Here is a 54,076-nt window from a genome sequence, read left to right as displayed (position 1 = left end):
GCCCTGAAGTTCGTCGCCCAGCGGATGAAATTCGTGTAGCTGATGAACTGGCGCGACGCACGCTCAATGCGCGCCAGTTCTTCAGGGCTGACTTGTGGACCTTCTTCTTTCTGCGAGCCCATGGTCAGTCCCCGCTCCCGGCCATCGTCTTCTTCTTGGCTTTCAGCGCCGCCATCTTGTCCAGATGCTTGCGCATGTCTTCAATGAAGTCATCGAGCGTCTTCTGCGGCGTGCGCCCAATCTTCTTGGACATCTCCACGATGAACTCGTGGTTGTGTTGCCGCAGCGTGTAGTTGTTACTCGGGTCTTTCACCCGATTGCGGAAACTGATCAGACCCTCACGCCGGGCCATCGACATGATGCGCTCGTAATCCGTGTGCGACATGTCGCCGAAGTGCTTGCGCACCATAACCTTCGTGCGAGTGACCGGCGGATTCATCCGCTCGCCTTCCTTGATCCACCGCACGACGTCCAGCATGGTGTTGTGCAGCTGGTTGAGCTTTGCCAGATGGTTGTATCCGCTCTCGATCTGCCCACGCTCGACCGTGCCACGATCATCCGTCGGGCGACCCAATCCGCTGGAGAGCGACTTGAGCGTCTTCCCGTCCTTTAGGGCGATCGGATTGCGGTTTTTTTTCGTCTCCTTGAAGTCGGGCGACTCGCCCTTGAGGTAGTAGATCGATCCCTGCTTGGCGACATCCAGATCCAGGAAGGCACAGGCGAGCATGAAGACGTCTTCCGTGCACAGGTGCTGCTGTGCGTCCTGTGCCAGACGCTCTTCACGACGGCGCCACACCTGTTGACGCTCGTCATCGGAAAGATGGCTGTTGTCCACCAGTTGCGCGAACTGATGGCTTATGCCCGTGATGCCGAACTGGCGCACCTCGTTTTCGATGTCACGTGCGCGCGCATCGCGCACCGCTACTTCATCCGGTGTGCCGACGGGCATGTCGCGCGTCACTTCAAGCGACAGCGCACGCGCCATGTACGCGGACCGCTGCAGCGTCTGCACCATGTTGAAGTAGCTCTTGAGCGGCAGCACCTTGTCCGACAAGGGGACGAGCATGCCCAACGTCATGACCGTATCGGCCAGCACCTTCGGCTGGGGGACCAGTAGGGAGCGATACCCCTGGGCAAAACTCAGGATGCTCTTCGCAAGGGCTTCGGGGTTCGTGAATTCACTGGCCGGTCGCATAGTCGCTCCTGTTCTCCTCGTCTCGGTCGAAAAAGTAATGCTCGATGGCTGCGGCGTTGGTCACGCCGTGCGCGAGGAGCACCTGCAGGCGCCGGTTCGTCGGCGCGACCAACTCATCCACCTTCCAGTCGGGAAGGGGATCGGTGCGCTCTGACTGGACGCGATCCAGCAGATGGCGCGCCATGGCCTGGCTCCATGTCACACGCTCGGCGACGCTCACCAGCGAGCATTCGCTGTGCAGGGCCGGCATCACTGAGGCTGCACCAGGCAACCGGTGTCGCCGCTGGCACCGGGGTCAAGGCCCATGGATTTCAGCGTTGACTTGACCAGCTCCACTTGCGCCTGCGCATCCGCTCCAGTGGCCTGCGGCAACTGAAGGGCCGACACATTCGGGCCGGATGCCGCCAGCGCGGCCTGCTCTGGTGAATGCGCAGGCCTCCCTATGATCGACAGAAGCACCCAGACGACAGCCACCACGCCACCGACTGCAAACCAAGGTTTCCATCGCTGCAAACGATTTGCGTGCGACGCGGAATGGCCGGACGAACGACCGCGCTCGCGACGGATGGTCTGGATGCGACGCAACGACGGCGGCCGCTCCTCGCCTCCGTACGAGCACATATCCGGCAAGACAGCAGTGAGCGCATCGTCCATGCCGCTACGGACTGCCTTGGCAACATCGTGGATGGTACTGAAGGGTATGCAATCGAGGTGATGGGCCCAAGGAGACAGAGAGCATTCCGCCAGAAGATGCGTAACAACGCTGTCGTTGTCGTAGGTCGCCACCAGAAAGAGGCTTCCGTCAATGTGTGGCGGGTCGAAGCTCTTGGCAGGCTCCATTACGGATGGCCGCGCAGCGCGACGAAATCGCCACGCACGCTTGGCGGCAAGCCTGGCGCGCCATTCGTCGGACGTTTCTTCGACATGGGCCGGATCTGCAACAAAGCTGAAGCCGTCGACCTTCACCGCCAGTTGCTTGATGCCTTTCTTCTGCACAAACACGACGCGCGACTGACGCTTCGCATCGCGCGGTGACGCCGAGTCGAAGCCAACGCCCCACGCCTCACCCGCATCGAACACCTGCATGATCGGGTGGAAAGTGATGGTTTCCGGAGTGGATAGTTTCATGGGAGCCTCATATCTGTCCGAAGATGTCGTCAAGCACCACCTGCGAGGACACGCCAGTCATCATCGTGGGCTTGCCTGTGCGGTGATCGATGTAGAACGCGACCGGCACGCCTGCCGGTCCATTGGTGTGGCTGTTCTCAAAAGCCGCGAAGAGGAATGACAGGTTCTTGGCCAGCGATTCCATCGTCGCCTCGGTCGGCTTCGCGTTGATCCCGCTGAACGGATAGGCGTTGGTCATCGCGCGACCCAGTTCCTCGGCCGGTGTCTTGCTCTGCATGATCGCGGCCGCCACGGGAGCGCCGCCCGCCGGATCACCCAAGGCCAGCGACGGAATCCACTTGATCGCGTAGCCCTTCTTCACGTACTTGCGCGTCAAAGCGTACGCATCGTGGCAGTAGTGGCACCGCGGATCGAAGATGATGTAGACCGTGTTGGACGGATCGCCCTTCCCTTCCTGGATGCCATCCAGAGAGGCCACAGTCTTGATCGCTTCGGGAATCGCTCCAGTGTATTTGCCGTCCAGTGCACTGGCCTTGCGCTCGCCCGGCGTGGCGGCGGTAATAGGCGCTTCAGCCGGAGCCCGTGTCGGTTGGGGGGGCAGGAACTGGTCGGAAATGTTCTTGCCGGTCTTGGCATCCCAGAGGATGCCGGTGAAGATCACGGACGTGTCCGGCGTGGTGTAAAGCGCGACCAGCTGGCCGTTCGTCGCCTGCACGGTCCAGGCGACCAGGCCGCCCGCCCCGACGGGGCGGGCATCGACGATTTTGCCGAAACGGCCGACCCGGGTAGCTGGGGAGTCGGAATTCGTCCCCACCACAGATCCTGTTGAGGTAGGAGACTGCGGCGTATTTTGCGCGTAAACAGCCCCAAGGAACCCGAGCGTTGCGACCAAGCACCCCGCCAAATAGCGTGATTTCATCGAAATGCGTCCTGAATCAGGAATGGCTAACGATGCCATTCTATCTAATTCGGGATTTTTTGCATTAGAAATTTGAGCCTTGTTAGGCGACTATCGCCGCAGGGGTGCTGACAGCCTTGACTTCCGTCGTCTCCTCCCCGGCCGTCTTCGCCATCTGCCGGGCTTCGTAACGCTCGACGTCCTTCCTGTCGTAGCGAAACGCCGTCATGGCCGATTCGATACCGTTGACCACCTTGTCCAGCTGGGGGTCGACAATAGCCTCGCCCTGCTTGATTTCGTACAGGTAATGGCCCATCACCGCGACGCCTTCGGCGAAGCCGGTGGAACGCCCATAGTTCTCCAGCACGTACCACAACGGTCGGTTGTAGAAGCGCATCCAGCGCATCTCGGCAGGCGGCAGCACGCCGAGCCGCTGGGTTTCCAGCATCAGCCGAAACAGCACGGTCTGCACATAGGCATGCTTCTGGATGATCGCGGCGTTGGCCGGATGCCCGATCCACTTCTGGATGATCCGGCGCGGCTCCGCGGGATCGATGTCGGGCCTGAGCCACGCATACGGATCGGCAGACTCCTGATCCTTCTTGCTCTTCTTGGCGCCTCCCACAGGCGGCACAAACTGGGACCAAGCCCACTTGATCATGGCGTCACAGTCGCCCATGGCCGCCCTGTACTGGGCTTCGTCCATGGTCGCGTCGGTCGCCGCGACACGCGGCAGCGCGATCGCCAAGACGATGGCCTCTGGAATAGACAGATCGGTGGAGCGCGTCCACAGCCTGCCCAGCTGACGACGCATCAACAGCGCGGTCTTCTCCCGATCGAGTGTCGGTGTGAACGTACCGTCCGCCTCAGCCTGCCAGCCCATGATCAAGCCGTTTTCGAAGGCGAACTGGCGTGACGTCTGCGACATGCCGAACACCGGGTGATCCAGCGGTTGGCTGATCAGATCCAGCGCCGAGAACATACGCAAATGCGGATACAGTGCCTTGTTCTCGTCGACGAAGCTCTTGATGGTGTGCTTGCGCGAGAAACGATTGCTGGGATGCAGTCTGAGCAGATGACGAATTGCCTTCCCCACCTGCCAGAGAAGCACGACGAATAGCACGCCGTTGACTATCAGGGAGGAATCAGCGAGCACGCTGTATGGCACGGTCGCAAAATTGCGATGACACAAGCTGAAAAGGCCATCCGGGCGGCACTCGCGCTGTATCCAGGCGTCCACGCTGGCCAGACCGGGCCAGCCTGTGACGCGCCCGAGCGCCCACAGTGGCCACAGCTCCACATAGCGGACGTACACATAGACCATCGCGATCTGGGTGTGCCCGAAGTGCCACGCAAGCCATGTGATCGCGATGATGATCGCGATCATGCCCACGACGATGGGGGGATCGGACCAGTTGAACGTCCGTTCGCCCGAATTACCCTTCGGCGCCATGCCCTAGCCTCCCACCAGGCCCTTCAAATGCCCCCAGCGCTTCGTCGGGTCCGTGGCTTCCGGTGGTGTTTCGGTGGAGGCCATCGGCTCCGTGGCCGCGGTTGCCGCCGGTGCCGGAGATGCTTCCGATGCCGGCGACACGGGTACAGGCGGCGATGCCGCAGCGGCCTGAGCCGGAGCGGAGCGCGGCCTGGGCGCCATGGCAAGCGTCTCCTTGGCCTGCGCATACATGGTCAGGATGTGCTGGCTGATCGCCACAGAGCTGGTCAGCTCTTGAGCTACCGCCACCAGCGCCCTGGTGGCATCGCCACCTGCCGAAGGCACCTGCTGGGTGCGGTGTTCCAGTTCCTTCAGACCACGCATCAGCCATTCGCGCATGCGCTCGTTGATGCTGCCGTACACGCCCTTGAGCGATTCAAGCTCCTTGAGCATGTCGGCTTCCGATGGCACCGAGCCGCGCAGCGGCACGGGGAACCGTCCTGCGACGGTGGCTCCTTTAGGCATCGTGCGTCTCCCGTTCCAAGCGCATCTCGGCCGCCTTCCTGGCGGCCTGAGCGCGTTCTTCATCCATCCGCCTGGCATCCCGTCCCAGCACGATCACTTGCCGCAGGAACTTCGTGCGCTCCCCCAACGGGAGCGCCGTGAGCAAGCGAATTGCCTCCCGCTCATGCGGAAGGTTTTTGCTCAGGTACAGGATGACAGGTCGTGCGCGAGCCATGGCTCAAGCTCCGCCGAGGATGTACTTGGCGATCTTCATCATGCCGCGTGCATTGGCGTACTCCGGATGCACCGGGAAGCGAGCATGCGGAAAATGCTTGGCCAGCTGGTCACGCATGACGATGGCACCGCCGCCGACGAACTCGACGAATTCGAGATCCTTGCCGCTGCCGATCTTGACGCGAACCGCGGCCATGATCTGCTCGGCCAGCTTTTCCTTCTCGCTGCGCACCAGATCGCCCACGGGCTCCTCCTTGCCACTGATGCGCACGGTGCCGTCGCGAATGGCCTTCTCCACCATGAGCGGCGGCACCTGATCGAGATCGAACTTGGTGCGCAGCTTGGAGGCCACGGCTTCATTGAGCTGCAACACGCCGACGTCGCTGGAACCGGACCGCTCCGTCACGACCTGCTGACCCGGCAGCAGGACCACACTGTCCGTGGTGCGTCCGCCGATATCGATGAAGCCGGAAGTCGACTGCTGCAGCTCTTCGGCGTGTTCGCTCGGATTGCCGTTGTCGTCGATCAGCAGGTCGATGTACGCCGCAATCGCCTCCGTGGTGACATCCGCCTGGACAATGTTGGCCAGCGGCTGGCCGCCACCGCGGGTCACCACGCGCTTCAGGTTGGCCCTCTTGGCCTCGATCAGCGTCTGATCTTTGGTGCCATCGGCGAGATAGTAGTGCGACACCGGCAGGCCGGTTTCGATGGCCACGTTCTGGCCGCCGAATCCAGCTTGGTACAGGGCATGGTGCACCAAGACCGCGTTCAAGGCGGACTTGGGGTACTCCTTGAATCGGGTGTCTTCGAAATGCGTCAGGTACGGGTTGACCGTGTACGTGCCGCCATCTTCCAGCGAGTAGAAATCACTGTCGCCGTCGTCGCTCACGTTGATCACGTGACGCCCGGAACGGGCGCGCGACGGTACGGTGAACATCTTGCCGTCTTCGGTGTAGATCTTGATCCCCCAGTGGCCATCATCGACGCCAACGTATTGGGGCTTGCCGCTCTTTGCCGTAGCCATGTCCTGTCCTTTCATCGAAGTTATCGAACGCGGAATTTTTTGACGTTATTGAGCGTGGTCAGCATCCGGCCCGAAAGCCAGACTCCTGCCGCACGCATGGCTGTGAAGAAATCCATCTTCTTCCAGTATTCGATGTACACGAAGAAACCCATGGTGATCAGCGCGATGATCGCCGTGGTCTTACCAGGGAAGAACAGCAGCACGAGCAGAGGTATCGCTGTCGTAGCGTTGATCTTCCCGAAACGGGCGCTCGCGGAGGCATTACTCCAGTGGTACCGACCTTCTGCCATCACGGTTCTCCTCGACTGTCGCTTTCCGTATGCCTGACGGTATACCCGTCATACAGACACCTTGTTCGCACCAAGTGCGCGGCAGTGGTGTCATTTTGCACACCATTCGCGCACCATGTCAACACTAAACACACACTATTCTGTAAAAAATACGCACCATCTAATGCCCTTTCGCGCACCATGCCGTCGCGGTGCTCGATCAAGAGGTGGCAAGCTCCCTCGCCACCTCGGCTGTGATCTTCCCCTCGGCCAGCAATCGCTCGCCCTCCTTCGCAAAGGAATGGCCCGCCTCATGTGTCAACTGGCGCAACTTGCGGGACACCAATCCCATGGTGGTCAGGTCCACCAACTGGTCCTTCACCTCGTCGGTGAAGGCCAGATACTCGCGCGCCGCCACACGGCGACCGCTCACGCCCGGAACCAGGCGCTGGGCCACGATCAATCGAGTGCTCTCGATGATGTCGTAGATCGCCGTCTCGCGTTCCTCACTGGGGAAACGCGAGATGAGCCGGCGGGCTGTCAAAGCCACGTTCGTGGCATGGGCCGTACCCATGACCGGGTGACCGGTGTTGGAGGCTTCGAGCGCCGTTTCGATCGACTCGCGATCGCGCAACTCGCCGACGATAATCAAGGCGGGTTTGCGTCGCACGGCTTCCCGGTTGGAGTCGGGGTAGCTCTTGAAATGGAGTCCGATTTGGGACTGCGTAATGATCGAGTGCGCTGAATGGATGTTGCCGAAATTGAACTCGATCGGTTCCTCTGCCGTGACGATGTTGCCCTTGATCGGCGTGTCGTTCTCCATGATGTACCGGGCCACCGAAGCCAGGGTGGTGCTCTTTCCCGAGCCGGTGACACCTACCACGTAAATGATGCCGTCGCGCGGCGTCATCAGGCTCATCAGTTCCGGCGTGAGCCCCACTTGCTCCGGCAGGGGCGGATCTTGGGGGATGGTTCGGGCCACGATCTGGCACGATGTGGAGCTGTGGTACTGGATCGGTGACGCATTGACGCGAAGCGGGTAGCGCACCTTGGCACCGCGGGCATCTTTTCTCACCGGATCGAACAGCTCGTAGCGCGTGTTGACCGCGTGTCCGGCCAGGATGTCCGTGCGTGCTGTGTCGCGGTCGTTCGACAGCCAGGTCAACAGGGTTACGACCTCGCCGTCATCCACAACCCGCCGGGTGAGCGCTTTCATATGGCCTTCGATCATGGCCACAACCGGCATATCCGGTTGAATGAAGATGTCACTCGCTCCTTGCGCCTGCGCTTCCAGCAACAGGGCTTTCAGGTCACTATCGACCTCGAACCGGTAGGGCTCCTCGAAGTCCGTCAATGGCGTAATGCGCTCAAGCAACTCGCCTCGCTCGATTGCCTGGCCGAAGTCCTCTGCGTCACTCATACGGCTAGACCCTTTATGGCTTCAATGGCGCGGTGAGCGCGGACGTCACAGGGACAGAGGCAGGGACCGCGGCCGGAGTAGACCGGATCACTGGGTCGCGATTTGCCGCAGGCGTGACGAAGCCGCGCCAGTGATCCGGCACGCTGTTGAACGACGGAAGCGTGGTGATGCGAAACAGTGTTTCATCGACGGCCATGGTCTGGCCTTCGCGGGTCACGGGGATCGTCTCGCTGGCGATCGCAGGCATCGACAGCTTGCCCTCCACGACGAACGTGTGGAACCGGATCATGCCCGCGAAATCGCGGTTCATCCGATCCATGGCATGTTTGAACATGAGATCCGCCTGCACCACGCCCTGACGCCAGCCATCGGCAATCGAGGCCTTCCACAACTGCTGCTCATCGCCGGTCTTGGGAATGATCGTGCTGTATTCAGCTTGCCCTGGCGCATCAGCATGAAGGGCAAAGCTCAGGTAATCGCGCCACGTCGGAGCCACGGACGAAAAGCGCGCTTGGCTCTCGATCTTGTACAGGGCACCCGACAAGCGCAGGGTGTAATCGCCGTCCTGGTTATAGAGGTCGCGTGCCTCGGTGATGACGGGCGGCACGACACGACCTTGGATCATGAAGCGGCCAAAGTCGTACACCGTGTCCAGGTTTCGCTCGTTGACCTCAATGGTCTGGGCAATCTGGTGCAGCTCGGCAGCCATACCGGCTTTCACGCCGAGCGACAAACCGACATCGATCAACGCACGATCGCGCGCCGTGATTTCAATCCTCCCGGACTTGAGCAAGGCGTTCAGATTTGCGTCGCCAGCGCCCACGCCTGGTACCGATTGCGTGTATGCCGGACTTTGATAGGCGCTCTGCGCCTGCTGCAGCGTCATTGGTGTGGTGTCTAACGGAAGCATGAACATGGCTCATCACCCCCGACGGTTTGACCGGGGACGGTTGTAGGACTGGCCGTAGGGGGTCGACGCCGCTCTTGCGGGTGCGACCGTCGGCGGCGTCGACAGATTCAGATAGACCAGGCGAAGTGCCTTGGTCTTCTTGTCGAGAATCACCTTGGCGCCATAGGAGATCTGGTAGCTGATCGAACGCAGCACTTCGACGGGGGAAATCTTGTTCAGGCGCACGTTGACGATGCGCAGGTCCTGGCGCTTCCCCGTTTCCACGTACCCGTAGCCATAGCGGTACGCGATCGACTGCAGGATGTCCTGGGGTTTACCGATGTAGTCGATATCCACCTGGTCGGTATCGATGGCCTTCTGCTTCAAGGACAGCGTACGAGCGTTCTCCGCCAGCACCTGTTCGAACGCCTGCTGGGCCTGTACCGCCTGCGTGACTGAAGAAGCCATCAGGCTAGAGATGTACTCCGCCCCGCTGGTCGGCGGTGGCGGATGGCTCGCCATGGTCGAGCAACCCGCCAGCAGAAGGACGATCAGCCCGAGGCTCCCCCCTTTCAATACGCGCATCCTGGTCTCCCGAATATCAATAAGTCATAACGACGCGTTTATATCATAGATCATAAACTTTGCGCACGATAGCGCATATCCAGCATGTGATGCTTTACGTACCTTCGCGGCCATGATTCGGTTCGACACGCTGCTCTGGGCGCGGTTCGTCAGTGTGCGATCGGCCCGTGGCGGTCGAGATGCTGCGTTCGCCCAGGGACGAGGTAAGGGCACTCCGGGACCGTTACCCACGACCCTGGGCGGCGCCCAAACGGCGCACCATCGATACCCCATCAACACACCTTGTCGGCACCATGCGCGCACTGTTTTTGCGACCATGCGCACACCATGCCCGCACTGTCAGCGCACCATGTGCGACGTATCGCGCACCATGATGCTGTCATCTATGTACTGTTTCGCCACCGTTTGCGCACCTTTTGAATGCCATGTGCACACCATATGCGCACTAAGCATCGTCGTTTATCCTCATGCCTTGCCCCTGATGACCCGGCTCTTGCCGCTACCGCGGCCTCCTGGCGCCCTCGCGCGCGTCACTGCCCTCACCCAGCCATGACTGATCGCCCTGTTCACTGCCTTCCTGGCCGCTGCATCGGCCCATTTCACACTTTAGGCTATTTGCCGATTGGTCACAGCGGACGCGCTACGTTACTCCGACCCCATCCCTGCACCCCGAGAACGGCTTGGTCGGTATCCAAAGAATGGCGACTTATCGTAGGTGAACATCAGTGAATGATGCATGTTGTGCCCCCGCATGAATCAAAAGATAGGGATACAGGCGCGCACGTGTATGTTAAGAAGGTGCGATGAACAGCCCGATGGATGCCAAAAGAACGACCATGGAAAGGTTGGAGTAACGTAGCATGTGACCACCAAAAGCCCGGTTGCGATCACTTACACCCATTGAGGGCATCCTTTTCCGGACTGGAACCCACGATGGCGCCACAAGCGCGAAGGACGGTTGTACTGGTCACTCCTGGGCGCCACGAGCGCGATTGGGGCCACAGGCCCACACATTTCTGACCCGTTCGGTGGTGCCATCGAGCGCAGCTTTGGATCTGGGCACAACCGCCCCAACCCATACTGGCGACATGAAACGGCCTTCCCGGCGGCGATCACCCCCCTGGCACCCAAGCTGACATCCGCCGCAGATACTTCTGGGGACAGACGGGGATGACCAGGCGCAAGATCCACTCGCCTATCCGCGCCGCCGAAGGCGGCGCGCCGTGATGCCATCCTGGCTTTTCGCGCGTACGTGGTGCCCCTCTCTATCGTTGCAAGCGACGAACTCAATGGGCACAGCACCCTTCAACCACCGCGTCATCACAGAAGCCATCCTCCGAAGCCACGGGCAGTTATGCTGGGCACAGCTTTCGGGCACCGGTCGCGGGCAACATCACAGCGACGCAACGAAATAGAATATAAGCGTCAAAAACATTGCGCGTCATAGATGATCAGTCTATGCTCCCCCCCATCTACAACGGGGAGTTCTGTCTATGGCTAAGGGAAACCTTGCCGCCGGTACCGCGGATTTCATGCTCTGGGCAGAGCGCGGCCAGGAGTTTCTGGCCAGCCTGCAGATGCGGGTCAATGAGCCATCGAAAGAGCGCCAGATGCGGGACTTCCGCATGAAAGAAGTATTGGCGCTGACTGGGCTCAAGCATCACGCCTGGCGTTCATGGATAGCCGCCAATATCCCCGGCCCAGCCGGGGAAGTTCGCCTCACGCTGGAACAGGTCCACCAGTTCATGTCGGATCACGATAGGCGCCCTTCCCGTCCGGAAGGTGCCGAACCGATTCGCCTCGGCGTCGCCACCCTGAAAGGAGGGGCGGCCAAGACGATCACCTGTCTCCATCTGGCCCACGCATTCGCGATTCAGGGCTATCGCGTGTTGCTCATCGATGGCGACCCCCAAGGCACGCTCACCAATCTGTGCGGTATCCGTTCCGAGACCGTCGCACCGGAGAACACGCTGGCCGCGGTTTTCGATCGCGTGGACTCCCCGGATCTGTTCGACGTACCCGCCTTGCACCCGCAGAAAACGCACATCGACGGGCTGGACTTCATTCCCGCCACCCTGCAGATGATCAACAGCGACTTCACCATCGGGGCGGCTTTCATGAATCCGCGCAATCGTACGGTTGCGCAGCGTTTCTACACGGTGCTGGATGACGAGTTGAAGCGCGTCGAAAAGGATTACGACATCATCCTGATGGACACCTCGCCTTCGTTTTCGTACGTCGGGCTCTCGCTTATGTGGGCAGCTCACGGGCTCGTCATTCCGATGCAACCGAGCCTCCCTGACTACCGTGCGACCCTCGACTTTGCCCAGATGTTCGGCGAGAACATGGGTTACATCGAACAGGCTGCACGCGTCACTCGGGAATGGAACCCGGTTGCCGTTGTGCACACCCGCGTCGATAACTCGCCGAAAGCCGAGCAGACCACGGAGCTGGTGCGTCGGTTTTCGGTCAACACCTTTTTCGAACACCGTCTCGATGTCCATATCCCGCACTCTCAAGCTGTGATCAGCTCAACGAGCCAATTTCGCTCGGTCTACGAGATGAAGGGCGGCGAAGTCCGGAAGGTACGCGACTCCTTCGACGCCCTGGCCAACCGTGTGTTGGCAGCCATCCACGACGTCTGGGGCAGCCAGGTCAATGCGGCGCCAGAGACGGTCGCCGCCCCTTGATGCGAGGAATCACGATGCCAGGTCCTAAACCGCCACGCCAAAATCGATTGGGAAATCTCGCTGCCAGCATCGTGAGCGAGGTAAACAGCGAGCGAGCGAGTCATCCGCCGACCGCCGTCAATCCTGACCAGTCGCGCACCGTCATGGGGAGGCTTCTCCACCAGCGCAACGAAAGCATCGAGTCGGAGAACCTCCGATTGGCTGAAGAGAATGCGCTGCTGCGCGCAGGTGAGACCGCGGTGCTGCTCGATCCCCAACGCATCCGGCTGAGCAAGTTCCAGGAGCGCGACCCCAAAGCCTTCTCCCTTGATGATGCGGTGTTCGCGGCCTTCGTCGACGAAATTCGCGAGACGGATGGCAACGTGGACCCCGGCGTTGTTCGTCCGATTACAGGTGATCCGGACCACGACTACGAGCTGGCCGCAGGCCAGCGCCGCCACGCGGCGTGCATCGTCGCCCAGAAGCCATTCAAGGCCTTCATCAAGACCCTCAGCGATCGCGAGTTGCTGAAGGAGAAGCGCACGGAGAATGCGGGCCGACTGGACCCAAGTCCCTACGAGCTTGGTATTTACTGGCACAAGCTACTGAATGACAACGATTATTCGTCTATCCGCGATCTTGAGGAAGGCGAAAAAGTCCCCCGCTCCACGATCCACCGCTACCTGAAGTTCGCGGATCTCTCGCCCGTGATCGTCGGAGCGTTTTCAGACCCCCGGGCTATCTTGCAGGACTGGGTGGAGTCGTTGCTGCAGGCCTACGCGCAAGCTCCTGAACGGGTGACGCAGGTTGCCCAAGAGCTGCGCGAGAAGCCGCCGGAGAACCCGGTGACCATCTACAACCGACTCGTCGGCAAAGTGCCGGAGAGCCGCGTCATCGGCAACCGACACGGCAAGGTGCTCGCGCACAGCCGTCGCGTGAACGGTTGCCCGGCTTATGTGCTTAAAAAAGATGCACCGCCTGAACTGATCGAAGCGCTCGATGCGTTTCTGCGCGAGTGGGCGCAGAAGCACGGCGAGGAAGTGGCCCTGTGAGTACCGATTGGGCTGTCCCAGTTGGGACAGCCCATCAAGGAGACCGGCATGAAGTAACCGACGGCACAACCACAATCTGATGCCCCGGAAAAAGAAAACCCCCAACCTGGCAGTTGGGGGTTTTTGGAACGGCAACCAGATCTTGAGCGTGTAGCCAAGCAACCCAGTTGCGGCTTTCTTCCTGCACAGGCTACTCGCTCTCGGACTGCGCCGTCAAGGGGCTTTGCGTCCATTTTTTAGGAGCGAAAGCCTATGCGCGCTAACTGTGCAGAGAGGGTCGTGCGCCAAGCGCAGACCACCTCCCTCCCCTCGATCTCCGCCCTGCCCTTGACGGCGGACTTCTTCCATCAACTTGCTCGCACCGAACTGACGGCTGTCGGTTACCAAGTGCTGTTCTGGCACATGGACCGATTGATCCGCCATCGCATGACAAGCGAGGCGGTCCCGCTTGAAACCATCGCCCAGGCGTTGGGCCTCCATCGCAATGCTGTCGGGAAAGCCTACACGGCATTGGCGGCCGCTGGCCTGGTGCGACGGCAGGAAGTCCACCAGCGCGGCGCACCCACGCGCACGTGCCTCGAAGGCATCGCGCTGCATGTCGTCCTTCAGGCTGCAGGAAAACGATCCGGCCCCGCGCCCGCCATCGGGGACCGTCGTCCTGCTGTCCCAACTGGGACAGCAGGACCGTCCCAGTTGGGACAGCAGCAGAGCCAGGCTCCCGTCGGCGACAGGAGTGCCACGGCTTCGAGACCGTCCTACGAGACCGAACGGGTCACACCAGCCGAACCAGCGCCGCCCGCTGCACCGACCTACTCACCAGAACTGCAGTCGCAAGCGCTGGCCAAGCTACCGTTTCAAGCACGCTACGATGCCTTGCAGGGCAGGCTGACGGCCGACGTCATCGACCCAGCATGGGATCTTTCCGACGACGAAAAGGCCTTCGTGCTCAGCATGAGATTGCGCGAGAGATTGCGCGAGGCCAAGTTGCAGACGAAGGCTCCGCCGTGCATGAAGCCGGTGCCAACCAAGGCCCCCAAATCCATCGCAACCGCGCTCCTTCAAGTCCGCTCGCAGTTCGATGCGCTGGTGGACAAGGGGGCGCTGTCCCAGTTGGGACAAGCCGAGCAGGAAGCTATGGCGGAGTCTTCGACGCTTGCCGACGGCCTGTTGGATCAGATCGCCTTCATGATCAGCAAATGTAACCTCGGCCGAGGTGATACCCACGCCGGTATACGAGCTGCCCGCTCCTTGGTCGCGCAAGGGCGGTGGATGCTCCCCTGGACCTTCACGAGGGACTGGTACGGCGCAGTGCATCGGGGTGCAGAGGGCACGATCTGATGCACAGGCATCGACTACGGAGAAGTGCCATGCACACAAACGAGGGCGCTAAAACGCTTTGCTCTGGCTCTTACCAGCTCTTCAATAAAACTCTATCTCTTCGAACTAACTACAACTTGGTTTCGTTCGTTGATGACGAGAAAGATGGAAAGCCAAAGATCACGCTGTCCCAGTTGGGACAGATCCGAGGTTCTGCCGCTGATTGCGAGGAAGGGCAGGGAAGCGCCATCGCTTCGGAACCGCGAAGAACGGCACCGCGATCGACTCTGCAGCGCCCCATCGCATGCCAGCTCGCGCTGTCACGAACCCGCCGAGTTGCCGCGGTGCGCATCGTCGCTGGGCGCTACCCCGATCGGCGTGTCCCAGTTGGGACACCGCCGGAGGCCTGCGGAGGTTCCGCCAACCGATACTGTCCCAGCTGGGACACGAGACCATCGGGTGGCACCATTCAACGCAGTACCACCTGCCAGACGAAGGCACCATCCGGCTTCTTCCTGGCTAACACCCCCTCCACCGGGCTCTTGGGGAGGTCAAGCATCTGTCACATACGTGATGCTAACAAAATCAATATGTTGCATGCCGTGGAACATCGTTCCGTGGAACACTTTGTTTCACGTGCTCCGGGGCACAGCGTGGCGAAAAACCTCAACACATTGATTTTCAAGGAATTCGTGTCACGCTGCCATGCAGGGCTAGCAGCCTCGGAGACGCGGCATTTCGTGCGCACCGACTATCTTTTAACTAGCGGCATAGTCATGTAATACTATTTACAAAATAGGTCACGCGTAGGTATCCAACATGGACCCCGAAGTTCCCAAGAAACCCACCAGCATCTGGCCCGGCGCCGCGCTGCAGGCCTATGTGAGCGGCCTCGGCCCACGGCGCCGCAACGAAGGGCTCTCCCACGTGGTGGACAACCTGGCGGCCCGATACGCCTACATCACCCGAGCCTCGCTCCCCAGCTGGTCGCTCGATGAATGGACGCTGGTTCTGGATGTCCTGATCGACCATGACCTGCGCAACGTCCAGAACCTCCGGGTCATGGGCATGCTGATCCAGACGGTTTCCGAGCAGCGGCGTACGGCGGGCCAGCCCGCAGCGCTGAGCACGGAGTTCGCCTACAGCGCCAAGCGCATCACGGAGGCCCAGCAAGCCGCCGTCGCCGAAACGGTGGAGGGCTACCGGCGGCGGTACGGACGACCGGATCGTGACCAGCTCAAGGCGTGGCTTCAGGAAAGGGGTGCACCGGGGTTCGAGCCCGAAGAGGGGGCCGGAGGGTAGGGCGGGGGTCGCCATTCGCTCCCGCATCAAGCCGGCTTTCTCGCGCGGAACCCATTTCAGGATCTATGCAATGACGACGGAACATTTCAACGACGCCGTATCTCCCCCTTCGCCACCGTCGCTGATGGAGCGCCTCCATCAGGGCGATGGCATCGGCGAAAACCTCTCGATGCGCACCTTGGAGGACTATGCCAAGCGCGTCACCATCATGGGGAACCACATTACGGCGGGTGGCGGCGCCCTGTCCCCCACCACGCTTGCGGGCTTCCTGGAAACCTCGTTCGAGACAGGGCGGTACGCACGGTCGACGGGGCGTTTGCTGAAAGCATCCGCGCTGCACTGGTTGACGTCAGGCGCATCCGCGTTGTTTGCGGGTGATGGCGACATCTCCGAATACGGACGGGCATTCGATCGCATCATCCGGTTGGATGCCAAGTTGCTGCCCAAGCGCACCACCAACACGTCCGGCACCAAACTGAAATTCTTCAGCAAGCAGGCCTTGACGGATCTGACGGACTACACGCGGGAAGCCACGCGATCCCAGAATGCAGGGATCGCCCTTGCTTTCGTTCGAGCCAACCTGCTGGTGGGCCTCCGGCCCATCGAATGGTTCCAGGCCGCGCTCTGCAGCTACTTGTATGCCGATGGTCGTTCCATGGGTGATCACCAGGCTGTGCTGGCTCTCCACGTCCACAACGCCAAGAACACGCACGGGCGCGCCAACGGCGAGGCACGCGACATTCTGCTGATCAACGCCACCGTGGATGAGGCGGCCACGATCCGGCATTACCTGGAGATCGTCCGGCGCTACGCCGAACGGTTCCCAGTCGAAACGCCGATCGAGGACATCAGCCACGAGTTTTATGCCTCCCTTCAGCACGTCATGACCAAGGCGTGGCGGAAGAGGGGTTACGACCGCGGGTCCCGGCCCACGTTGTACAGCACCCGGCATCAGGCTGTGGCCAACTGCAAGCGCTCGGGGATGACCGATCTGGAAGTGGCCGCGTTCTTCGGCCATGTCAGTACCTCAACCGCAAAAAAGCATTACGGCAAGAAATCGAACGGTTGGGCAGAAAACGCGTTCCGTCCATCCCCTGAAAGCGTAGCGGCCGTCAAGGTGATCCGGACGAAGATCCAGCCGACCCCCAGCGAGGCCCTGCGCCGCGACACGAGTGCCTGGCTCCGCCCGTACTGATTCCCGGGACACCGCCTCTCGTACGATGAAACACTAAGTGCCACCAATCGGCCGAAGCAGTACAGGATCGACCGATTGGCGCAGTATCAAACGAAGCCGCCCCGGATCGAGTCGATCGATCCGGGGCGGCTTCGTTTTTGCCGCTTGAGCGCCTAACGGTGTACGGCGGCAAGCCATACATAGACATAATCAAGCATCGTTCACTATAAAATGCGCACCATGTCGGCGACTAGGGCAGCACCATAAGCGCACCATGTGCACATCAAGCGCGCACCAAATGACCCCGACTTCTTCCAAGAATCTGACGCCCGCACTGGCCTTACACCATGTTCGCACCATGTCTGCCGAGGCTCCTTGATCGATGCTGGGGGTTTCTTCGCGACATTGGAAAACGATGGTGCATATGCCTTGCCACGGGCGCCTCCGGGATGTAAAAATCACATCGTTCGGACTTTTGTTGTTTATTGCAGATTTTCAGTTTTTGAGGACTGTCAATTGAGCGCACCATTCATACCGGGGGATGTGTCCACCTGGGGCAATACCGGGGAGCGGATCGATCTTCGCGCGTTGCGTCGGTACTCCGCTTGGCTGGCCTTTGTTCTCACGGCGGGCGAGTGGATCGCCATTGTGCTGGTCGTGGCGATCGCGATCGCCACGGCAGGCACGTTCACCTACCTCAACTTCGAGAACGTCATCTTCACCGACGGGACCAGTCACGTTTGCGTGCTGGACGGCACCACAGGAGCCATCAGCGATGCCCAGTAAGCCCACGAAACCGGCCGCCAAGGCCGGTGGCGGCGATAGCCTCTCCCCTGAAGCATTGGATGCCATGCAGCAGGAGGCGCTGTCCAAAGATGGCGACCGATCAGCGGTAGGCGCACTGCTGCGCGAAGCTGCCGGTTTGCGATTGACCGTCAAGGATCAGCGTGCGCGTCTGGCTCGTATGTGGACGGTCAATCTGATCATGGCGCTGACCCTCCTCGTGTTCTTCGGTGTTTGGGTCTTCTTCTTCCCGAAATACCGCTACATCCCGACCACGGACAACCGTGCGATTTGCGAGGTCAACTCGCAAATCTCGCCGGACATCATGGAACCCGAAGTTACGGACTTCGCACGTGATGCGGTGCTGCACGCGTATTCGTATGACTACGTGAACTACCGCCAGACCTTGAATGATGTCGCGGGCCGGTGGTTCACCGACGAAGGGAAGAAAGCCTTCTGGCGGTCCCTCGATGCGTCGCAGAACCTCGACAAGGTGCTGAAAGGGCGCCTGGCCCTGCGTGCCACGTTGATGAACGACCCCCAGCTTCAACGCGAGGGCAAGGACGAGCAGCTGCGCGATTGGTGGGAGGTCGTGGTGCCGATGTGGATCAGCTTTTACCAGAACGGGGAGCAGCAGCCAGTCAGCCGTCAGCAGTTCAACGCCATCGTGCGCGTGGTACGCGTTCCCGCCACGCGTCTTAACAGCAAAGGCATCTTGGTCGACAGGATCAACCTCTCTGCGAACCTGGGAGGCAGCGGTCAATGATCCACATGGATCGCGGTAACGCTCCACGCGCCTGCAAGGTACGGCCACCGATCCCCTGCAGTCCCCTGTTGGGACTGGTTACCGTGCTCTGCTTCGCCATGGCGAACCAGGCCTCGGCACAAACCGCACCACCGTCCCCCCACGGCGGACAACCTGCGCAGGCCGCCGACCAAGCACCCGCGAGCGGACTGGGCAAGGACGTAGGCACCACGAAGGTGGTGTATCCGTCGGCGGCGCAGGTCACCGACGATACCCTCAACATGCTCGACCAGCTGCAGCTCACGCCGGAGCAGGTGGAGCGATTGAAGCAGCTGCGCATCGACAAGGAACGTCTGAAGGCGACGCCCTACGTTTCGCCGCCGCAGCCGGTGACGCGCACGCTGGCCGTGAGCCTCGACCCCGGCGTCACGCCGCCGGTCCTGCGTCTGACGCAAGGCCAGCAGTCGTCCATCGTGTTCTCCGACATGAGCGGCAATCCGTGGGTCATCGAAAAGGTCTCGGTGAACTGCGATTTCTTCATCATCGATCAGTGCCAGCAGAACGGCGGCACGGTGTCCGTGCAAAACGCCGCACCAGGCGGGAAAGCCACCGGCCCGAAGCTCACCAATGTGCTGACCATCGAGGCCGCCACGCCTGCTGCCTACGGCAACGTCACGGTGACGCTACTCGGCCTGGCAACTCCGGTGATCTTCGTGCTGACCAGCGCACAGAAGGAAGTGGACATGCGCGTGGACGCGAAGATCCCGGGCCACAACCCGGATGCGAAGGACGACATCACGTTCAGCGCGGTGCCTTCGCAGGACACGGCGATGATGGAATTCCTGGACGACGTACCGCCGGAGGGCGCACAGCGCCTCACCGTCACCGGCATGGACGGCACGGAAGCCTGGTCGTACCAGCGTGCCATGTACGTGCGTGCACGCGGCGATGCGCAGTATCCGGCTTACACGAACGCGGCACGTAGCACCTCGGGCGTGACGGTCTACAAGTTCGCCCAGATGCACAACAGCGTCACGCTCCTCACGGGCGGCCAAGCCGTCACCGTTTTCATCCAGCAGGGGCCGCAGGAATGAGTGAAGAAATCCCTTTGCCGGAAAACCAGGGCTTCGAAGTCGAAGTGGGCGATGCCGAGAGCAGTATCGGCATGGGCCGTCAGCCGATGGCTCCCAAACACGACAAACGTGCCGAGCGCGCGGCGAACATCAAACACACGTTCGGGCAAGGTCCGGGCCGGATCGCCATGATCTTGGTGGCCATCGTCCTTGCTGTATTCCTGATGATCGGCATCCGCAGTTGCTCCCATAAGAGCGACGTGGCGAAAAGTGATGCATCCATTGACGTTCCTGGTGCACCCGCCGCTACCGTTTCCACGAAACCAGTGACGCCCGAGGAAATGAAGCGGCACGCGGAGGTCTCCCAGAAGGAGGCCGCTGAGGCCCATGCCGCCGGCAAGGACTATCAGACATCGTTCGATCCGGTGATCGCCAAGAGCAAGCCGTCGACAACCCTCAATGGCAATGCGCCAGGCGCAAGCTTCGATGTCGATGGCGTGGACACCACGAGCGCACGCCCCAAGGCACCGGCCGCCGCGACAGCAGGGCAGGGCGCACCCCAGGGATTGGTTCCAATTGGTGGCGTTGCGCCTTCGAGCAACGGCGTAAGTGACGCCGCCGCGCACGGGTACGACGGCCATGATGGCGCCGCACCCGCCGACAATTCGGCGCAGACGCCCGAGCAGCAGAAGGCCCAGCAGGATGCCGAGAAGGCGCATATGGACGCCTTCCACAAGGCCGTGGCGGACCGTGACCAATGGGTCGACAAGACCCGCGATCGCGTGATCAGCCAAGCCGAGGAAATCCTGGGCGTGGGCAACCAGAATCAGATCAAGTACAGCGGTTACCGGGCTTTCACCTATGCCCGTGATACCAGCGATGCTCCGCCTTCGCCGGATGGTTCCGCCGTGGGTGGCAGCGCCACATCGAGCGACGGCAAGTCGTCCAAGTTGGACGAAGCTGGCACGGCGAAGGGCCCGCCGCTGATCAAGACGGGCAATTCGCTCTACATCACCACCAATTCAGTGGTGAACACCGACCACGGCGGCCAGCTCTTCGGTACGGTCCGCGGTGGCACGTGGAGCGGCGCACAAGTCATTTGCAATATCGACCAGGCGCCCGACAACATCCGCGCCCACTGCACGACACTCGCGCCCCAAGACAGCCGCCCCACGATGAAGATCGACGGCGTGCTGCTGCGCGAATCGGACATGGCGCAGGGCATCGCCGAGAGCGTCAACCACCACACCATTTCGCGCTACACCGCGCTGGCCGTGGCTTCGCTCTTCCAAGGCTACGGCGAGGCTTACAGCTACCAGCAGGGGACGGCAGTGGTCACCGCCAACGGCACGGTACTGCAGACGAATGAAGCACCGTCCAACAAGCAGGTGATCGGCCGCGCGCTGGGCCAGATGGGCACCAATGCTGGCGGCGAGATCCAGAAGGGCTTCAATCGCCCGGCAACGTATTCCACCCCTGCCAACCAGGGAATGGTTCTCTACTTCCTCTCCGACGTGTATGCACCGTCGGCTGCGCAGCAATAAGGATCGCTCATGGCACTCAAAGACTGGTCAATCGGCAAGATCGTGGGCGTCATGTTCGGCGGATTTTTCGTCGTACTCATCATCACCTTGATCGCGGTGAACGTCGTCAAGAAACAGCGTGCGACGAGTACGAGCAGCCTGGTGAATGTCGTTCCCAGCGAGCCCATGACGGCTCAGCCCATGAATGTGCCATCGCGCGTCGGAACGGCATCGCGTTCGCGTAACGACGGTTTGCTGGACGATCAGCTGCGCCAGTTCTCCGACAAACTCGACGCCCTGCAGCAGCAGCTGGATCAGCAGGGCCAGAAAACCCAGCAGAACAACCAAGCCATCATGCAGAACTTCAGCACGATCCAGGGTGGGGTGAACGCACTCGCGGATCGTGTATCTGCCCTGGAGCACCCCAGTGTCGGTCCGGTAGAGATAGTGAAGCCCGCGGAAAAGCCGCGCGTGTCGGAAACCAAGCGTCTGGCACGCACCGCTAAATCCATTCCGCGCCGTACCGGCTACCAAGCCGAGGCCGTCGTCAGCAAGCGCGCCTGGCTGCGCGTCAATGGTGTCGAGGCCACGCGCTCCGTGGGCGAGGACCTGCCGCAGGCCTCCGAGCCTGCACGCATCGAGGCTATGAGCGCGGATTCAGGCATCTACGTCGTACCTGGCAAGTCGCACTGATCGCTCAGTAAGAACAAAGGAATCTTCCAATGAACAGTGGTAGCGGCATGCCTGATTTGATGGACATCCTCATCAACGTCGGCGCCATTGCGCCGACCATCATTCAGGTGATGCAAGGCCTGATGGCGCTGGCCGGTATATGGCTCACCGGCATGGCGATCATGGAGTTCTACTGCACCTCGAATGAAAACGCTGCGCGCTTCCTGCCGGGCGCCCAACGCTTCACGGTGGGCAGCGCGACGGTGCAGCTGATCATCGGTGCCGCCCTGATATCACTCAGCACGCTGGAACTGATCGGCATCGCCACCCGCACCGCGACCGGGACCCAGGTGACCTCGCGCCTGATGGCCTATCAAACCGGTGGCAACACCATGGCCGATGAAGCCGCGGTCGCCGTACACGGCATTCTTGCCCTGATCCAGCTGATGGGGTTCTGCGCGGTAGCCAAGAGCCTTTTCATGATGAACAAGCGGGCCCACGGGCAAGAGCCTGGCGCACCGACGGTTGCGTGGGGCTTTCTCGTCGGCGGCCTCATCGCCTGGAATTTCCAACTCTTCGCCGATGGGGTCGACAGCCTCATCGGTTTCAACATCCTCGGCGCACTCACGGGCTCATCGAGCTAACGCTGGGGATGGCTCCACCGCAAGACCGCAGCACCCGTAATCACAACCACTGTTAAGGAGTTGCACCCATGTCCCTCTTGGCTCTCTTCCGTTCTCCCGCCCGCGGTGGCGGCTTACCGATCCATCACCGCGCCTACCTCCTGGCGGTCGCTGTCGCCATGTTCGTGCTCGCACCGCCTGTGTTCGCCGTGCAGGCCACCGACGCCACGCAGGACTCCAGCGGCGGCAAGAATTTCACCCAGGTCGCGGGGAACATCGACCAGGCGCGCCAGATCGGCACCACGGTCCTCCTCGGCATCTTCGCGCTGGTCGGCATCATCATGGCTGGTATGTCCATCCTCGCCTTGCATCGTGCGTCGAAAGAAGAGCGCGAGAAGCCGACAGGCGCGGTGGTCGGCCTCATCTGCGGCGGCGCGATGACCATGGTCTCGATGATCGTCTGGATCGTCCACAACACGCTGGCCGCCTGACGGCGGCCAGGACTTACGTTGTGATGCGGGAGGTATGGCGCGGCGGTATGGCCGCGCCATACCTCGCATGAAACATCAGGATGAATCCGTGAGCGCACCTACCCCCACCATCGCCAGTGTCACCGATCGCATGGCTGGTCACCTGAACCGGCGTGCGTCGCAGCCGTTGATGGGCGTCAAGCGCAAGCTATGGCGAAAGGATGACGAGCACGCGGATATCGCGGACAAGGCTTTCGACGCCATCCGCACCGAAGTGCTCAAGCGCGATGGGCATGCCTGCTGCTTCTGTCACTTCCGGTCTTCGAAGTATCAGGAAGTGCACCATCTCGACGACGATCACAAGCACAACACCGTCGACAACCTGGTCACCGTCTGCACCTTGTGCCACCAGGTCTTTCATGTGGGCTTGGCGGGCATGCGCGGCGCCGGGTACTTCGCCGCGCTGCCGGAACTGACCCAGACCGAGGTCAACCACATCGTTCGCACCATCTATGTGGGCGATCTGATCGAGGCCCAGCCAGTCCGCGACAAGTACACCAGCCTCCTGGCCATCTTCGAGTCGCGTGGTTCTGATCTGGCCAAGCGCACGTTCGTGGGTACGGACTTCAGTCAGCCCCTGGTGCTGGCACCCATGCTCTCGGAGCATGACGACATTTTCGACAATCGCGGCATCCACTTCCAGGATCTGCGGCTCGTAGCCACGCGGGAAGCCTTTCATCCCGGCCAGCTGGACTACTACGCCGCCAACATGAAGGCCATCATGCATTCGGAGACCGCGATCAAGCTCTATCACCAGATGGTGGAGCAGGGATGAGCGCACCGGCAACATCCCTGTCCAGCCTTCGCGTTGGCGCAGTCTTCTTTGACGGGACCAACAACGTCACCGGGCGCGATCGCTCGATCATGTCACTGGAAACGGGTTGGGCGTCTATCAGCGGCGGCAAGGCCCGACGCATCAGCTCCGTGCACGACTTGCCCAGCGACATGATCTGGTACACCAACCTCGACTATGCCCAGTTCATTCGCGTCGGGCTCGGCCGTCACGCCAACTTCCGGAACGCCGAATGGCTGCGAACTCAGTTCCACGGCCTGATCGCGGAATTGGGCATCGGCCCCGACAACCTGCCGCCGGACGAGATGGTCTCCGTGCTCGCGCAGGTGGCCCAGCGCGTCACGAAGCAGGCGCAGGAGCGCTACGGCGTCGTTCTGTCGCATCCCAAGCTCAACCACGACTTCAGCGAAGCGCTGCAGGTTCCGCGCTGCGCCTTCCCCAACGAGTTTTATCCGGTCATTCCGCCGATCGCTCAGCACCCGGCGGTGAGGGTGGTTCACACCAACAATTACCATCAGGGCTCGCCGACGGTGACCGTGCGCTGCAACCGCCTGCAGCACGCCCGGGCAGTGCTATCCACGCCAGTGCCCAGCGACATGGGCTGGGAGATGGAAAACCCCTCCGCACTCAAGAAGCGCAGCGAGGATTGGCTGGACTCGCTGGAGACTCCTTTCCTGGTGAAGGCATCCGTGGCCAACGTCCAGCCAATGGTGTCCGACGTCCTGAGCTGGTCCTCCGGCGCCAAGGCACCGCGGGAGTGGCTGACGGATACCGAGTGGCGCCTGTTCCGCCAGTACGCGGATATCACGGTGAAGGCAGCCCTTGTCTGCAGGCTGCCCGCCACTCGCCTGGAGGTGTACGACCAGCTCCCGAATGAGCACATGGCAGAGCTGTCGCTGACCTGCGGGTTGTTGGCCGAACAGATGTGGACGGCCTTCACCAACGCCATGCCGTACCGCCTCAATGAGACACGCTGGAGCGTCGCCGCCGCCTGGCTGCGCGCAGCGGATCGCCTGCGCATGTTCGACTTCGCGCAGAAGCTGCATGCGCGTGGGCTCACCGTATCCAGCTATGGCGTGGGGAGCGTCGTTTTGCGCTACCCAGCCAGCGGCGGCCTGCAACGCACCTTGGCCATGGCCTCCGAAACCGGGCTCTTGCCACCGGCCCACCGCATCACCCAGACGCGAGGTGCGGCATGAGCGATGTGCCCGAGGCCCGGGCCACCATGGCCGACCAACTCGCCACGATCGAGCAGTTTTTCCGAATGAAGGCCTCCGCCCAGGAAATCCTGGACATGGACTTGATCGTGCTCCGGCATGACCTTTCCGACGCCGAGCGGACCCGGCTCGTCACCGAGCTGGTTCGCGGAACCACCACAGGAAGCAAATCGTCATGAGTCAGTTTTTCAACAAAGCCGAAGCGATGTTCCTGCACCTGCTCACGCTCCTGAAGACAGACGTGGAGGACTACTGCGAGCTGGAGACGATCAACGATGACCATACGCTGGTCTACAGCGACGGCTCGATGGCGACCATCTGCGAATTCCATGGCACCAAGACCCTGATGGGGCGCGATGACTACATCGCGATGATTCGCCACCTCACGGGATCGTTGACGCCGTTTCTTGGGCGCGGCAACGGGCATCAGCTGCAGGTGCTCTTCCGCCGTGATCTGGATGCCTCGGAAACCCTGACGGCGACCAGCCAGCAGCAACTGGTCACGGCATCGAAGATCGGCCTGTCCATTGCTGACCTGATTACCGAAGGCACCGACACCTATGCCCGCTACGTCTACGACGAGGCGTGCTACCTGGTGTTCTGGTCCCGCCCGGCGCTCCTGGACCCGATCGAGAAGAGGCAGGCCGCACGGGAAAACAACGAATTCCGCGCGGAGGTGAACTGGCCTGCGATGGGCGACGCGCAGAATCTGCTCCGCCCGATCGGCTACCTGCGCGATCGGCACACGGCTTTCGTCAGCAAGATCACCTCCGACTTGCGCTCGCCACAGCTGGGCTGTGCGCTGGAGATACTGCCCGTGCACGACGCCATCCGTGCCGTGCGCAAGAGCATGGTGCCCGATGCCACCGCTCGGACGTGGCGGCCAGCTCTGCCAGGCGACGCCATCACCTTCCGCTGGAAGGAAGGCGGCCCAGCCCACGATGCATCCGCTGTGGGCTTCCCGACGCTCCCATCGCAAATCATGACGAACGTGGGCAAATTCGGCAGCAAGAAGGATGCGTTGCTACCCGATCCCTCGACGGTGCGCATCGCCGGTCGCGTGTACGCGCCGCTGATGATGACGATGCCGCCCAGCGATCCACAATTCTTCGCTACGCTCTTCAACAGCCTTAACCAGGCGTCCACGACTCACCAGGGGGGCATGCGCGCCATGCCCTACTCGATCTCGTTCATGCTCCGTGGCGATGGCGTGGGCGCCTTCGCGATGAAGGAGATCCTGGCGGGCGTCCTCGGTTTCACCAGCGAGACGAACCGCAACATCATGGCAGCGCTCCGCCTGCTGCGTGAGCGCAAGCGTGACGGCGAAGTCATCGCCAAGCTCAACATCAACTGCATGACCTGGAGTGACGACACGCCCGAGGGTGTGCGCGAGCTGCAGATCCGCAAGAACAAGCTCACCCGTACCTTGCAGGGGTGGGGCAACATGCAGTTGGCCGAGAAGAGCGGCAACCCCATGACGGCTATCCAGGCCAACGCCCTGGCCCTGTCACCGCGCGCTTTCGGCACCGTGGCAGCACCGCCGCTGTACGACGCGATCGCCGTGCTGCCTCTCTCGCGTCCGGCCTCCCCCTTCTCGCGAGGTTCCACGCTTTTCCGCAGCCTCGACGGGAAAGCGCTCAAGTACCAGCGCTTCTCCTCGCAGCAGACCACATGGATCACCCTGATCGGCGGCAAGCCGGGATCGGGCAAGTCGGTGCTGATGAACCACAACAACGTGGAATCCTGCGTACTGCCTGGCCTCACGAAGCTTCCCTACATCGGCATCATCGATATCGGTGTGTCGTCGTCGGGTTTCATCGACCTCGTGCGCGATTCGCTGCCGAGCGACCAGAAGCACTTGGTGCTCTACAAGCGCCTGCAGAACAGCAAGGCCGACTGCATCAATGTGCTGGATACGCCGCTTACGATGCGCAAGCCCCTGCCGCGGGATCGCGAGTTTCAGAAGACCTTCCTCACCACATTGGTCACGGCGGCGGAACGCAAAGGCGCGCCGATCGAAGGTATGTCCGCCTTTATCGGCCGTATGATCGACATGGCGTTCGCCCGATGCGACAACCGGTCCGACAAGGCGAGCCCCAAGAAGTACAACGCCAACCTGAATAAGGTCGTGGACGCAGCCATAGCCGAGATCGGCTTCCATGTGATGCCTGCCACGTGCTGGTGGGAGATCGTGGACGCCCTCTTCGCGGCCAAGATGTACTACGAGGCGGAAATCGCGCAGCGCTACGCCGTGCCCGCCCTCATCGACCTGACCGAAGTGGCCAACAACGAGGAGATCCGCAAGGAATACCAGATGACGGAACGCGGCAAGGAGGTGTGGGGCAGTTTCACGACGGGGGTTCGTGAAGCCGTGGCCGACTTCCCGGTGTTCTCCAGCGTGACGTGCTTCGATCTCGCTTCAGCGCGTATCGCCGCACTGGACCTGCAGGATGTCGCCATGAAGGGATCGGATGCCGCCAAGAAGCAGACGGCGCTGATGTACATGGTCGCACGCCAGAGTTTCATGAAAAAGCTGGCCTTCAGCCTGGAAGACCTGCCGTTCTTCGACGACCACGCCAAGCCGTACTACCAGCGCCTCATCACGGAGCTGGTGGACGAATACAAGGTGTTGTGCATGGACGAGTTGCACATGACCGAGGGCCATGTGGGCTTGCGCGAGCAGCTGATGACCGATGGTCGCGTGTCGCGCAAGTGGCAGATGGAAATCTGCCTGGCGTCGCAGCTGATGGAAGACTTCGGCGAGATCGGCAAGATCGCCACGTCGCTCTTCATCCTGGACGCCGGTACCGAGGCCACCCGCACATGGATGCGCGAAAACATCGGCCTCACGCCTGTGGAAGAACGTGCCCTGGTTGATTACGTGCATGGCCCGGCGGACGACGGTAGCGGTACGACGTTTCTGGCCAAGTTCGTCACGAAGGAAGGCGAGTTCAGCCAGCTCTACACCTGCAGCATCGGCCCGATGCGCCTGTGGGCGCTTTCCACCACCGCCGAAGACCGCAAGCTGCGCGACCTCCTGTATGCGGCGATGCCCAAGAGCGACGCCCGCCGTCTGCTGGCCAGGCACTTCCCCAATGGCGGCTGCAAGAAGCTGATCGACCGCCTGAAGTCGGAGCAGTTCGTGGGCCAGACCTTCGTGGACGACGATCAGGTCAACTCGGTGATCGAAGGCGTGGCCAAGCAGCTTTTGGACGCTTACCGCCACGACCTTTCACAGGCGGCGTAAAAGGGAAGGGGAGAGCGGTCGATGCCGACATACAAAGGCGTATCACGCCAGCACGAAGTGCGTGCTTCACAGCGCCGGAAGGACACACGGCGCTCTGGCGTCAAGCTGAAGGAATTCCTGCAGTCCAGCGAAGGCGGGATTGTCGGTGCCTCCCTGATCGCTCTGTTCGCGCTGGTGATGGTCGTGGCACGCGTCCCCTTCGGTGGGGAATTGGCGTTGTTCATGGCGTTTCTCTACCGCCGAAGCGAGTACGCCCGCCCCGAGAAGCGTGCTTTTGATTTTCCCTTCCGTGTCCCCAAGATCGCGGATCTCAAGGACGGTTCCATTCCGGGCGGTCAGAAGAAGGGCGCCGGCATCACGTTGCTGGGCAACGACAACGAGACGAAGGAGCAGGTGTACTCCACCGACTCCGATCTGCGTACCCACATGCTGGTCCTTGGCACCACCGGTTCCGGCAAGCCGCAGCCCTACCACGCACGCATCCTGACGCCGAAGGGCTGGATGCGCATGGAACAGGCCGAGGAGGGCGGCATCGTCTGCACGCCCGACGGCAAGCAGGCGCGCATCCTGCGCGTGATCGAGCAGGGCGAGCAGGAGGTCTACACCGTCCGCGCGAAGAATGGTCGCTGGGCCCAGGGCACGGGCGACCACCTGTGGCGCGTGCTGGTGCGCGACAGGGCGGGCTCCGAGAGCGCCCAGACCGTCACCACCGACGCCATCGGCGCCCTGTTGGAGAAGGGCGCTCGCGTCATGCTTCCGCAGGTTCGCCGCCGCAAGGGAGGCGGCGCGAAGTTCGAGCGCTGGACCCGGATCTGGAAGGTCGAGCACGCAGGCCGTTACCTCTGTCGCTGCATCGAGATCGACCACCCGCAGCACCTGTATATCACTGACAACAACCTGGTCACCCACAATACCGAGTTCCTGCTGGGCCTGGTGTTCAACGCCTTGGTGCAGAACACGGGCTTCATCTACGTCGACGGCAAGGGCGACCCCAAGCTGCAGAAAGAGATCTTCCGCCTGGCCCGTTACCTGGGCCGCGAAGACGACCTGCTGATCATCAACTTCATCACCTCCGGCCGCGACTTCGTGGAGAAGCAGGCCGACAAGGTGACGAACAACATGAACATCATGGGCAATACCTCGTCGGGTATGCTCATCGAGTTGATCGTCGCGCTGATGGATGACTCCGGCGGCGGCGGCGACATGTGGAAGGGCCGCGCGATCTCGTTCGTGGCCGCGCTGACCCGTCCGCTGACCTACCTGCGTGACAAGGGCTACATCAACCTCAGCCCCGAGAAGTACCTGGAATACTTCGAGCTGAACATGCTCGAAGAGCTGGTGTTCGAGCACAACGGCAAGTACGGCGAGATGTTCGACGTGATCGTCGCGCCGTTGCGCTCGTACCTGCTGACGCTGCCGGGCTACCAGAAGTCCAAGCTCAAGAAGCAGGAACAGAAGACGCTGGAACAGCATGGCTTCATCGTCATGCAGCTCACCCGCATCTTCAACGACCTGAACTTCAACTACGGACACATCTTCAAGACCCGCGTGGGCGATGTGGACTTCTTCGACGTCGTGGTGCGCCGTCGCCTCCTGACCGTGCTTCTGCCCGCGTTGGAGCGTGCGCCGGACAGCTTGCGCATGCTGGGCAAGATGATCGTCGGCTCCATCAAGCAAATGATGGCCGGTTGCCTGGGCAATCGGGTCGAGGGCGTTATCCGCGAGATCATCGAGTCGCGCCCCACCAACGCCGAGTTCCCGTTCTATTGCATTCTCGACGAGTACGGCTACTACGCCGTGATCGGTTTCGCGGTGGCCCCGGCGCAGGCCCGCTCGCTGGGCTTCTCGGTGACCTTCGCGGCGCAGGACTTCTCCAGCCTCAAGAAGTCCAGCGCCGAAGAGGCCGACGCCACGTGGGAAAACACCAACGTGCGTGCGGTCGGCCGCATCACCTCCGGCCAGGAGTCGGAGACCTGGCGTCGCATTAATGGTGCTGCGGCCGAGGCAGGCTCTGCGCTGGTCGACGGCTATGACCGCGGGATGGGCATGACCAGCGAGACATTCCGTAGCCGCGACAGCATCTCGATCAAGGACGGCTCGCGCCTCAACTACGACGATCTGGCGATGCAGGAAAACGGCGAGTTCACCTTCATCATCGGCAAGAAGGAGAACAAGGGTCTGTCCGGTGGCGTGCGCGTGATTCGCGGCATGGGCTTTTACACCGCGGGCCCGACGCCACGCGAGATGCGCATCAACGACTTCATCCCGGTGGAGACGCCGGAACCCGCGGATCTGCCGAGGAATCGGCAGGCCTACGAAGCGTTGCGCCGAGCGCTGCTGGAAGGCACCTTCGCTACCACGCTGAAGAGTGCCGTGAAGGGCGACCCGATTCTCTCAGGCATGCACGTCTTGCTGGAAAGCAATCACATCAATCCGAAGAAGCCCAAGCTCAACCGCACCGACGTGGCCCGCGCTGCGCTGGGCTGGTATCTGGACGGTCAGCCTGCCTTGGCGAGGGCACCGGCAGGTACGGGTAGCGGCGGCGGCGTGAGCCCCGAGCCCAGGCCCGAGGAGGCTGGGTCGGGAGAGGAAGTGCAGGTTGAGGCGCTGGACGCCACCACTGCGAATGCCTACCGGGCGCTGGACATGGTGGCCGAGGAGATCCGCGAGCGCACCGCGGCAGGGCTGTCGCCGCTACCGCTGGCGGCGGAGCCTCGCACCGAGCCACCGGTCTACATCTCGGCCGAACCGTTGCCCGATGCTGAGGACGACGAAGCGATCACCGTCCGTACGGACACGGTGACCACGAACCTGCTGCTCACGGAGGACGACAGCACCGCGTTCAACCAGCGCGCCCTCCCCATGCTCAAGCAGTTCATGCTGCAGATCGACGCCGAGCCTGGCGAGAACTGGGACCAGCAACTGTCGGTTGCCGATCGCGAGAAGCTGCTGGAGATGGAGGTGGTCTCCCGCGGCCAGCGCTTTGGGAGCCTGGCCGAGAAGTGGGAGACCGGCGATCGCATCGACGAGCTGCGCAGCCAGATCGCCAAGGAGACCAGCTACATCGCCCCACCGGTGCCGGACAAGGCCTCGGTCGAGGACGTCAACGATGAACTGACCAAGCTGATCGGGTGGATCGAGGAAAGCAGGGGGCAGGACGACTTCTCGACCATGTAGCTCTGGCGTACGGGTGATGTGCCAAAATCACGTTTAACGCACTGAATTGCAACGCGATATCAAAAGCCTGCGCCGCCCTTGAGGCGGCGCTTTCGTCTGTGTGGTGGTCGCAAATAGTCGCGCTATGATGGCATATGCATAATTACCAGTTGACGGCAAAATATACGCTGCTGTTAGAATAGTCTCGTTCAATCTTTTTGCCGCACCAAGCGGCTTGACGGTACACGGGACGGGGCGGCCTCATGAGTTTCTGGAGTGGCACCAAGCGGACGGCCAAGTACGTGGTATGGGGTATGCCGTCGGCGATTCTGGGCGTGCCGATGCTGCGCCTGGGATCGCGTCAGATCCGCGACTTGTACCGCTCACTGACGTGGCCGGTGTGCCCGCATTGCCAGAACGGCACGTTGATACGCGGCGAGGCGGACGATCCCACGGCCGTCGAAACGAGCTGGTATTGCCGCAAGTGCAAAAGCACTTTCACGGCGCCGGTCGACCCCCGGGAGGCCAATCTGGTCTTCAGCGCTGCGCGCCGTACGGCGGCGGTCGATGCCATGGCGCATCTCGCCGACACCTCGCGCGCCGACCTCATGCGCCGTCATCGCTGGCGGTCACGTTGGTACTTCGGCATGGCCGCCCTCTTCTTGGTGAGCTTTCTCGTCAACATCGCCCTGGGCGCAGGTTTCATGGCCCTGCTCAACTGGCTGATCCTCACTTCCGTGATGTTCATCTTCGGGCTCAAGGCCAGCTACCGCTGTTGGCAGGTCACGTACGGCGTGGTCTTCGAGCCGGGAGCCTTTCGTCGTTGGTTCTGGCGCGGCCGGTGGTTTGTATGAACCACGCTCTGCGCGCCCTCGGCGTGTTGCTGGTGGCCAGCTTGCCCACGATGGTGCTGGCCACCGACCAGCCGCCGACTGGGAAGGCCAACGATGATTTCTATGGTCGTCATCCCGCCACGATCGAGTGTGTGATCGAAGCGGCGAACAAGCAGGACGTGCCGGCGAACATCCTGCTCGCCCTGGCCAGCATCGAGTCAGGGAAGAACGGCCAGCTGGTCACGAACAAGAACGGCTCGATCGACATTTCGCATTTCCAGATCAATTCGTCGAACTGGAATCGCGGCGGCGCGTTCGCGCGCTACCCCGCCATCACGAAAGACGCCGTGCAGTGGCGTGGCTGCTACAACGCCGAGCTGGCTGCGTGGCTGTTGCGCACGCGTCTGTCCGAAGACACCGGCAAGGATTTCTGGACGCGAGCGGCGAACTACCACTCCAGGACGCCGAAGTACAACGCCGAGTACCGAGCCAAGCTGATCCCACTGTCCATCCGGTGGGGGAAATGGCTGCAACAGCGGGTGCCTCACGCACTCGTTTCTTACCAACCGCAAGTTGCGAGGAGCACAGCACCATGAGTCGCATGAACAATCGCTTCCAGGCCGAGGGCAATCTCGGCGCGGACCCCGAAATCCGCAGTTTCGGCACCAACGGCAACCGCGTGGCCGAATTCAGCCTTGCCGTCGATGCGTCCTACAAGGACAAGGACGGCAAGAAGGTCGAGAAGGTCGAATGGATCGACTACTCGGTCTACGCGCCGGGGCTGATCGATGTGGTCGAGAAGTACGCCAAGAAGGGCCGCGAGCTGCGCGTGGAAGGCTACGTGCGCAAGGAGAAGTGGGAGTCGAAGACCCGCAAGGACGAGAGCGGCAAGCCGCTGATGGACAGCCGCTACGAGTTCGTCGTCACGGGGATCAAGCTGGGCCGGGACCCGAACTACACCGGGAACGCGCAGGAACCGCAGGGCCCAACGTCTGCCGAAGACGGCGATCAGATCCCGTATTAGCCCATACCTAAGACGAAAAGCGGGCTAACAAGCCCGCTTTTCGCGGAACACGTAGTCTCGATTGCTGTGGGGAACCACCGTCATGAAGATCAAGAAGACACTTCAATACGTCGCGATGGCCTTCGTCGTCCCGCCGGTCGCTGGCCTTTCCACGCCGACGATCATCGGGGTGATGAGCCCCTACGTGATAGCGGAGGCCAGCACGTATGCGCTCAGGCACGTCCCTTGGCTGGATCTCATCTTCAACCCGGCCTGCAGCATCAGCAATGCCCCCCTCATTTCCGGACAGGCCCGCCTGGCCTGCCCGCTGATTCCGGCCAACAACGTGGCCGAGGCGCCCTGAACCCATGAAGCAATTTGCCCTGGCTAAGACGGCTGATCGCGATCGACTGTTCGATACCAACGAAGTCGAAGCGCTCGATCGCCACTTTGATGCCATCGGGGATGCTGCGCGCCCGACCGAAGTCACGCGCGCTATGTGGCCGTTTCGCCTGATGTACGGCGCCTTCCTCCCGCAGCCCTTCCTTTCGATCGAGGACGCGGAGCGGGCACTGCACGACGCCGTGCCCAAATGGCACGGCTGGGTGAAGCAGGACGCGTGCTTCGCGCTGGGCGTCTGTGCGATCAAGACCTACCCCGCGGTGGACTACCACGGTCCCCGCATCCCTGTGGCGGTCCTAGTGCAGGCCTCGGAAGACACCTTCGAGCTGATGGAAGGCGCAGCGCCGCAGGCGATCAGCGCCTTCGTCCGCTACGCGAACCGCACGCCGACCGAGAACCTGCAGGAACGTCCCGGCATCCTCGCCCTCATGGGCGAGGAAAAGAACCTCAAAACCCCGCTGCTGATGCTCCACAACTGGAAGCAGAGCATCGACGACACGCGTGCGCGTCGCGCTGCCGAGCGGATTCGATAAGGGCTGTCTTGCCATGCCGATCGAGAGAATTGCAACCATGCACCCCAAGAAGCTCAACGCGTTCTACTGCGTTTACCCGGAGACATCTCATGTCTAAATCCTTCGGCTTCCATCGAAAGGGGTGGAGCGTGTTCGTATGGCTGTGCATCGCCATGATGGTTGTGTACTGGGCGCTGATCGCGGTGGTTCGGCTTTCGATCCGGCGGGACATCGCCTACGGCGATGCCGTCATCGCCGCGTACACGAAGGACGCCGACCTGCACGCACTGAAGCCTACTTCGGACGACGATCCTGCGTTCACGTCGAACGGCTTGTTGACGGATGCCGCGCGGTCAGCGCGGTGTACGCAGGTGGTTGCCTCCCTGCGTGACTTTCAGAAGCGCTGGCTCGATTCCTCGGTGTTTGATGGGCACAAGGTTCACTCACGCTTCCTGGCAGCTGTTATGGCTACCACGGTTGAAGCACCGGCAGCGCGCAACGGATGCATTTCCACTGCGGACTTCGATGAATTTCTGACGCGGCTTCATGCTATCCGCGCCTCCGATCTCGGTGTGCCTGTATTCCATGATCTCGCCGCTCGCACGCCACTGCCTTCGTATGACGGCCACTGGCCGGCGTTCTTCACCCTACACAGCCTGCGAGTAATCCAGTGGGATTCGCTTTTGAATGACAGACGCCTGCAGCTTCTGCGTTGCAGTGCAGATGTGCGCTGCAACTCCCACGACATGCTGCAGCATCTGGATGACAAGTTGATTGAAGCCGGCGAGGCCAAGGCATGATGCGCACCTTCGCCATTTACCTCGCCGCCGCCTGGTCCGGCTTCTACGTGATGGGCATCGAGTTGTTGGGCGGCCGTCTGCTCGCGCCGTTCTTTGGCTCCAGCGTGTTCGTCTGGGGTGCGATCATCACCGTCTTCATGACGTGCCTGTCGCTGGGCTACCTGCTCGGTGGCCAGCTTTCGTTGTCCAAGCCCACGCTCGCCGTTCTGTGCGCGCTCCTGATCGGCGAGGCGATCACCGCCACGCCGATCATCGCCCTGGGCCCCATCACGTGGGAGTGGCTCTCCTACCGCGTGCCCGATCCGCGCTACGGCTCGCTGCTCGGCGCGCTCCTGATGTTCGGCTTGCCGACGGTGATCGCGGGCATGGTGTCGCCCTACGCCGTGCGACTCCTGATCGGAAGCGTCGAGGCCTCGGGCCGGGCGGCCGGGCGCCTCTATTTCGTGTCCACGTTCGGCTCGGCCGCAGGCACGATCCTGACCGCGTTCTACCTGGTCGCGTGGTTGCCGATCAACACGATCCTCCTGATTTTCATGGGCTCTACGCTGGCGATCGCCGCGCTGATTTTCGCGCTGGGTGCATTACGTCAATCAGCGCACCTGGTGCCGTGCCATGCGCCGAATCACTAATCGGTTGGCGTGGCTCCTCGGCGTCGCGCTGAGCATTTCAGCGCAGGCGTCGACGTTCCACACGCCCAAGGTCATCGATCAGGAAATGTCGCTCTACCGCAACATCGTGGTGAGCGAGGGCGACAGCTATCGCTGCATGACCTTCGGGCGCTTCAGTGGCCGCCAGTCGTGCGTCCACCTCACCGATCCTCAGGAGCTGGTGCTGCGCTACACGCAAGGGCTCCTGAGCGTGCTGTACGTGCAGCCGAAGCCACAGCGCATCCTCGTGATCGGGCTGGGCGGCGGCATGCTCCCCATGGCGTTCCGGCGCCTGTACCCGGACGCCCGGATCGACGCAGTGGATCTCGACCCCAGCGTCATCAGGGTCGCCAAGAAGTATTTTGGCTTCACGCCCGACGATCACTTGCATGCCTACGCCGACGACGGGCGCATGTTCGTACGCAAACAGGGCCGGGCAGGGGTGCGCTACGACGTGATCGTCATCGACGCCTTCGACAAGGACTACATCCCCGAGCACATGCTGTCGGTGGAGTTCCTGGCGCAGGTGAAGGCCATCATGGCACCGCACGGCGCGCTGGCCGCCAACACGTTCCAGGGCGCGTTGACGCCCTACGAATCGGCGACGTACCAGGCCGTGTTCGGTACGATCGACGCGGTGGATTCGATGGGCGGCAACCGCATCATCCTGGCCGGCCGAGACGGCCTGCCGGACTTGGCCGCCCTGGCCGCCACGGCACACGCGCTCGATGCGCACCTGGCGCCGACCAAGGTGACTGCCGCGATGGTGCTTCCGGATATCAGCGCGGTGCCGCCATCGGAGGCAGAGCCGCTGACGGATCAGTATTCCCCCGCGAATCTCCTCCTGAAGTACGCCCATTGACCGAAGGCCAAGCCACGTTCCACCGCACCGCCGTTGGTGCACTCACTCCCCCCAGAAACAGGAAACCACCATGCACCACATCAAGCGCAGCATGTTCGTTCTGCTCACCATCGGCGCACTGGCCCTTGCCGGTTGCGCGACCTCTGGCGTCAAGATCGACCCGAACGTGGTCACCAGCTTCAAGCCGGGCGTGACCACGCTGGCCGAAGCCGAGGCACGCCTCGGCCAACCGTCGCAGACCACCCGCAATTCCGACGGCACCACGACGCTGAACTACCTCTTCGGCAGCTCGCAGGTCAGCGCTTCGACCTTCATCCCGTTCGCGGGCGCGTTCGTGGGCCACACCGATTCGAAGACGCAGATCACCGAGCTGGTGTTCGACAAGAACAACCGGTTCGTGCGGTCCTCGCTGAGCGAGGGTCAGACCCGCTCGGGCATGGGTACGTCCAACTGACGCCTCGGCCCACCTGGTGTGTCCAAGAGGGGCGCTGCGGCGCCCCTCTTCTTTACTCCTGTGGAGGAACAGTCAAATGATCGGTTTTATGCAACGCAACGATCCACGCCTGGTGTTGGTATCCGACTGGGCCTCCTTTGCCGCATGGGCCAAGGAGGGCGGATATGGCGAGGAAAGCCTCGACGTGAACGATTCACGCTGTGAGGCGCTACAGCGTGAATACCTCGCGGAACTTGAGAACGAGTGTCACCAGGAAGAGCACGGCCGATGAAACCGGCCGTGTGGTGTCGGAAACGCGACGGCGCCGACGTCTGCCCATCAGGTAGACAAGAGCGCACGTGCGGGTGAAGGGCGGAGGACAACCCCTCAATGCGCGGATCTCGGACAGGCGCGTCTTAAAAGCGCGCCTGTCCGATCAAGCACACAAGCGCATGTCGGTAGGGTCACGCGCCGGTTCGTAGCGCGGCTCCATATCGGCGCCATAGGCGCGCAGCGTGCGCGCCCTGGACCTGGCCAGCACACTATCGGCAGCCTTAAGCAGCACATCGAGAATCTGTGACGGCGTTTCTTCGGCGATGAAGGCGGTATCCAGTTGCTTCTCAAGCATGTGTAGCGTTCCCGTTTGCATGACGAGTGTTTTCTGCGCGTAGCTCAAAAAGCTATCGGCAAATCCACGGTTCCCTTGATTGTTCCCAGATGAAACTCTGTGTTCAGAATCACTTACCTGAACAGAGCCGCATTAACTCTCAAGCTGCGACCCGGATTTCTGACTTGCATCAAGAAACGTGCCATATCGAGAATTTGACCTATGTCATCCATTCCAGTGCGTTGTCCCTAAATCACGTTTTGCAAATGTGATCGTCATCACAGACATTCATCAGAGCATCTTTTAGCCGCCTCGTTTCAGCCGCGCGAAGGGTGCCACTCTGCGTCAGGCTGGTACTTCAGCACGTCGCAGTTTTCTTGCGGCGGGGCGATGGATCAACGGAAGATCATGCGGAAGATTACGGTGATACGCTGCCAATGCCTGGGTGACGCTGAAGCCCTCATCGCAATCTGCGCTCAGCCAGCTGCAAGGCTGGCCAGGAATGAGCGCTTCTTCGCCTTCGGCAGTTGCTTGATCAGCCACTCGGCCTTGGAAGCCGCGGAACGATCAGGAAAGGGCGCCGAGCCCATCAGGCGGATTGGCGGACGAGCCCGGGTGTAGCGGGCTCCCTTGCCCGCCTGATGGGCCTTGTAGCGCGCCTCCAGGTCATTCGTGATCCCGGCGTAGAACGTGCCGCCCCTGCACTCCAGCAGGTAGAGCACCCACGTCTTCATTGCCGCACCCAGCGCGCCTTGAAGCTGGCCGGTACACCAAAGCGGCCTTCCTCATCGCGTCGTTCACGGCGGGCCTTCTGCAAGGCCTGCGCGTGCGACTTGGCCAATACCTGGACGGTGTATTCGCCGAACGTCGCGGAGCCCGTATAGGAGCCTCCGGCATAGGTGACCATGCTTGGCGTCACGGTGACCGTGTATTCGCGAAGAGCCGTGCCGCTCGACGCCGGGCGCCGCCGGGCAGGGACGGGCGATGGGGCCGCTGCGGCCTGCGCGGAAGGTGCCTGGCGGAGCCCAAGGGCCACTTCCACCTGCTCCAGTGAGCCTTCGAGTGGATCAGCCTGGTAACCATGGACGAAGGCGTAGTACACCGTCTCCATACCGCGTACCAGAGTACCGATGCGAGGGTCCAGGTGATCCATGAAACGCTCCGACGGATGATTGCTCTTGACACCTAGAATACATCCATTGGATATATTGTCAACGGCCCTTGACCCCGAGACCTTGATCGAAACGACCGGGAGCTGCAATGGGATCTACGCGTCTTCGCGGTTGGCTGCGTCCTCTTGTCGCCACTGCTCGATCAGGCCAAGGCGCATCCGGGTCCACGCGTCGGCTATCTCGGTCAAACGTGGGTACCGCTCCACCAGGACGTGTGCAACGGCTTGCAGCTCCCGGTCGTTCGCGTCGCCGATGCGCACGTAGTGCGAAACAACGCGCAACGCAACCGCGAGGCCAAAATCATCGATGTCCGCGGTGCATTCGCGCAGCGAGAAGGCGTAGCTGCCGTCCGCAAGCGACAGCAGCAACTTCACCATCCCCTCGGCCGCCTCGGTGCCAGGGTGGTGGTTGATCCACTCCAGCGCCTCCCGATAAGGATTTATGGTCATGCCATCTTTCTCCCACGAGCCTTCACCAGCGGCTCGGTTTTTATCTGGAACAGTTCCCAGAATGCCAGATGCATCTGCCGATACCCGGGCGCGCCTGGCTCGGCCTCCCAGTGCTGCCAGCTGCTCAGCGCCGAATGCACCAGAGCCGCGGCTGCCGTCTGGGTCAGTCCGGCCGCTTGGCGTCTGGCGATCACCTGGCTCGGCGTGGGTGCCTTGAGGGCGGACGGCTTCCTGTTGGTGCTCGTCGTCACGCCACCACCTCAGCGTGACGACGCTGTAGGGCCTGTGCCTGCTCCGACGTCGCAACTTCGAAGCGAGGATGGACCTCACCGTCCTCGGTGACCACTTCGAGACGATGCGTCGAGAAAAGGCCGCCAAGCGTCCAATCACACGGTTTCCCATCCGGCTCCCCCCGTGGCGTCGAAGCCCCGCTGAAGCGGCCGACGCACGAGAATCCTAGGTAGCGTTCAATGCTCTCGAAGTCTTCTCCGGCGCCGGCCTCGATCAGGTCGCGGGCCGACTGGACGCATCGGCACATCGGGCAGATGAAGGCGTAGTCCTCGCGCGAGGGCACGCCTTGTGCCTTCAGCGCGATATGGAACTCATCGATCGTCATTCGTTGCATGGGGTCGCCTCAGTGTTCACTGCGTAAAAGGCCTCTAGCCACCGCTCAAGGGTAGTGCGTCGCACCGCTACTCGACGCCAGAAAGAATCAAGCCCTGCTTTCGAATCCCTGCAAAGAAGTTCACCTCGCGTGATGCAGAGTGCTTCCGAGGTGAAGCCGAGCTTGCCCACAATCCTACCGGCGACAATTCGCGGTGAGTCGTGGCATTCCACTCGGATCTTGCCCTTGAAGTGGTAGTAGATACCCCAGTCGTATCCGCCGACCTCTTCCATGGTCATGCGCCCTTGATAGAGCTTCAGAAGCTCATGCAATCGGGCTTTCGTCAGGGGGAGAGTGCGGGCCATCAGGCAACTCCCGACCGGTGCCGCTCGTGCTGGAGCGCCAAGGCAACACCTTCAACTGCTCGATCATGATCGGCACCAAGCAGGCCCCACTTGGCCACAATTTCCTCGGCAATGTCACGGACAGGCCGATCATGATTATCCATCGTGACCTTCGCAACGTCATAGCGCCGGTACTCCGGGGCGTTGTTGGCGTCGATGGCAAGCAGTAGGCCCCCGACAAGATGGGCCGTCCGCTCATCGTTGAAGTCTCCGACCTCATTGTTGCCCATCGGGTGCGTCCCGCTCATCAATGTCAGTCGGTGCTTCATGGCTACCGTGTTGTTCATACCTTCAACCTTCGACGTATTCGAATTCGATCCGTGTCACCAGGCTTTCCGGCGTGCAGCCCTTGTGACTGCCGCAGAAGAACACCACGAATTCGCTGGGCCACCGAAGGGTATGGTGGTCGCCAAACCCTTCCTTCACGCACTCGGCCATGCCGTAGTCGACATCTTCCAGCATGGCCTTCAGTGGTTCCTGTCGCACGTCCACCACGCGGATCGTGTCGATGCGCTCGACGCGTTCACCGGGTTTCAGGCCCATACCCTTCTCGACCGCACACAGGAGGTCACCAGGGCGCAGCTTCAGCCACCCCATGCGACGGGTGACCGTCTTGGTGCGATCACGGATCTGCTGCTTGGTCAGCATGAAGCTCATGTTGCGCATGGCACTTCTACTCCATCATTCCATGCTGCCGAAACAGCTCAATGTCATCAGGGTCCGCGAGCTTTGCGTCACCACCCTGTGCGAACAGGCTTTGCACACCGGCCGTCACGCAGCCTTCTTCACGCAGCAGCGCCGCCACCGCGCAGAAGTAGCCACGGCTCCATCCGCCATGACCCCGTGTGCTCGTGCCCTTCTTCACCTGTTCGATGACGGCGAGGCACCCGTTGCACGTGACCGGCTTCTTGGTTTGCGTCCATCGGATGTCGAGCCGACCGATGTGGCCGCACAGCGTCTCGCTGCTGATCGCGGGCACGCCGGCCGCGTGCACGTTGTGTGCGCCCTCCAGGCCGTCGTCGTCGCGCTTGTGGGTGTACTCGCCGTAGAGGTTCATGACGTAATCCAAACGTCGGCGAGGGCAGCGCGCTCCTTCTCCGCCGCAATGAGGGCGGCCTGCATTTTCTGCTTCCACTTCCTCTCAACTTCAGGACGCATATGCCCCCAGGACGGCCAATGCGCCTTGCACGCTGCGGTAACGATGGAGTCGTGGAACCCTCCGTTGAAAATCAGCGCGTCGACCCTGCGCTGCTGCGCGTTGTCGTCGTCCGGATCTTTAGCCACCATCACCGTGTTCTCCATTGCGATTCATTCTGCCGCCGTCTCAAGCAGTGACAGGAATTCCAGCTCGCCAATGCCATTGAGGTTTTCGATCACTTCATCAAGGGCCTCGATGGCTGCATCAGCACGCTCACCCTTGTCGCTGTCAGCGATCGACTCCGGCATATTGTCGCGGTAGTCCTGTTCGGCATCTCGGATGTCTTCCACTTCCCCACGAATGCCCTCCGCCAGCAGCAAAAGCTGGTCGATTCGGCCCTTCAACACCTCAATCTGCTTGCGTCGTCTTTTGTTCATTGCGTATCTACCGCCAGTAAACCAGCGTGTTGCCAGCCAGCCGGGCTTTCCCGCGAGGTAACTCGACGTCCACGCGACCGTCCCGGCCCATGCCTGCCGTGGCGGTGTCGTAGATCGCCACTGTCGTCAGGTCACCCGGGCTGAAGGTGTCCTCGCGCAGGAGATGCGGCTCGCGCCCAGCATCGATCTGCGTGCCGCTGGCCTCATCCTGGGCGCACAGGCCTGCCAGCGTGGTCACGCGCTCCGGATTGATCCGGCGAGCGGCCACGTAGCCGTCGTACAGCGCATCACCGCCCCGCAGGGCCTGCAGCTGCGCTGCCGTATGAAGCGCGGCATTTCGCGAAGCCAGCGCCGAGGTTCGATAAGCCAATTTGGCCGACAGTGAACGCATGACGATCTCCCAGCGAGGCCCTCTCGCACGAGTACAAAATACATCCATTGGATATATTGTCAAGAGCCCGACGTGCGATTTATTTGAAGACGCTCATCCACCCGGCAAGCCTGGCTATCCAACCGGTGTTCGGACCGCCTCGCAGCACCTGATCGAAGCGGTCCGGCTCATGGAGCAGGGCATACACGGTTCGGTTGTAGACCTCGCCGACACCGGATGGCACGCCGAAACGCTCAGCGGCGAACTTCGCCACAGCGGCGGATCGCCGCTGCCCCGCATGGCAGTGGACGATCAACTCGGAGAGCGCCGCGTTCGCCGCCAAATGATCGAGGAAGGCCAAGATGGGCGAGCAGCGTTCGCGGCAGGGGAACCCCCTGGAGCAGAGGTCTTTGAAATCGCCTCGTGCCGCGGAGCGCTCCAGCATGCTCGCGTCGAATTCGGCATCCATGAACTGGACGCGTAACAGCGCGCCCCAGTGATCCGGAGAGGGTAACTGGGCAGTGCGCCCCGGCTCGGTGATGGAAATCACCGCCGCGGATGCACGGGGCGATTCGACGAGGCACGCAGCCTCGCTCAAATAGACGATTCGTCGGATGCGGTGGGTCACCACGACGTAGCGATGGCGAGGTCGCCATCCGGAGTGCCCTGAGCCTTGAACTCACGATAGAAGCGCGTGCTGTTGGGGATCAGGCGCGACCACGCGCGACCTTGCACGGCGTCCTTCGTCGGAATCACGAAATTACCTATCAAGAGGTAGCGGTCGACGTACCGATCCCAGTCCTGCACGTGCAGGTACAGCGTGAGATCCACGCCGAGCGCCGAGGTATCGGCAATACGGATGATGGTCGCCGCGTTGTCGGGCGGCGTCTCGCTGATCACGACAGCCGGGAGGGGTGAGCGGATCACGAGCTTGCCGAGCGACGGGATCGTTCGGTCGACGCTGACCCTCGCGGGTGCGTCCCGCACCTTGTCGTAATCACCCGGCGTCACGAAGTGCTTGACACCGGGTGCGCAGCCGGACTTGGCATCTTCGAAAATCACTTGTCCCAGCAGAGGCTGCTCTTGCCGCACGCGATGGAAGGCGTGCGCCGCCGCCTGCTGCTTGAAGGAGCGCAGGGCCTCGGCTGGGAGGCTGGCCAGGCGCCAGAGGGGCTGCATGGCGGCCATTGCTTCGTTGACCAGCGACGGCTCCAGGACAGCCTCACCGGCCGTCGTGATGACGCGATGGTCGATGTTGGCCGCACCCTCCCGATGTGCCAGGCGCCAGTACAGCTGCGCGGCAAATTCATGGACGGCGACCGGATCGAATTCGTAGCTGCTCATGCGGTGGCTATTTCCGGCGACGACGGCGCCTTCCGGCTCGCCGAGGATAGCGATCCATCCTCTGCAATGGTGCATTCCCACGCCGGATCGCGAATGTCGATCATGGATGACTCCTTGATGCTTGCTTGGGTCGAGCCTGCTCTTCCATGCCAGGTACATCGCCGAAGATACGGCGGCCGCCCTTCACGCTTACGAGGAAGTCGTCCACCAGCTGCGGTACCGTTTGAGCCACTTCGATTCGGGTCGCTCCGGTGTCTGCTGCTGCTTCGTAACAGAAATAGACACCATCAGTCTTGCGCGACACGACCAGCTCCCACGCGCCAAGATGCTTGATGACGTGATAGACGGTCGGAAACCAGGCCTTCGGCGCACTCAGCACGCGAACCGCGCTCAGGCCGTCCTTGAACAACATCCAGCGAAGGCGCAAGAGTTCGCGAGAGAAGTCCTTCCCAGCGAGAATCTGCACCCACTGCAAGGGAATGAACTCGTTGGACTCATCCGAAGTGATGGTGCGTGCTTCGATGGTGACAACAGGCGCCATCATGCGCGTTTCTCCATCGTGCGGAACGCCTTGCCCAGTTCCTGCAGGAACCGCTCGCACAATGCCACGTCGAACCAGTCATCTGTCCGCAGTTTGCCTTCCAGATCGATCCAGTAGCGGCCTTCGGCCACGGCGTGGATCTTCGCGAGTTCCGTCTGGATGTTGTCGGGGCCCAGTCCACCGGCAAAGCCGACCTGCAGGTGCGTCCTCGGCCGCGCCCAGCGCTCCGGTGAACGTCCAGTACCGCCAGAGCCATCGACCAGCAAGCGGTGGTTGACGGCGAGGCGTGCGCTGGCCAGCGCACGGTTCTTGTCGTTGTGCTGCGTGATGAGGATGGGCACGCGTTTGGCCAGGCCCTGCACTTCGTCCGGATGGACGCCGCCGTTGACCTGCACGCGCCAGGCATTGCCGACCAGGCGAGCCAGCGCGCCGTCGCGTAGCTGTTGGCGCGCGCCGCTGCCGCAGATGTGGATGGCGCAGCGGCCAGGCAGGGCGCCGGAAGCCTTCTGCAGCCATTCCAGCGTGGGGTAGCGGTTCCGGCCTTCCGGCGTCGCCGTGTAGAGCAGGCCGATTTCCAGGTACGGATGCTCATCGGCAAGCTTCACCAGGCGGCCGACGTCCGTGCGTTCGTCGGCGCCGGTCAGCGTGACGGTACTGAGCTTTGTCACGGTACGGGAGGGTTCACGAGTAGAGAGTGCTTGGGTCATGTCAGGCAGCTATTGGCCAACGGGCGATGATGGGTGGCATATCGAATCCTTCGGTGTCGCGGAACATCTCCCCCGACGCCCTCAAGTAGTCCAGAACCTTGTCCACGATCAGCCAGCGACGCTGCAGCCGCTCGGCGGCGAGGGCAGTCTTTCCCCAACCGCCGCAAGGATCGAGGACGAGATCGCCAGGTTCCGTCAGGAACCGAATCCAGAATTCCGGAAGGCGCGTCGGAAATGACGCGCCGTGCATGGGGAGCCCCAGTTCGGTGGCAATGCGGCGCAGCTGCTGCGTGTCGCGACAGCGGTGTCCGAGCGTCATCACGTTGCGGGGAATGCGCCCAGGCGTCGCCTGGCCGAAGGAGCCGTGGCGGATGGTGTAGGCGCCATCGCCGTACTGGGCGTGGCGTTGCTCGCCACCCTTGGCGATCAGCTTCTGATGCTGTTCGGTGTGCGGCTCCAGTACGCGCCGATTGTCGGCGCGTACCCGGCGCGGATCGTTCGTGAACCACAACACGAACTCGAAGGCGCTGTTGAGCTGCACGCGCTCGCGCGAGGCCCAGATCGTCGGGCCGGGTGGCTTGCTGGGGTTGTGCCACACCGACCGATCCATCAGGGACAGGCCCAGGCGATCATGCAGGGCGAGTGTCACGCGTTCCAGGATCAGGGAGCGCGCAGGTGTGCCACTCACAAACACATCCTGGCCCATGTTGAGGCACACCGAGCCGCCAGGCACGAGGTTTCGCATTACCGGCTCGACCAGCGCCACGATGAAGTCCACGAACTCAGCTTCACTCGCGGGGTTGCCATAGTCGCGACTCCTGCTAAGCAAGTATGGCGGGCTGGTGAACAGCAGGTGCACTGGCTCCTGGAGGCCCTTGCGCATGTCTAGGCTGTCGCCCCATACCGCCATACCCAGCCGCGTGCTGAAAGCCAGCAAGCGGACTGAGGCGAGGGGCGTGTGCAGCTTCTTCGCCGGGGCGATCAGCGACCACAGCCCACGTTCACCATCGACGCGCTCGATGAGCCCCATGTGCCGCATGTTCTGTTGCTGCCAGCGCACCGAGCGGTGAAAGAGATTGTGCTGCTCCTGTCGGGAACCCACCTTGTCGCGCTGTTGCCGAGCAGAGGCGGACAGCTGCATGCGATCCGCCACGTGCTCGTACAGTTCGGCATTGGGCACGCGTCCGACGTCGCTGTCGGCGTAAACCGCGGCAACGTGGGTAAACAGGTCGGGCTGCGAGATGGTCATGCCGCGGCCAGCTCACCGAACAGGGAGGGTTGCGGAAGCGCCCAGTGACCCCGGCGGTTCGAGACGGCGATGATCTGCAGGGTCTGCCGGATCTTCGACTGCCAGAACTTGTTCGGCGTCGGCCGGTGACCCTCCACCTCGCGGTAGATCTGGTCAAGCGTGCCTGCGCCGCCAAGGGCTTCGAGCGCGGCGCGCGTGACCGCGGCCCATACCGACCGCTCACCCTTCTGAAGCAGCTCGCGGTAGCGTCGCTGCAACAGCGACACGGCATGCTGTTCGCCGAACAACGCGAAATTGAAGAGCTTGCCGCTGACGCCCTTTGTCAGCACCGCCCACAACAGCGGGTAGGGCAGGCGGCCAAAGATATTGCGAGGCAGGAGATCTTGCCGAATCGACCATCGTTCGGCGAGCCTCGCCACCGTGGCGGACGTATGCAGGATGTACGCCGGCAGGATGAAGCCTACACGGCCATCTTCCGGCAACACTTCCCAGGCGCGATCGAGGATTTCCAGCACCGTACTCTGCTTGAAGGGCGGGTTGCCGACGATCGCTGTAGGCTGGAACGGCAGATCCACGGTGCGGAAGTCGCCCACGATGACGGGGCGGCCCGAGTTCGCCCGGGCGAAGCGTGCCATCTCCGGGTCGATCTCCACGCCCATCGCTGGCACGCCCGCCGGGAAGGCACGAAGGAAGGAGCCACGCCCGCACGTCGGCTCGACATAACCTTCTTCGCGCGCAAAGTCACGCGCGACCAGTTCGAGCGTCACCCAGTCGGGCGTCATATGCTGGCCCAACTCCACTTGCCTGTTCATGCCGTTGCCCCCTTGGGCTCCATGCCGCGGTTGGGCTCAACCATCTCGACGTAAGCGGCCATGACGGCGACGACGCCGAAGCCGTCGCTATCGATCGCCTTCGCGAGTTGGATAGCCGCTTGCAGGGTTGGCAGGTGCTTGCTATCGGCGACCTTGGTGATTGCCGACTGCCACGGAGCAATTCTCTCGGGGTACTGCTCACCCCAGAGCGAACGCATGGTGTCGCGCATGTGGTACAGCTGCGTCGTCAGCTGGACAGCCTTCACGAGGTCAGCCATGGGCTACCTCCGGATAAGCGTCGTGCAGCACGCCATCAATCAGGCGACCCGCCAGGCGCTTGCCAAGGCGGAAAACGTGTGCGCTGGCTCCGACGCTCTTGGGCTGTGCGGCCTCACCCATCGTGGAGGAGCCGTCCGGCTCCACCCAGCCACCTTCGCGGCTGTGTTCGTAGCAATCGTTGAGGTCGATGTCGGCTTGTCCGGCCGATACATACTCACCCCACTGCTTGAAGAAGAAGGGCGTCTCGGCTCCGTCTTCGGCGCATTGGTTGCGCAGCGATCGCGCCCAGTCCGGGTGCATGGGACGCGCTTTAGGACCGGACTCGCCGCCAGCGACAACCCAGTCGATGGTTTTCATGTCCGAGTGATTGGTGAAGCCGCCACGCGGCGCGCCGAGAGCTGCGCTGGGACCGCAGGCAAGATACCCCTCCGCGTTCCAGTACCCGCCGCGCAATACGTCGACGCGATGCCCATCCTTGTCGGGCCACGCGACGCTGGTGAGGTCCACGGGGCCCAGTAGAGGCTCGCAAGACAGCCAGCGCACCGAGGCAGGGGTCTGGAGCAGCGCCGGAATGCGTTCGTCCGCAGCGGCTTGGTTCTCGACGCTGACGCCCAGCCAGACATTCGGTAGCGGCCAGGGCATGGCTGCGTTGTTGTTCAACGGGAGCCGTTTGAACTCACGCGGGAAAGCCCGTGCCGGGCGATCGACCAGCAAGCGGATGTAGCCTTCCGTCCATCCCTCCGGTCGCCTTTCCTCCATGTACCGGTACATGCGGTCCGCTCGCTTGGTCAGGATCTGGAACGTGTGCTGTGGTGCCATGGCCATGACGGCGAAGATCTGATCGATCCACGCGTCCGGTACGGATTCGTGAAACAGGTCAGACATGGAGTTGACGAAGATCCGTCGCGGACGCTTCCAGCGAAGCGGCTGCGTCAGCACCTCCGGCACCAGGCGAACGGTTCCATTCCAGCCGCGGGTGCTGGGGTGGATCAAGCCTTCGTAGGGTTGCCCCTCGCCAGCGAAGCGGGCTGCCACACGCTCGGCGTAGCAGCGCTGGCAACCTGCCGACACGCGCGAACAACCGCGCAGCGGGTTCCACGTCGCTTCCGTCCATTCGATGGCGCTGTGGTCAGCCATTGGCGATCTCCTTCACTGGCGTGCTTTCGATGTACTCGGCCAACAGACGGCGTGCGAGGGAGATATGTGTCCAGCACGCCGTGGTCACCGGCACCACCGGTGTCTTGTGCAATTCGGTGTGAGCCACTTGGAGGGCTGCGAAAGCCATTTCGATGCGGCGGTCAGCCATAACGCCTCCCGCTGCGTGGTACGCCGATCCACTCGGCGAAGCTGTACCCAGGATCAGCGTCCAGCCACTCGCGGTACCGCTTCTGTGAACGCGTCAGCTTTGGTTCGGGCGGCGGCGAGGGGCTATGCAAGCGGACATACGCATAGCCCGCTTTCGTCACTCGGAAGAGGTCATCGCCACCGGTGATCGCATTGCCTGGAGTGCGCGTCATCAGTCCACCGGCCACGAGCTTCATGCAGGCCGGGTGATCGCCGGACCCTTCGCCAGTGACGAAGTGATTGCGATCACTGTAGCGCCCGCGTCGACCGTACTTATCGGCACCGATTGAGTGCTGCAGGATGTGAAGTTGAGCAGTGGTCAAGAAGCCGTCGATCGTCGTGGCGCTGGCGAGAGCACTCGACGTATCGATGGGCGTGGGCTGATGAGTCATCATGCCGAGACTCCTGCCGCCGTGGCCTGGTCGACCACCATGTGCATCAGCCGATAGGTTTCCCGGCACACGTCGTGCCCGGAAAGCGATCGCCAGTCCGGGCATTCCCGATCCATCGTGCCGCAGATCGACGCCCACTGCGCTACCAGCGCGGCCCACGTGGGCGACACCTGCGGCATCACAGCGTTGAACCGTTCCGCGAATGACGGCACCGCCTCCAACAGCAGGCGGCATCGCCGCAAGTCGGCCGGATCATGCGGAAAGTCGGCCGGCATGAGCGAGCCAGGAAGCGATTTGTGCGGGGCGAGCTTGATGCCTGTCAGCCAGGCGAAGATGGCGGCCGACGAAGCGCCCACCTCACCGGCTACAGCCCAGTCCTGCGCCGCCGGTTCAAGATCCGCCAACTCCGGTGGACGCGCCGCCTTCAGCGTCTGGACACGTACGCGACCCAGAAGCGCCTCGACAGCTGCCGCAGAGCCATACGCGAAAGTCGCCCCTACCATGCGAGCCAGGTCTGGAGATAGCACGTCGTCCGTCGACCCATCCCGGCTGAGGTCCCGCAGTTGGTTCATCGACAGCGAGCCGAACACCAGCGTGCAGCCGTCACGTGTTTCAACGCGGGCATTGGCCGACACGGCATTCCGCCCCAATAGCATCGAGTTCATACACCCCCCTTGTTGTTCGATCGCCGCCGAAGCACATCGAGCGCCTGCGGCCAGTGGAAGCCGTCCACGAACCGCAGCAGGGTTCCTTTGAACCGCTCGCAGTTCGCCTTGTGAGGCCTGTCATCGCACAGGAAGTCACCCTCATCACCCAGCAGGCCCTTGTCGTGAGTGATGATCAGCCGGCACTTCAACTCCGGCAGGTGCTCGAACACCCACGCCGCCTTGTCGCTGTATGCGTGAGGAACGCCTGTGGGCGGCTTTGTGGCCAGCCACACCTCGTAGCCCATGCCGATCAGACTGCGCACAGCTGCAATCGCGCCGTCGATCGCCGGCATCTGAAGGTAGGCGCCCGGCATGGCCTTCACCTGATCGCCCGTCAGCCCGCGCTCGTCGCGGAACTTGTCGAAGTCCACGATCACGCCATCCATATCCACAAATACACGGTTCATCGGTACATCCTTCAAGCCGCGATGCGGTGGTACAGGTCGATCAGATCCGCAGCGTTGGCCCGTACCAGTGCGGCCGCCACCTGGCGGCAGACGCTGTTGCCAATCAGCTTCACCTGATCCGTCTTCGTGATAGGTCGCCATTCCTCCTGACCCGTGGCCGGGTTGAAGAAGAGGCCGCGGTCAAGGATGTAGTCGGGGCGGAAGCCCTGCGCGCGTTTCAGCTCCTTCGGCTGCAACATGCGCAGGGTGATGTCGACCAGAACGTGGTCACCCACCAGCACCAGATCGGCCGAGTCCGGAAAGTGTTCGGGAAGCCAGCGGCGCAGGAAATCGGCGCAGCGCTTGGCCTTGACCATCAGCTCGGGCGGGAGCAGATCGGCGGGTACCTGCACCACCTGCACCAAGCCCATGCGCCCCTTCGTCGGCAGCGTGTGCATGGGCTCATCGAGCCCCTGCAGTTGCCCGCCATCGCGGTAATACTTCACCAGGTAGGCACTCACCAGGCGCTGCTGGCTGCCGCTGCCGACGATGGTGCTGACCGGTTCACGCAGGCTGCGGCCGGCGCCGTCGTAGAAGCCGCCGTTCGCCTGCTCCAGGAACATCGACGCCATGCCGAGCGCATGTGCGGCGCCCGCCGGGCGCGCCATGTCACCACCTGCAGTGACGGTAGGCATGGGTCCATCCATAGCATGGCCAATGCTGTCGCCGCGGAACTTCACGATGTGGCTTGCGGCCAGAGCATGATGACCGCCGGTTGCCACTGTCGGCGTCGGCGACATCATCGAGGCGCCACTGTGTCCCGTGGTGTTGGTCACCAGATGGGCAGCGGCGAGCGCGAAGTGGCCGCCCTTCACCTGGGCCACCTGTGTTCGCAGGGCCTCGTCGACGCGGAACGTGCGCTGGCTGCTGGCGTTCGCGAACTCGGTGAGAATCGGCGCCACCACCGATCCGCTTTGCGGAACGATGAAAGGCTTCGGCGCCGTGAGCACATGACGCCAGCAGCCGCGGGCGATGCGTCGCTGACTGGCGTCGGCCAGCGGCTTGCGGCGTTCGAAGATGCTCTTGCCGAGATCAGTGAAGTCGATGCACTCGGCGGCCCAGCGCCAGCGTTTCTCCGGCGTGGGCGCTTGCTTGAAGGCTTCTACTTCCGGCCAGACGATCGGTCGGCCATCGCAACGCATGACGCCGTACAGGCGTTTGCGGATCGTCGGGGTCTTGTAGTTGGCTGCGACCAGCTCGCGGAAGTCAGCCTTGTAGCCCAGGCCGCGCACCAGCGCCGCTTTCGGTACATGGGCGCCGATCGCAGCAAGGATCTCGGGCATGTCGGGATGGTCGGCTGGCAGTCCGGTGGTCATGACGGCTCGGAATGCCTCGAAGGTACGTCCGCGAAGCGCCTTGAGAGGCATGTCGTCGGCACCCAACGGACCCCATTCACGAAACTCCTCGACGTTCTCCATGAAGATCATGCGTGGGCGTGTGGCATAGGCCCACCGCACCATGACCCACGCCAGGCCGCGAATCTTGCGGCTACGGGGCTTTCGTCCCGCAGCTTTCGAATGGTGGCGGCAATCGGGACTGCTCCAAAGTAGGCCTACTGGTTGGCCGCCGGTGGCTTCAAGAGGGTCTACCTCGAACACGTCCGCCATGTAGTGGCGCGTGTTCGGGTGATTGGCTTTGTGCACGGCGATCGCAATGGGATTGTGGTTCACCGCGACATCGGGCGCCCGATATTCATCCTCGATGCCTGCGCTCGCACCACCGGCGCCCGCGAACAGGTCGACAACCAACTCATGCCCGAAATCGAAACTACGGTTGCCGTCGGCCATCGTCAGCCCTCCCTAGCTTTGCTGCTGTGCCCAGGCAAGCCACGGATCGTGCAACCAGCCGACTTGCCTCCCATGGCCCTGGAGTGGTGCTGGCAATCCGGCGACGTGAACAAGAAGGTCACCGGTTGACCTGATGGAGCCATTTCCAAATCGTGCAGGGGCACGGGAAGGAATGGGATCACGTGTGTCTCGATCATTGGTGCCTCGATGTTCCAGTAGGAAACGGTTGGACGGGGCTGCTCGGTTGCCTCGGACTCGATGGATGAGTCTTTCAGCGCAAAGAAGGGCGAGGCCTGCATGGTGCGACTATACGCGCATGCAAAGAAACACCAATCTGACAGCGCGATTGTCCGCTGTTAGAAACGTATCGTCAAGTCTTTTTGACGTTGCCGGTAGCGCCCTGCAACATCCATCGCCCGAGGGGTGTTTCTGCTCGCGGTTTTTCCGCTTCCCTTCTCTGTCAAACCGGGCAGGAGGAGGCGCACGGTGGGCAACGCGAAGCGTTGTCCACGGAGTGCCGACAGGTCGGTGGATAACCCACGGATCGCGCGTAGCGCGACCATCCACGGGCGCGATAGCGCCGGTGGGTGGGTGGGTTATCCACCGAGGGGCGAAGCCCAGCTACTTGTATAGAGATACTTGTATTTCTATTAACTACTTGGGGCGGAGTGGCTATGCCTGAAAGACCCGGATTAGTCGGTCATCTTAGTGTTTCAGCGTGGTGTCCAGATTAGTGTTTTAGCGCACTTATTTATTAGTGTTTCAGCGTGGATAACTCGCGCTGAAACACTAATACCTTCTGCAATTCATGGACTTGGAACACAAAAACCGACATTAGCGTTTCAGCGTGGATAACTCTGGCCATCCCCAGGCTTATCCACAGAGTGGCGACGTCGTTGCCTGTAGCCGACCGGGCATCCACCCTGATTGCCCGTGGCCGTACACCTCTCGGGCAAATGCATGTAGCGCGATGGGCACACCCGCAGTCGTGTACGCCCGCGCGACGGAGGCACAACGCCTGGTCGAGTGCGGGGACATCAGCGAATGCACGTTTTTGAGCGGCGGCGCCTTCGCGCTCGCGAGGTCGGCGAGGTGCCTGAGAGTTCGTGTTTCGAAGGGAGTCTTCAGGCGCGTGATGCAGTGGCCAACCGGATCACGCAGAGGGCTTTGCGACGTTGCCAACCGCCAATCGGCTGGGCGTATCCCTCACCATTTCACTGCAAGCCTGGGGCGTTGGTCTGGATGTTCTCCGAGCCAGTTCCTGAAGGCTCCCTTCGAAACACGAACGGCATCACATGCACACGCGGCGTCAAGTGCGCTTGGCGATGTGCGTGGGGCTTGGAAGTAGGGTCAGCTTGTTTGCGTCGTGGGCGACTTTGGCCTGTGGCCAGGCTGCACTGACGACGCGCAGTTGTTTCAGGAAGTTGTACTTGAAGGCGGCCAGGCCGTTCGGATCATCTGAATAGTTGGCGCCGAACTGCCACTTAAGCTGGGTCCACGTAATGGGCGTGGGACGTGTGATCGCGTTGTATCGGTAGGTCAGCCAGATGTAGATGTCGATCGCGAGCGGTGAACGCAACGCGTGCACGATATCCATCTGGATCGGCACCGCATGATCACAGCATTCCTTGAAGAACTCGGCCGAGAGGTCGAGCCAGCTGTTCCACGGCATCCGTTGTTCCGGATCGTGGGGATTCCAGAGCAGCATGCCTCGGCTGGTGAGGTTCACGTTCTGCCAGTGGAATTCGGAGCCCGGCGTGCCGACCAGTGTGATGTGGGAGGTGAAGAGCCTCGTTGCCTGATCCTTCAAGCGCGTCATGTCGCCGCGGTGGCCGCCCGATGAGGTGAGTCCCAGCTTGTTCGCGAATTCGGCCTGGGAGCGGCCAAGGTAGATCCGCGGCTCCTCGGTGCGTTTCGCCTCGGTGCATAAGAACGCAGTCATCACACGCGGGATCTTGCCGTAAGGCAGACCGATATCCGGATCGACGAGGATGGTAGTCGTGTGCGTATTGGACTTGCGCTTGAAGAACGCCCCCTCGATCTCCGAATGCGGCAGGGAGGCATAGATGCAGGCGGTGGCGATGAACCCCTTGTTGGGGTCGTAGCCCTCGCGCTGCTCCAGCTCCATCGACAGCTCGAAGAGGTCGCGCTCCTGGTTCGTGCGGGGGCGCTCCTGCCAGTTGACGGCAGGGCGGCCGCGCGGACGGGTCAGCGGCGTGACGTTGCTGGGTGCCTGGGGGCCGATGGCTGTGGCCGGGAGCTGGTCCGGCGCACCGCCGAACAGATCGCCGGATGGGCGAGGTGTCGCGCGCTCGTCGGTGTCCACGGATACCCCCTTCAT

The 54,076-nt window shown here is 62.1% G+C and carries 67 protein-coding genes (1 of these 67 cut by a window edge); 27 read left to right on the top strand and 40 right to left on the bottom strand.

All coding sequences use genetic code 11. The features are described 5' to 3' along the window. The 13 genes from AC3WP6_RS16340 to AC3WP6_RS16280 all read right to left on the bottom strand — a co-directional run. Positions 1–122: the 5' end (the start) of a hypothetical protein gene (locus AC3WP6_RS16340; RefSeq protein ID WP_492628789.1), read on the bottom strand. 445 nt of this gene lie to the left of the window's left edge; the window shows 122 of its 567 coding nt (coding positions 1–122); the start codon lies at positions 120–122; its stop codon lies off the left edge, out of view. Between the two features lie 2 nt (positions 123–124). After that, positions 125–1,195: a hypothetical protein gene (locus AC3WP6_RS16335; RefSeq protein WP_492628788.1), complete on the bottom strand. Its 1,071-nt coding sequence runs from the start codon at positions 1,193–1,195 to the stop codon at positions 125–127. Beyond that, the gene (locus AC3WP6_RS16330; protein ID WP_492628787.1) at positions 1,179–1,445 is read right to left on the bottom strand and encodes a hypothetical protein; all 267 of its coding nucleotides are present in this window, start codon (positions 1,443–1,445) and stop codon (positions 1,179–1,181) included. Before AC3WP6_RS16330 ends, AC3WP6_RS16335 begins: the two co-directional genes overlap by 17 nt. Continuing rightward, positions 1,445–2,323: a hypothetical protein gene (locus tag AC3WP6_RS16325; protein WP_492628786.1), complete on the bottom strand. Its 879-nt coding sequence runs from the start codon at positions 2,321–2,323 to the stop codon at positions 1,445–1,447. Before AC3WP6_RS16325 ends, AC3WP6_RS16330 begins: the two co-directional genes overlap by 1 nt. Before the next feature lie 7 nt (positions 2,324–2,330). Beyond that, the gene (locus AC3WP6_RS16320; RefSeq protein ID WP_492628785.1) at positions 2,331–3,242 is read right to left on the bottom strand and encodes a thioredoxin domain-containing protein; all 912 of its coding nucleotides are present in this window, start codon (positions 3,240–3,242) and stop codon (positions 2,331–2,333) included. A gap of 82 nt (positions 3,243–3,324) precedes the next feature. Further along, the gene (locus AC3WP6_RS16315; RefSeq protein ID WP_492628784.1) at positions 3,325–4,674 is read right to left on the bottom strand and encodes a secretion/conjugation apparatus DotM-related subunit; all 1,350 of its coding nucleotides are present in this window, start codon (positions 4,672–4,674) and stop codon (positions 3,325–3,327) included. A 3-nt stretch (positions 4,675–4,677) separates the two neighbouring features. Continuing rightward, positions 4,678–5,178: a hypothetical protein gene (locus AC3WP6_RS16310; RefSeq protein ID WP_492628783.1), complete on the bottom strand. Its 501-nt coding sequence runs from the start codon at positions 5,176–5,178 to the stop codon at positions 4,678–4,680. After that, positions 5,171–5,392, bottom strand: a complete 222-nt coding sequence (locus AC3WP6_RS16305; protein WP_492628782.1) for a hypothetical protein — start codon at positions 5,390–5,392, stop codon at positions 5,171–5,173. Before AC3WP6_RS16305 ends, AC3WP6_RS16310 begins: the two co-directional genes overlap by 8 nt. Before the next feature lie 3 nt (positions 5,393–5,395). Next, positions 5,396–6,415: a plasmid segregation protein ParM domain-containing protein gene (gene parM, locus AC3WP6_RS16300; protein WP_492628781.1), complete on the bottom strand. Its 1,020-nt coding sequence runs from the start codon at positions 6,413–6,415 to the stop codon at positions 5,396–5,398. Positions 6,416–6,435: 20 nt separating this feature from the next. Further along, on the bottom strand, positions 6,436–6,705 hold the full coding sequence (icmT, locus tag AC3WP6_RS16295; protein ID WP_492628780.1) for an IcmT/TraK family protein: 270 nt from the start codon (positions 6,703–6,705) through the stop codon (positions 6,436–6,438). Between the two features lie 199 nt (positions 6,706–6,904). Further along, positions 6,905–8,104 carry an ATPase, T2SS/T4P/T4SS family gene (locus tag AC3WP6_RS16290; protein WP_492628779.1) on the bottom strand — a complete coding sequence of 400 codons (1,200 nt, stop codon included), beginning with the start codon at positions 8,102–8,104 and terminating at the stop codon, positions 6,905–6,907. A 13-nt stretch (positions 8,105–8,117) separates the two neighbouring features. After that, on the bottom strand, positions 8,118–9,020 hold the full coding sequence (locus tag AC3WP6_RS16285; protein ID WP_492628778.1) for a type IV secretory system conjugative DNA transfer family protein: 903 nt from the start codon (positions 9,018–9,020) through the stop codon (positions 8,118–8,120). Positions 9,021–9,026: 6 nt separating this feature from the next. Beyond that, the gene (locus AC3WP6_RS16280) at positions 9,027–9,578 is read right to left on the bottom strand and encodes a DotD/TraH family lipoprotein (protein ID WP_492628777.1); all 552 of its coding nucleotides are present in this window, start codon (positions 9,576–9,578) and stop codon (positions 9,027–9,029) included. Positions 9,579–11,071: 1,493 nt separating this feature from the next. Here AC3WP6_RS16280 and AC3WP6_RS16275 point away from each other — a divergent pair. From AC3WP6_RS16275 to AC3WP6_RS16145, 27 genes are all read left to right on the top strand, one after another. Further along, positions 11,072–12,268 (top strand): ParA family protein, encoded by a 1,197-nt coding sequence (locus AC3WP6_RS16275; protein ID WP_492628776.1) that lies wholly within the window; start codon positions 11,072–11,074, stop codon positions 12,266–12,268. Between the two features lie 71 nt (positions 12,269–12,339). Then, entirely contained in the window at positions 12,340–13,299 is a 960-nt protein-coding gene (locus AC3WP6_RS16270; RefSeq protein WP_492628775.1) for a ParB/RepB/Spo0J family partition protein, read from the top strand. A 279-nt stretch (positions 13,300–13,578) separates the two neighbouring features. Beyond that, positions 13,579–14,637 (top strand): hypothetical protein, encoded by a 1,059-nt coding sequence (locus tag AC3WP6_RS16265; protein WP_492628774.1) that lies wholly within the window; start codon positions 13,579–13,581, stop codon positions 14,635–14,637. 798 nt (positions 14,638–15,435) lie between these two features. Beyond that, positions 15,436–15,918, top strand: a complete 483-nt coding sequence (locus tag AC3WP6_RS16260; RefSeq protein WP_492628773.1) for a hypothetical protein — start codon at positions 15,436–15,438, stop codon at positions 15,916–15,918. 70 nt (positions 15,919–15,988) lie between these two features. Beyond that, the gene (locus AC3WP6_RS16255) at positions 15,989–17,113 is read left to right on the top strand and encodes a site-specific integrase (RefSeq protein ID WP_492628772.1); all 1,125 of its coding nucleotides are present in this window, start codon (positions 15,989–15,991) and stop codon (positions 17,111–17,113) included. A gap of 495 nt (positions 17,114–17,608) precedes the next feature. After that, positions 17,609–17,878, top strand: coding sequence for a hypothetical protein (locus AC3WP6_RS16250; protein WP_492628771.1), 270 nt, complete (start codon positions 17,609–17,611; stop codon positions 17,876–17,878). Then, positions 17,868–18,641: a DotI/IcmL family type IV secretion protein gene (locus AC3WP6_RS16245; RefSeq protein WP_492628770.1), complete on the top strand. Its 774-nt coding sequence runs from the start codon at positions 17,868–17,870 to the stop codon at positions 18,639–18,641. The genes AC3WP6_RS16250 and AC3WP6_RS16245 overlap by 11 nt, the downstream gene beginning before the upstream one ends. A gap of 68 nt (positions 18,642–18,709) precedes the next feature. Next, positions 18,710–19,714, top strand: coding sequence for a DotH/IcmK family type IV secretion protein (locus AC3WP6_RS16240; protein WP_492628769.1), 1,005 nt, complete (start codon positions 18,710–18,712; stop codon positions 19,712–19,714). Continuing rightward, entirely contained in the window at positions 19,711–21,237 is a 1,527-nt protein-coding gene (locus tag AC3WP6_RS16235) for a DotG/IcmE/VirB10 family type IV secretion system protein (protein WP_492628768.1), read from the top strand. Before AC3WP6_RS16240 ends, AC3WP6_RS16235 begins: the two co-directional genes overlap by 4 nt. A gap of 9 nt (positions 21,238–21,246) precedes the next feature. Further along, positions 21,247–21,909 (top strand): hypothetical protein, encoded by a 663-nt coding sequence (locus tag AC3WP6_RS16230; protein WP_492628767.1) that lies wholly within the window; start codon positions 21,247–21,249, stop codon positions 21,907–21,909. A gap of 59 nt (positions 21,910–21,968) precedes the next feature. After that, complete coding sequence (locus AC3WP6_RS16225; protein ID WP_492628766.1) at positions 21,969–22,532, top strand: hypothetical protein; 564 nt, start codon at positions 21,969–21,971, stop codon at positions 22,530–22,532. A 68-nt stretch (positions 22,533–22,600) separates the two neighbouring features. Beyond that, entirely contained in the window at positions 22,601–23,002 is a 402-nt protein-coding gene (locus AC3WP6_RS16220; RefSeq protein WP_492628765.1) for a hypothetical protein, read from the top strand. A gap of 67 nt (positions 23,003–23,069) precedes the next feature. Further along, positions 23,070–23,816, top strand: a complete 747-nt coding sequence (locus AC3WP6_RS16215) for an HNH endonuclease (protein WP_492628764.1) — start codon at positions 23,070–23,072, stop codon at positions 23,814–23,816. Further along, positions 23,813–25,033: a hypothetical protein gene (locus tag AC3WP6_RS16210; protein WP_492628763.1), complete on the top strand. Its 1,221-nt coding sequence runs from the start codon at positions 23,813–23,815 to the stop codon at positions 25,031–25,033. Before AC3WP6_RS16215 ends, AC3WP6_RS16210 begins: the two co-directional genes overlap by 4 nt. Further along, the gene (locus AC3WP6_RS16205; RefSeq protein ID WP_492628762.1) at positions 25,030–25,230 is read left to right on the top strand and encodes a hypothetical protein; all 201 of its coding nucleotides are present in this window, start codon (positions 25,030–25,032) and stop codon (positions 25,228–25,230) included. The genes AC3WP6_RS16210 and AC3WP6_RS16205 overlap by 4 nt, the downstream gene beginning before the upstream one ends. 26 nt (positions 25,231–25,256) lie before the next feature. Next, complete coding sequence (locus tag AC3WP6_RS16200; RefSeq protein ID WP_492628761.1) at positions 25,257–28,298, top strand: putative type IV secretion/conjugal transfer ATPase; 3,042 nt, start codon at positions 25,257–25,259, stop codon at positions 28,296–28,298. Positions 28,299–28,319: 21 nt separating this feature from the next. After that, entirely contained in the window at positions 28,320–31,475 is a 3,156-nt protein-coding gene (locus AC3WP6_RS16195; RefSeq protein ID WP_492628760.1) for a TraM recognition domain-containing protein, read from the top strand. Between the two features lie 242 nt (positions 31,476–31,717). Continuing rightward, a complete protein-coding gene (locus tag AC3WP6_RS16190) occupies positions 31,718–32,308 on the top strand; it encodes a hypothetical protein (protein WP_492628759.1) in 591 nt (196 codons plus the stop codon). After that, positions 32,305–32,883 (top strand): lysozyme family protein, encoded by a 579-nt coding sequence (locus AC3WP6_RS16185; protein WP_492628758.1) that lies wholly within the window; start codon positions 32,305–32,307, stop codon positions 32,881–32,883. The genes AC3WP6_RS16190 and AC3WP6_RS16185 overlap by 4 nt, the downstream gene beginning before the upstream one ends. Beyond that, positions 32,880–33,311 (top strand): single-stranded DNA-binding protein, encoded by a 432-nt coding sequence (locus AC3WP6_RS16180; RefSeq protein ID WP_492628757.1) that lies wholly within the window; start codon positions 32,880–32,882, stop codon positions 33,309–33,311. The genes AC3WP6_RS16185 and AC3WP6_RS16180 overlap by 4 nt, the downstream gene beginning before the upstream one ends. Positions 33,312–33,393: 82 nt before the next feature. Next, on the top strand, positions 33,394–33,654 hold the full coding sequence (locus tag AC3WP6_RS16175) for a hypothetical protein (protein WP_492628756.1): 261 nt from the start codon (positions 33,394–33,396) through the stop codon (positions 33,652–33,654). Between the two features lie 4 nt (positions 33,655–33,658). Next, positions 33,659–34,225, top strand: a complete 567-nt coding sequence (locus tag AC3WP6_RS16170; RefSeq protein WP_492628755.1) for a hypothetical protein — start codon at positions 33,659–33,661, stop codon at positions 34,223–34,225. Positions 34,226–34,314: 89 nt separating this feature from the next. Further along, positions 34,315–35,004: a hypothetical protein gene (locus AC3WP6_RS16165; protein WP_492628754.1), complete on the top strand. Its 690-nt coding sequence runs from the start codon at positions 34,315–34,317 to the stop codon at positions 35,002–35,004. Continuing rightward, complete coding sequence (locus AC3WP6_RS16160; RefSeq protein WP_492628753.1) at positions 35,001–35,633, top strand: fused MFS/spermidine synthase; 633 nt, start codon at positions 35,001–35,003, stop codon at positions 35,631–35,633. Before AC3WP6_RS16165 ends, AC3WP6_RS16160 begins: the two co-directional genes overlap by 4 nt. Further along, positions 35,617–36,513 (top strand): spermidine synthase, encoded by an 897-nt coding sequence (locus AC3WP6_RS16155; protein ID WP_492628752.1) that lies wholly within the window; start codon positions 35,617–35,619, stop codon positions 36,511–36,513. The genes AC3WP6_RS16160 and AC3WP6_RS16155 overlap by 17 nt, the downstream gene beginning before the upstream one ends. A gap of 70 nt (positions 36,514–36,583) precedes the next feature. Continuing rightward, positions 36,584–36,967 carry a hypothetical protein gene (locus AC3WP6_RS16150; protein ID WP_492628751.1) on the top strand — a complete coding sequence of 128 codons (384 nt, stop codon included), beginning with the start codon at positions 36,584–36,586 and terminating at the stop codon, positions 36,965–36,967. 76 nt (positions 36,968–37,043) lie between these two features. Further along, positions 37,044–37,238, top strand: a complete 195-nt coding sequence (locus tag AC3WP6_RS16145; RefSeq protein ID WP_492628750.1) for a hypothetical protein — start codon at positions 37,044–37,046, stop codon at positions 37,236–37,238. Between the two features lie 144 nt (positions 37,239–37,382). Here AC3WP6_RS16145 and AC3WP6_RS16140 read toward each other — a convergent pair whose 3' ends face one another. The 27 genes from AC3WP6_RS16140 to AC3WP6_RS16010 form a co-directional block, all read right to left on the bottom strand. Further along, entirely contained in the window at positions 37,383–37,574 is a 192-nt protein-coding gene (locus AC3WP6_RS16140) for a hypothetical protein (RefSeq protein WP_492628749.1), read from the bottom strand. A 455-nt stretch (positions 37,575–38,029) separates the two neighbouring features. After that, positions 38,030–38,287: a GIY-YIG nuclease family protein gene (locus AC3WP6_RS16135; protein ID WP_492628748.1), complete on the bottom strand. Its 258-nt coding sequence runs from the start codon at positions 38,285–38,287 to the stop codon at positions 38,030–38,032. After that, complete coding sequence (locus AC3WP6_RS16130) at positions 38,284–38,706, bottom strand: hypothetical protein (RefSeq protein ID WP_492628747.1); 423 nt, start codon at positions 38,704–38,706, stop codon at positions 38,284–38,286. The genes AC3WP6_RS16135 and AC3WP6_RS16130 overlap by 4 nt, the downstream gene beginning before the upstream one ends. A gap of 114 nt (positions 38,707–38,820) precedes the next feature. Further along, a complete protein-coding gene (locus AC3WP6_RS16125; RefSeq protein ID WP_492628746.1) occupies positions 38,821–39,174 on the bottom strand; it encodes a hypothetical protein in 354 nt (117 codons plus the stop codon). Then, the gene (locus tag AC3WP6_RS16120) at positions 39,171–39,425 is read right to left on the bottom strand and encodes a helix-turn-helix domain-containing protein (RefSeq protein WP_492628745.1); all 255 of its coding nucleotides are present in this window, start codon (positions 39,423–39,425) and stop codon (positions 39,171–39,173) included. The genes AC3WP6_RS16125 and AC3WP6_RS16120 overlap by 4 nt, the downstream gene beginning before the upstream one ends. After that, complete coding sequence (locus tag AC3WP6_RS16115) at positions 39,422–39,799, bottom strand: VVA0879 family protein (RefSeq protein WP_492628744.1); 378 nt, start codon at positions 39,797–39,799, stop codon at positions 39,422–39,424. Before AC3WP6_RS16115 ends, AC3WP6_RS16120 begins: the two co-directional genes overlap by 4 nt. Further along, entirely contained in the window at positions 39,787–40,143 is a 357-nt protein-coding gene (locus AC3WP6_RS16110; protein WP_492628743.1) for a hypothetical protein, read from the bottom strand. The genes AC3WP6_RS16115 and AC3WP6_RS16110 overlap by 13 nt, the downstream gene beginning before the upstream one ends. Further along, entirely contained in the window at positions 40,143–40,469 is a 327-nt protein-coding gene (locus AC3WP6_RS16105) for a hypothetical protein (protein ID WP_492628742.1), read from the bottom strand. The genes AC3WP6_RS16110 and AC3WP6_RS16105 overlap by 1 nt, the downstream gene beginning before the upstream one ends. Positions 40,470–40,473: 4 nt before the next feature. Then, entirely contained in the window at positions 40,474–40,848 is a 375-nt protein-coding gene (locus AC3WP6_RS16100) for a hypothetical protein (protein ID WP_492628741.1), read from the bottom strand. 7 nt (positions 40,849–40,855) lie between these two features. Beyond that, positions 40,856–41,239: a hypothetical protein gene (locus tag AC3WP6_RS16095; RefSeq protein WP_492628740.1), complete on the bottom strand. Its 384-nt coding sequence runs from the start codon at positions 41,237–41,239 to the stop codon at positions 40,856–40,858. Further along, positions 41,236–41,484, bottom strand: a complete 249-nt coding sequence (locus tag AC3WP6_RS16090) for a hypothetical protein (RefSeq protein ID WP_492628739.1) — start codon at positions 41,482–41,484, stop codon at positions 41,236–41,238. Before AC3WP6_RS16090 ends, AC3WP6_RS16095 begins: the two co-directional genes overlap by 4 nt. Positions 41,485–41,490: 6 nt before the next feature. Further along, on the bottom strand, positions 41,491–41,757 hold the full coding sequence (locus AC3WP6_RS16085) for a hypothetical protein (RefSeq protein WP_492628738.1): 267 nt from the start codon (positions 41,755–41,757) through the stop codon (positions 41,491–41,493). Positions 41,758–41,764: 7 nt separating this feature from the next. Then, the gene (locus tag AC3WP6_RS16080; protein ID WP_492628737.1) at positions 41,765–42,148 is read right to left on the bottom strand and encodes a hypothetical protein; all 384 of its coding nucleotides are present in this window, start codon (positions 42,146–42,148) and stop codon (positions 41,765–41,767) included. A gap of 79 nt (positions 42,149–42,227) precedes the next feature. After that, positions 42,228–42,755 carry a hypothetical protein gene (locus tag AC3WP6_RS16075; RefSeq protein WP_492628736.1) on the bottom strand — a complete coding sequence of 176 codons (528 nt, stop codon included), beginning with the start codon at positions 42,753–42,755 and terminating at the stop codon, positions 42,228–42,230. After that, entirely contained in the window at positions 42,752–43,471 is a 720-nt protein-coding gene (locus tag AC3WP6_RS16070; RefSeq protein WP_492628735.1) for a hypothetical protein, read from the bottom strand. The genes AC3WP6_RS16075 and AC3WP6_RS16070 overlap by 4 nt, the downstream gene beginning before the upstream one ends. 100 nt (positions 43,472–43,571) lie before the next feature. Further along, complete coding sequence (locus tag AC3WP6_RS16065; protein ID WP_492628734.1) at positions 43,572–44,015, bottom strand: hypothetical protein; 444 nt, start codon at positions 44,013–44,015, stop codon at positions 43,572–43,574. Next, complete coding sequence (locus AC3WP6_RS16060) at positions 44,012–44,680, bottom strand: beta/alpha barrel domain-containing protein (RefSeq protein WP_492628733.1); 669 nt, start codon at positions 44,678–44,680, stop codon at positions 44,012–44,014. The genes AC3WP6_RS16065 and AC3WP6_RS16060 overlap by 4 nt, the downstream gene beginning before the upstream one ends. Positions 44,681–44,720: 40 nt before the next feature. Beyond that, entirely contained in the window at positions 44,721–45,968 is a 1,248-nt protein-coding gene (locus AC3WP6_RS16055) for a DNA methyltransferase (RefSeq protein WP_492628732.1), read from the bottom strand. Then, positions 45,965–46,780: a class I SAM-dependent methyltransferase gene (locus tag AC3WP6_RS16050; protein WP_492628731.1), complete on the bottom strand. Its 816-nt coding sequence runs from the start codon at positions 46,778–46,780 to the stop codon at positions 45,965–45,967. Before AC3WP6_RS16050 ends, AC3WP6_RS16055 begins: the two co-directional genes overlap by 4 nt. Next, entirely contained in the window at positions 46,777–47,058 is a 282-nt protein-coding gene (locus AC3WP6_RS16045) for a hypothetical protein (protein WP_492628730.1), read from the bottom strand. Before AC3WP6_RS16045 ends, AC3WP6_RS16050 begins: the two co-directional genes overlap by 4 nt. Beyond that, positions 47,051–48,196 (bottom strand): DUF5131 family protein, encoded by a 1,146-nt coding sequence (locus AC3WP6_RS16040; protein ID WP_492628729.1) that lies wholly within the window; start codon positions 48,194–48,196, stop codon positions 47,051–47,053. Before AC3WP6_RS16040 ends, AC3WP6_RS16045 begins: the two co-directional genes overlap by 8 nt. Further along, complete coding sequence (locus AC3WP6_RS16035) at positions 48,189–48,365, bottom strand: hypothetical protein (protein WP_492628728.1); 177 nt, start codon at positions 48,363–48,365, stop codon at positions 48,189–48,191. Before AC3WP6_RS16035 ends, AC3WP6_RS16040 begins: the two co-directional genes overlap by 8 nt. Further along, positions 48,358–48,798, bottom strand: coding sequence for a hypothetical protein (locus AC3WP6_RS16030; RefSeq protein ID WP_492628727.1), 441 nt, complete (start codon positions 48,796–48,798; stop codon positions 48,358–48,360). The genes AC3WP6_RS16035 and AC3WP6_RS16030 overlap by 8 nt, the downstream gene beginning before the upstream one ends. Beyond that, positions 48,795–49,460, bottom strand: a complete 666-nt coding sequence (locus AC3WP6_RS16025; RefSeq protein ID WP_492628726.1) for a hypothetical protein — start codon at positions 49,458–49,460, stop codon at positions 48,795–48,797. The genes AC3WP6_RS16030 and AC3WP6_RS16025 overlap by 4 nt, the downstream gene beginning before the upstream one ends. Next, a complete protein-coding gene (locus AC3WP6_RS16020) occupies positions 49,457–49,909 on the bottom strand; it encodes a 5' nucleotidase, NT5C type (protein WP_492628725.1) in 453 nt (150 codons plus the stop codon). The genes AC3WP6_RS16025 and AC3WP6_RS16020 overlap by 4 nt, the downstream gene beginning before the upstream one ends. Before the next feature lie 11 nt (positions 49,910–49,920). After that, the gene (locus tag AC3WP6_RS16015; RefSeq protein WP_492628724.1) at positions 49,921–51,735 is read right to left on the bottom strand and encodes a DNA cytosine methyltransferase; all 1,815 of its coding nucleotides are present in this window, start codon (positions 51,733–51,735) and stop codon (positions 49,921–49,923) included. 1,309 nt (positions 51,736–53,044) lie between these two features. Further along, a partial coding sequence (locus AC3WP6_RS16010) for a replication protein RepA (RefSeq protein ID WP_492628723.1) occupies positions 53,045–54,076 on the bottom strand: 1,032 nt, incomplete at its 5' end.

This window comes from Rhodanobacter sp. FW106-HT46G03, from assembly GCF_058789895.1.
The sequence above is the reverse complement of the archived record's forward strand: the minus strand, read 5'-3'. Positions and strand labels throughout refer to the sequence as shown.

Bases quoted from the DNA above. Each gene is read 5' to 3' on its own strand.
- AC3WP6_RS16235 (WP_492628768.1), top strand. From the start codon at position 19,711: ATGAGTGAAGAAATCCCTTTGCCGGAAAACCAGGGCTTCGAAGTCGAA.
- AC3WP6_RS16180 (WP_492628757.1), top strand. From the start codon at position 32,880: ATGAGTCGCATGAACAATCGCTTCCAGGCCGAGGGCAATCTCGGCGCG.
- AC3WP6_RS16315 (WP_492628784.1), bottom strand. From the start codon at position 4,674: ATGGCGCCGAAGGGTAATTCGGGCGAACGGACGTTCAACTGGTCCGAT.
- AC3WP6_RS16320 (WP_492628785.1), bottom strand. From the start codon at position 3,242: ATGAAATCACGCTATTTGGCGGGGTGCTTGGTCGCAACGCTCGGGTTC.
- AC3WP6_RS16175 (WP_492628756.1), top strand. From the start codon at position 33,394: ATGAAGATCAAGAAGACACTTCAATACGTCGCGATGGCCTTCGTCGTC.
- AC3WP6_RS16045 (WP_492628730.1), bottom strand. From the start codon at position 47,058: ATGGCTGACCTCGTGAAGGCTGTCCAGCTGACGACGCAGCTGTACCAC.
- AC3WP6_RS16225 (WP_492628766.1), top strand. From the start codon at position 21,969: ATGGACATCCTCATCAACGTCGGCGCCATTGCGCCGACCATCATTCAG.
- AC3WP6_RS16205 (WP_492628762.1), top strand. From the start codon at position 25,030: ATGAGCGATGTGCCCGAGGCCCGGGCCACCATGGCCGACCAACTCGCC.
- AC3WP6_RS16325 (WP_492628786.1), bottom strand. From the start codon at position 2,323: ATGAAACTATCCACTCCGGAAACCATCACTTTCCACCCGATCATGCAG.
- AC3WP6_RS16150 (WP_492628751.1), top strand. From the start codon at position 36,584: ATGCACCACATCAAGCGCAGCATGTTCGTTCTGCTCACCATCGGCGCA.
- AC3WP6_RS16110 (WP_492628743.1), bottom strand. From the start codon at position 40,143: ATGGCCCGCACTCTCCCCCTGACGAAAGCCCGATTGCATGAGCTTCTG.
- AC3WP6_RS16035 (WP_492628728.1), bottom strand. From the start codon at position 48,365: ATGGCTGACCGCCGCATCGAAATGGCTTTCGCAGCCCTCCAAGTGGCT.
- AC3WP6_RS16230 (WP_492628767.1), top strand. From the start codon at position 21,247: ATGGCACTCAAAGACTGGTCAATCGGCAAGATCGTGGGCGTCATGTTC.
- AC3WP6_RS16130 (WP_492628747.1), bottom strand. From the start codon at position 38,706: ATGGATCACCTGGACCCTCGCATCGGTACTCTGGTACGCGGTATGGAG.
- AC3WP6_RS16070 (WP_492628735.1), bottom strand. From the start codon at position 43,471: ATGAGCAGCTACGAATTCGATCCGGTCGCCGTCCATGAATTTGCCGCG.
- AC3WP6_RS16200 (WP_492628761.1), top strand. From the start codon at position 25,257: ATGTTCCTGCACCTGCTCACGCTCCTGAAGACAGACGTGGAGGACTAC.
- AC3WP6_RS16255 (WP_492628772.1), top strand. From the start codon at position 15,989: ATGACGACGGAACATTTCAACGACGCCGTATCTCCCCCTTCGCCACCG.
- AC3WP6_RS16160 (WP_492628753.1), top strand. From the start codon at position 35,001: ATGATGCGCACCTTCGCCATTTACCTCGCCGCCGCCTGGTCCGGCTTC.
- AC3WP6_RS16275 (WP_492628776.1), top strand. From the start codon at position 11,072: ATGGCTAAGGGAAACCTTGCCGCCGGTACCGCGGATTTCATGCTCTGG.
- AC3WP6_RS16195 (WP_492628760.1), top strand. From the start codon at position 28,320: ATGCCGACATACAAAGGCGTATCACGCCAGCACGAAGTGCGTGCTTCA.
- AC3WP6_RS16015 (WP_492628724.1), bottom strand. From the start codon at position 51,735: ATGGCCGACGGCAACCGTAGTTTCGATTTCGGGCATGAGTTGGTTGTC.
- AC3WP6_RS16155 (WP_492628752.1), top strand. From the start codon at position 35,617: ATGCGCCGAATCACTAATCGGTTGGCGTGGCTCCTCGGCGTCGCGCTG.
- AC3WP6_RS16170 (WP_492628755.1), top strand. From the start codon at position 33,659: ATGAAGCAATTTGCCCTGGCTAAGACGGCTGATCGCGATCGACTGTTC.
- AC3WP6_RS16100 (WP_492628741.1), bottom strand. From the start codon at position 40,848: ATGCGCAACATGAGCTTCATGCTGACCAAGCAGCAGATCCGTGATCGC.
- AC3WP6_RS16190 (WP_492628759.1), top strand. From the start codon at position 31,718: ATGAGTTTCTGGAGTGGCACCAAGCGGACGGCCAAGTACGTGGTATGG.
- AC3WP6_RS16145 (WP_492628750.1), top strand. From the start codon at position 37,044: ATGATCGGTTTTATGCAACGCAACGATCCACGCCTGGTGTTGGTATCC.
- AC3WP6_RS16185 (WP_492628758.1), top strand. From the start codon at position 32,305: ATGAACCACGCTCTGCGCGCCCTCGGCGTGTTGCTGGTGGCCAGCTTG.
- AC3WP6_RS16080 (WP_492628737.1), bottom strand. From the start codon at position 42,148: ATGCGTTCACTGTCGGCCAAATTGGCTTATCGAACCTCGGCGCTGGCT.
- parM (WP_492628781.1), bottom strand. From the start codon at position 6,415: ATGGCTACGGCAAAGAGCGGCAAGCCCCAATACGTTGGCGTCGATGAT.
- AC3WP6_RS16210 (WP_492628763.1), top strand. From the start codon at position 23,813: ATGAGCGCACCGGCAACATCCCTGTCCAGCCTTCGCGTTGGCGCAGTC.
- AC3WP6_RS16095 (WP_492628740.1), bottom strand. From the start codon at position 41,239: ATGAACCTCTACGGCGAGTACACCCACAAGCGCGACGACGACGGCCTG.
- AC3WP6_RS16030 (WP_492628727.1), bottom strand. From the start codon at position 48,798: ATGATGACTCATCAGCCCACGCCCATCGATACGTCGAGTGCTCTCGCC.
- AC3WP6_RS16285 (WP_492628778.1), bottom strand. From the start codon at position 9,020: ATGTTCATGCTTCCGTTAGACACCACACCAATGACGCTGCAGCAGGCG.
- AC3WP6_RS16290 (WP_492628779.1), bottom strand. From the start codon at position 8,104: ATGAGTGACGCAGAGGACTTCGGCCAGGCAATCGAGCGAGGCGAGTTG.
- AC3WP6_RS16305 (WP_492628782.1), bottom strand. From the start codon at position 5,392: ATGGCTCGCGCACGACCTGTCATCCTGTACCTGAGCAAAAACCTTCCG.
- AC3WP6_RS16330 (WP_492628787.1), bottom strand. From the start codon at position 1,445: ATGCCGGCCCTGCACAGCGAATGCTCGCTGGTGAGCGTCGCCGAGCGT.
- AC3WP6_RS16165 (WP_492628754.1), top strand. From the start codon at position 34,315: ATGTCTAAATCCTTCGGCTTCCATCGAAAGGGGTGGAGCGTGTTCGTA.
- AC3WP6_RS16310 (WP_492628783.1), bottom strand. From the start codon at position 5,178: ATGCCTAAAGGAGCCACCGTCGCAGGACGGTTCCCCGTGCCGCTGCGC.
- AC3WP6_RS16025 (WP_492628726.1), bottom strand. From the start codon at position 49,460: ATGAACTCGATGCTATTGGGGCGGAATGCCGTGTCGGCCAATGCCCGC.
- AC3WP6_RS16140 (WP_492628749.1), bottom strand. From the start codon at position 37,574: ATGCTTGAGAAGCAACTGGATACCGCCTTCATCGCCGAAGAAACGCCG.
- AC3WP6_RS16085 (WP_492628738.1), bottom strand. From the start codon at position 41,757: ATGAACAAAAGACGACGCAAGCAGATTGAGGTGTTGAAGGGCCGAATC.
- AC3WP6_RS16215 (WP_492628764.1), top strand. From the start codon at position 23,070: ATGAAACATCAGGATGAATCCGTGAGCGCACCTACCCCCACCATCGCC.
- AC3WP6_RS16280 (WP_492628777.1), bottom strand. From the start codon at position 9,578: ATGCGCGTATTGAAAGGGGGGAGCCTCGGGCTGATCGTCCTTCTGCTG.
- AC3WP6_RS16065 (WP_492628734.1), bottom strand. From the start codon at position 44,015: ATGATGGCGCCTGTTGTCACCATCGAAGCACGCACCATCACTTCGGAT.
- AC3WP6_RS16055 (WP_492628732.1), bottom strand. From the start codon at position 45,968: ATGACCATCTCGCAGCCCGACCTGTTTACCCACGTTGCCGCGGTTTAC.
- AC3WP6_RS16260 (WP_492628773.1), top strand. From the start codon at position 15,436: ATGGACCCCGAAGTTCCCAAGAAACCCACCAGCATCTGGCCCGGCGCC.
- icmT (WP_492628780.1), bottom strand. From the start codon at position 6,705: ATGGCAGAAGGTCGGTACCACTGGAGTAATGCCTCCGCGAGCGCCCGT.
- AC3WP6_RS16115 (WP_492628744.1), bottom strand. From the start codon at position 39,799: ATGCAACGAATGACGATCGATGAGTTCCATATCGCGCTGAAGGCACAA.
- AC3WP6_RS16105 (WP_492628742.1), bottom strand. From the start codon at position 40,469: ATGAACAACACGGTAGCCATGAAGCACCGACTGACATTGATGAGCGGG.
- AC3WP6_RS16220 (WP_492628765.1), top strand. From the start codon at position 22,601: ATGTCCCTCTTGGCTCTCTTCCGTTCTCCCGCCCGCGGTGGCGGCTTA.
- AC3WP6_RS16050 (WP_492628731.1), bottom strand. From the start codon at position 46,780: ATGAACAGGCAAGTGGAGTTGGGCCAGCATATGACGCCCGACTGGGTG.
- AC3WP6_RS16090 (WP_492628739.1), bottom strand. From the start codon at position 41,484: ATGGAGAACACGGTGATGGTGGCTAAAGATCCGGACGACGACAACGCG.
- AC3WP6_RS16020 (WP_492628725.1), bottom strand. From the start codon at position 49,909: ATGAACCGTGTATTTGTGGATATGGATGGCGTGATCGTGGACTTCGAC.
- AC3WP6_RS16245 (WP_492628770.1), top strand. From the start codon at position 17,868: ATGCCCAGTAAGCCCACGAAACCGGCCGCCAAGGCCGGTGGCGGCGAT.
- AC3WP6_RS16040 (WP_492628729.1), bottom strand. From the start codon at position 48,196: ATGGCTGACCACAGCGCCATCGAATGGACGGAAGCGACGTGGAACCCG.
- AC3WP6_RS16125 (WP_492628746.1), bottom strand. From the start codon at position 39,174: ATGACCATAAATCCTTATCGGGAGGCGCTGGAGTGGATCAACCACCAC.
- AC3WP6_RS16335 (WP_492628788.1), bottom strand. From the start codon at position 1,195: ATGCGACCGGCCAGTGAATTCACGAACCCCGAAGCCCTTGCGAAGAGC.
- AC3WP6_RS16135 (WP_492628748.1), bottom strand. From the start codon at position 38,287: ATGAAGACGTGGGTGCTCTACCTGCTGGAGTGCAGGGGCGGCACGTTC.